This is a genomic window from Vibrio sp. 10N.239.312.D08, assembly GCF_041466145.1.
Taxonomy (GTDB): Bacteria; Pseudomonadota; Gammaproteobacteria; order Enterobacterales; family Vibrionaceae; genus Vibrio; species Vibrio crassostreae_C.
The window spans coordinates 1-57,671 of the sequence record NZ_JBFSSD010000034.1; the positions used below are offsets into that span (position 1 = coordinate 1).

General features: G+C 46.2%; 57 protein-coding genes (1 of these 57 running past the window's edge). 33 read left to right on the forward strand and 24 right to left on the reverse strand.

Annotated features, from left to right (window positions below; genetic code table 11):
* Positions 1 to 203: 203 nt before the first annotated feature.
* From gyrB to dnaA, 4 genes are all read right to left on the reverse strand, one after another.
* Entirely contained in the window at positions 204 to 2,621 is a 2,418-nt protein-coding gene (gyrB, locus tag AB6D58_RS16935) for a DNA topoisomerase (ATP-hydrolyzing) subunit B (RefSeq protein WP_017058811.1), read from the reverse strand.
* Between the two features lie 17 nt (positions 2,622 to 2,638).
* Positions 2,639 to 3,718 carry a DNA replication/repair protein RecF gene (recF, locus tag AB6D58_RS16940; protein ID WP_017058810.1) on the reverse strand — a complete coding sequence of 360 codons (1,080 nt, stop codon included), beginning with the start codon at positions 3,716 to 3,718 and terminating at the stop codon, positions 2,639 to 2,641.
* 53 nt (positions 3,719 to 3,771) lie between these two features.
* A complete protein-coding gene (gene dnaN, locus AB6D58_RS16945) occupies positions 3,772 to 4,872 on the reverse strand; it encodes a DNA polymerase III subunit beta (RefSeq protein ID WP_017058809.1) in 1,101 nt (366 codons plus the stop codon).
* Positions 4,873 to 4,953: 81 nt separating this feature from the next.
* Positions 4,954 to 6,375 carry a chromosomal replication initiator protein DnaA gene (gene dnaA, locus AB6D58_RS16950; RefSeq protein ID WP_017058808.1) on the reverse strand — a complete coding sequence of 474 codons (1,422 nt, stop codon included), beginning with the start codon at positions 6,373 to 6,375 and terminating at the stop codon, positions 4,954 to 4,956.
* 311 nt (positions 6,376 to 6,686) lie between these two features.
* Here dnaA and AB6D58_RS16955 point away from each other — a divergent pair, with 311 nt between their 5' ends.
* The 23 genes from AB6D58_RS16955 to glmU all read left to right on the forward strand — a co-directional run bounded on the left by AB6D58_RS16955 (position 6,687) and on the right by glmU (position 26,897).
* Positions 6,687 to 7,436, forward strand: a complete 750-nt coding sequence (locus tag AB6D58_RS16955) for an amino acid ABC transporter substrate-binding protein (RefSeq protein WP_009848135.1) — start codon at positions 6,687 to 6,689, stop codon at positions 7,434 to 7,436.
* A 135-nt stretch (positions 7,437 to 7,571) separates the two neighbouring features.
* A complete protein-coding gene (locus AB6D58_RS16960) occupies positions 7,572 to 8,243 on the forward strand; it encodes an amino acid ABC transporter permease (protein ID WP_009848134.1) in 672 nt (223 codons plus the stop codon).
* Positions 8,240 to 8,977, forward strand: a complete 738-nt coding sequence (locus AB6D58_RS16965; protein ID WP_017058807.1) for an amino acid ABC transporter ATP-binding protein — start codon at positions 8,240 to 8,242, stop codon at positions 8,975 to 8,977. The genes AB6D58_RS16960 and AB6D58_RS16965 overlap by 4 nt, the downstream gene beginning before the upstream one ends.
* Positions 8,978 to 9,183: 206 nt before the next feature.
* Entirely contained in the window at positions 9,184 to 9,318 is a 135-nt protein-coding gene (rpmH, locus tag AB6D58_RS16970) for a 50S ribosomal protein L34 (protein WP_004735800.1), read from the forward strand.
* Positions 9,319 to 9,363: 45 nt separating this feature from the next.
* Positions 9,364 to 9,687 carry a ribonuclease P protein component gene (gene rnpA, locus AB6D58_RS16975; RefSeq protein WP_017055478.1) on the forward strand — a complete coding sequence of 108 codons (324 nt, stop codon included), beginning with the start codon at positions 9,364 to 9,366 and terminating at the stop codon, positions 9,685 to 9,687.
* Entirely contained in the window at positions 9,654 to 9,911 is a 258-nt protein-coding gene (gene yidD / locus AB6D58_RS16980; protein ID WP_004735802.1) for a membrane protein insertion efficiency factor YidD, read from the forward strand. Before rnpA ends, yidD begins: the two co-directional genes overlap by 34 nt.
* A 2-nt stretch (positions 9,912 to 9,913) precedes the next feature.
* Positions 9,914 to 11,536 carry a membrane protein insertase YidC gene (gene yidC / locus AB6D58_RS16985; RefSeq protein ID WP_017058806.1) on the forward strand — a complete coding sequence of 541 codons (1,623 nt, stop codon included), beginning with the start codon at positions 9,914 to 9,916 and terminating at the stop codon, positions 11,534 to 11,536.
* A 130-nt stretch (positions 11,537 to 11,666) separates the two neighbouring features.
* Positions 11,667 to 13,028, forward strand: coding sequence for a tRNA uridine-5-carboxymethylaminomethyl(34) synthesis GTPase MnmE (gene mnmE, locus AB6D58_RS16990; protein ID WP_029235098.1), 1,362 nt, complete (start codon positions 11,667 to 11,669; stop codon positions 13,026 to 13,028).
* Between the two features lie 50 nt (positions 13,029 to 13,078).
* The gene (gene mioC, locus AB6D58_RS16995) at positions 13,079 to 13,513 is read left to right on the forward strand and encodes an FMN-binding protein MioC (protein ID WP_017058804.1); all 435 of its coding nucleotides are present in this window, start codon (positions 13,079 to 13,081) and stop codon (positions 13,511 to 13,513) included.
* A 480-nt stretch (positions 13,514 to 13,993) separates the two neighbouring features.
* Positions 13,994 to 15,889, forward strand: coding sequence for a tRNA uridine-5-carboxymethylaminomethyl(34) synthesis enzyme MnmG (mnmG, locus tag AB6D58_RS17000; RefSeq protein WP_017058802.1), 1,896 nt, complete (start codon positions 13,994 to 13,996; stop codon positions 15,887 to 15,889).
* Positions 15,889 to 16,521 carry a 16S rRNA (guanine(527)-N(7))-methyltransferase RsmG gene (gene rsmG, locus AB6D58_RS17005; protein ID WP_017058801.1) on the forward strand — a complete coding sequence of 211 codons (633 nt, stop codon included), beginning with the start codon at positions 15,889 to 15,891 and terminating at the stop codon, positions 16,519 to 16,521. The genes mnmG and rsmG overlap by 1 nt, the downstream gene beginning before the upstream one ends.
* Before the next feature lie 14 nt (positions 16,522 to 16,535).
* A complete protein-coding gene (locus tag AB6D58_RS17010; RefSeq protein WP_372157851.1) occupies positions 16,536 to 17,309 on the forward strand; it encodes a ParA family protein in 774 nt (257 codons plus the stop codon).
* A 23-nt stretch (positions 17,310 to 17,332) separates the two neighbouring features.
* Positions 17,333 to 18,214, forward strand: coding sequence for a ParB/RepB/Spo0J family partition protein (locus AB6D58_RS17015; RefSeq protein WP_017058799.1), 882 nt, complete (start codon positions 17,333 to 17,335; stop codon positions 18,212 to 18,214).
* Positions 18,215 to 18,406: 192 nt separating this feature from the next.
* On the forward strand, positions 18,407 to 18,796 hold the full coding sequence (locus tag AB6D58_RS17020; protein ID WP_017058798.1) for a F0F1 ATP synthase subunit I: 390 nt from the start codon (positions 18,407 to 18,409) through the stop codon (positions 18,794 to 18,796).
* Between the two features lie 8 nt (positions 18,797 to 18,804).
* Entirely contained in the window at positions 18,805 to 19,602 is a 798-nt protein-coding gene (gene atpB / locus AB6D58_RS17025; RefSeq protein WP_017058797.1) for a F0F1 ATP synthase subunit A, read from the forward strand.
* A gap of 48 nt (positions 19,603 to 19,650) precedes the next feature.
* The gene (atpE, locus tag AB6D58_RS17030; RefSeq protein ID WP_004411110.1) at positions 19,651 to 19,908 is read left to right on the forward strand and encodes a F0F1 ATP synthase subunit C; all 258 of its coding nucleotides are present in this window, start codon (positions 19,651 to 19,653) and stop codon (positions 19,906 to 19,908) included.
* 59 nt (positions 19,909 to 19,967) lie between these two features.
* On the forward strand, positions 19,968 to 20,438 hold the full coding sequence (gene atpF / locus AB6D58_RS17035) for a F0F1 ATP synthase subunit B (RefSeq protein WP_032545592.1): 471 nt from the start codon (positions 19,968 to 19,970) through the stop codon (positions 20,436 to 20,438).
* 15 nt (positions 20,439 to 20,453) lie between these two features.
* Positions 20,454 to 20,987, forward strand: coding sequence for a F0F1 ATP synthase subunit delta (gene atpH, locus AB6D58_RS17040; RefSeq protein ID WP_017058795.1), 534 nt, complete (start codon positions 20,454 to 20,456; stop codon positions 20,985 to 20,987).
* A 13-nt stretch (positions 20,988 to 21,000) separates the two neighbouring features.
* On the forward strand, positions 21,001 to 22,542 hold the full coding sequence (atpA, locus tag AB6D58_RS17045) for a F0F1 ATP synthase subunit alpha (RefSeq protein WP_008221384.1): 1,542 nt from the start codon (positions 21,001 to 21,003) through the stop codon (positions 22,540 to 22,542).
* A gap of 48 nt (positions 22,543 to 22,590) precedes the next feature.
* Positions 22,591 to 23,457 carry a F0F1 ATP synthase subunit gamma gene (gene atpG, locus AB6D58_RS17050; protein WP_008221382.1) on the forward strand — a complete coding sequence of 289 codons (867 nt, stop codon included), beginning with the start codon at positions 22,591 to 22,593 and terminating at the stop codon, positions 23,455 to 23,457.
* Positions 23,458 to 23,508: 51 nt separating this feature from the next.
* Complete coding sequence (atpD, locus tag AB6D58_RS17055; RefSeq protein ID WP_008221380.1) at positions 23,509 to 24,912, forward strand: F0F1 ATP synthase subunit beta; 1,404 nt, start codon at positions 23,509 to 23,511, stop codon at positions 24,910 to 24,912.
* 18 nt (positions 24,913 to 24,930) lie between these two features.
* Positions 24,931 to 25,353: a F0F1 ATP synthase subunit epsilon gene (locus AB6D58_RS17060; RefSeq protein WP_017069564.1), complete on the forward strand. Its 423-nt coding sequence runs from the start codon at positions 24,931 to 24,933 to the stop codon at positions 25,351 to 25,353.
* A 182-nt stretch (positions 25,354 to 25,535) separates the two neighbouring features.
* Positions 25,536 to 26,897, forward strand: coding sequence for a bifunctional UDP-N-acetylglucosamine diphosphorylase/glucosamine-1-phosphate N-acetyltransferase GlmU (gene glmU, locus AB6D58_RS17065; RefSeq protein ID WP_372157855.1), 1,362 nt, complete (start codon positions 25,536 to 25,538; stop codon positions 26,895 to 26,897).
* Positions 26,898 to 27,021: 124 nt separating this feature from the next.
* Here glmU and punC read toward each other — a convergent pair whose 3' ends face one another.
* Entirely contained in the window at positions 27,022 to 28,233 is a 1,212-nt protein-coding gene (gene punC, locus AB6D58_RS17070; RefSeq protein WP_017063021.1) for a purine nucleoside transporter PunC, read from the reverse strand.
* Between the two features lie 163 nt (positions 28,234 to 28,396).
* Here punC and punR point away from each other — a divergent pair, with 163 nt between their 5' ends.
* Entirely contained in the window at positions 28,397 to 29,311 is a 915-nt protein-coding gene (gene punR, locus AB6D58_RS17075) for a DNA-binding transcriptional activator PunR (RefSeq protein ID WP_136974240.1), read from the forward strand.
* Between the two features lie 97 nt (positions 29,312 to 29,408).
* On the opposite strand, the gene ilvA is transcribed toward punR, so the two are convergent.
* From ilvA to ilvG, 5 genes are read right to left on the reverse strand one after another with little or no spacing between them, the layout of a single operon-like run.
* Entirely contained in the window at positions 29,409 to 30,953 is a 1,545-nt protein-coding gene (gene ilvA, locus AB6D58_RS17080) for a threonine ammonia-lyase, biosynthetic (protein ID WP_372157857.1), read from the reverse strand.
* Positions 30,954 to 30,956: 3 nt separating this feature from the next.
* Positions 30,957 to 32,798, reverse strand: coding sequence for a dihydroxy-acid dehydratase (gene ilvD / locus AB6D58_RS17085; RefSeq protein ID WP_372157860.1), 1,842 nt, complete (start codon positions 32,796 to 32,798; stop codon positions 30,957 to 30,959).
* Between the two features lie 33 nt (positions 32,799 to 32,831).
* Positions 32,832 to 33,800, reverse strand: a complete 969-nt coding sequence (locus AB6D58_RS17090; protein ID WP_372157863.1) for a branched-chain amino acid transaminase — start codon at positions 33,798 to 33,800, stop codon at positions 32,832 to 32,834.
* Positions 33,801 to 33,812: 12 nt separating this feature from the next.
* A complete protein-coding gene (gene ilvM / locus AB6D58_RS17095; protein WP_017055442.1) occupies positions 33,813 to 34,097 on the reverse strand; it encodes an acetolactate synthase 2 small subunit in 285 nt (94 codons plus the stop codon).
* Between the two features lies 1 nt (position 34,098).
* Positions 34,099 to 35,745, reverse strand: a complete 1,647-nt coding sequence (ilvG, locus tag AB6D58_RS17100) for an acetolactate synthase 2 catalytic subunit (protein ID WP_102321080.1) — start codon at positions 35,743 to 35,745, stop codon at positions 34,099 to 34,101.
* Between the two features lie 472 nt (positions 35,746 to 36,217).
* Here ilvG and AB6D58_RS17105 point away from each other — a divergent pair, with 472 nt between their 5' ends.
* Complete coding sequence (locus tag AB6D58_RS17105) at positions 36,218 to 37,741, forward strand: YifB family Mg chelatase-like AAA ATPase (protein ID WP_017058783.1); 1,524 nt, start codon at positions 36,218 to 36,220, stop codon at positions 37,739 to 37,741.
* Positions 37,742 to 37,803: 62 nt separating this feature from the next.
* Here AB6D58_RS17105 and AB6D58_RS17110 read toward each other — a convergent pair whose 3' ends face one another.
* From AB6D58_RS17110 to AB6D58_RS17135, 6 genes are all read right to left on the reverse strand, one after another.
* Positions 37,804 to 38,760, reverse strand: a complete 957-nt coding sequence (locus AB6D58_RS17110) for a DUF2860 domain-containing protein (RefSeq protein WP_065584153.1) — start codon at positions 38,758 to 38,760, stop codon at positions 37,804 to 37,806.
* Positions 38,761 to 38,900: 140 nt separating this feature from the next.
* Positions 38,901 to 39,500 (reverse strand): thiol:disulfide interchange protein DsbA/DsbL, encoded by a 600-nt coding sequence (locus AB6D58_RS17115; RefSeq protein WP_017063015.1) that lies wholly within the window; start codon positions 39,498 to 39,500, stop codon positions 38,901 to 38,903.
* 55 nt (positions 39,501 to 39,555) lie between these two features.
* A complete protein-coding gene (locus AB6D58_RS17120; protein ID WP_017058781.1) occupies positions 39,556 to 40,542 on the reverse strand; it encodes a serine/threonine protein kinase in 987 nt (328 codons plus the stop codon).
* Positions 40,543 to 40,615: 73 nt separating this feature from the next.
* Positions 40,616 to 42,034 (reverse strand): cytochrome c oxidase accessory protein CcoG, encoded by a 1,419-nt coding sequence (ccoG, locus tag AB6D58_RS17125; RefSeq protein ID WP_017063014.1) that lies wholly within the window; start codon positions 42,032 to 42,034, stop codon positions 40,616 to 40,618.
* A gap of 326 nt (positions 42,035 to 42,360) precedes the next feature.
* Positions 42,361 to 42,624 carry a YihD family protein gene (locus AB6D58_RS17130; protein ID WP_009848104.1) on the reverse strand — a complete coding sequence of 88 codons (264 nt, stop codon included), beginning with the start codon at positions 42,622 to 42,624 and terminating at the stop codon, positions 42,361 to 42,363.
* A 131-nt stretch (positions 42,625 to 42,755) separates the two neighbouring features.
* Positions 42,756 to 42,923 (reverse strand): hypothetical protein, encoded by a 168-nt coding sequence (locus AB6D58_RS17135; protein ID WP_004739323.1) that lies wholly within the window; start codon positions 42,921 to 42,923, stop codon positions 42,756 to 42,758.
* A gap of 283 nt (positions 42,924 to 43,206) precedes the next feature.
* Between AB6D58_RS17135 and AB6D58_RS17140 the strand changes: the two genes are divergently transcribed.
* Both AB6D58_RS17140 and AB6D58_RS17145 read left to right on the forward strand, forming a co-directional pair.
* Entirely contained in the window at positions 43,207 to 43,998 is a 792-nt protein-coding gene (locus tag AB6D58_RS17140; RefSeq protein ID WP_017058778.1) for a sporulation protein, read from the forward strand.
* Between the two features lie 156 nt (positions 43,999 to 44,154).
* Positions 44,155 to 44,808 carry a hemolysin III family protein gene (locus tag AB6D58_RS17145; protein ID WP_017063010.1) on the forward strand — a complete coding sequence of 218 codons (654 nt, stop codon included), beginning with the start codon at positions 44,155 to 44,157 and terminating at the stop codon, positions 44,806 to 44,808.
* Here the strand turns inward: AB6D58_RS17145 and AB6D58_RS17150 are convergent.
* The 6 genes from AB6D58_RS17150 to def form a co-directional block, all read right to left on the reverse strand.
* Positions 44,805 to 45,380: a DUF3157 family protein gene (locus tag AB6D58_RS17150; protein WP_017065828.1), complete on the reverse strand. Its 576-nt coding sequence runs from the start codon at positions 45,378 to 45,380 to the stop codon at positions 44,805 to 44,807. The two genes, AB6D58_RS17145 and AB6D58_RS17150, sit on opposite strands and share 4 nt — an antisense overlap.
* Before the next feature lie 26 nt (positions 45,381 to 45,406).
* Complete coding sequence (locus AB6D58_RS17155; protein ID WP_372130348.1) at positions 45,407 to 46,852, reverse strand: TrkH family potassium uptake protein; 1,446 nt, start codon at positions 46,850 to 46,852, stop codon at positions 45,407 to 45,409.
* A 96-nt stretch (positions 46,853 to 46,948) separates the two neighbouring features.
* A complete protein-coding gene (trkA, locus tag AB6D58_RS17160; protein WP_004735766.1) occupies positions 46,949 to 48,325 on the reverse strand; it encodes a Trk system potassium transporter TrkA in 1,377 nt (458 codons plus the stop codon).
* 109 nt (positions 48,326 to 48,434) lie between these two features.
* Positions 48,435 to 49,715: a 16S rRNA (cytosine(967)-C(5))-methyltransferase RsmB gene (rsmB, locus tag AB6D58_RS17165; RefSeq protein ID WP_017058774.1), complete on the reverse strand. Its 1,281-nt coding sequence runs from the start codon at positions 49,713 to 49,715 to the stop codon at positions 48,435 to 48,437.
* Between the two features lie 92 nt (positions 49,716 to 49,807).
* A complete protein-coding gene (fmt, locus tag AB6D58_RS17170) occupies positions 49,808 to 50,755 on the reverse strand; it encodes a methionyl-tRNA formyltransferase (RefSeq protein ID WP_372149408.1) in 948 nt (315 codons plus the stop codon).
* 37 nt (positions 50,756 to 50,792) lie between these two features.
* A complete protein-coding gene (gene def, locus AB6D58_RS17175; protein WP_017058772.1) occupies positions 50,793 to 51,305 on the reverse strand; it encodes a peptide deformylase in 513 nt (170 codons plus the stop codon).
* A 140-nt stretch (positions 51,306 to 51,445) separates the two neighbouring features.
* On the opposite strand from def, the gene AB6D58_RS17180 reads away from it, so the two are divergent.
* From AB6D58_RS17180 to AB6D58_RS17195, 4 genes are read left to right on the forward strand one after another with little or no spacing between them, the layout of a single operon-like run.
* Positions 51,446 to 52,537, forward strand: coding sequence for a LysM peptidoglycan-binding domain-containing protein (locus AB6D58_RS17180; protein ID WP_372157866.1), 1,092 nt, complete (start codon positions 51,446 to 51,448; stop codon positions 52,535 to 52,537).
* On the forward strand, positions 52,534 to 53,646 hold the full coding sequence (gene dprA / locus AB6D58_RS17185) for a DNA-processing protein DprA (protein WP_017071760.1): 1,113 nt from the start codon (positions 52,534 to 52,536) through the stop codon (positions 53,644 to 53,646). Before AB6D58_RS17180 ends, dprA begins: the two co-directional genes overlap by 4 nt.
* Positions 53,647 to 53,649: 3 nt before the next feature.
* Positions 53,650 to 54,126: a DUF494 family protein gene (locus AB6D58_RS17190; RefSeq protein WP_372149407.1), complete on the forward strand. Its 477-nt coding sequence runs from the start codon at positions 53,650 to 53,652 to the stop codon at positions 54,124 to 54,126.
* Between the two features lie 12 nt (positions 54,127 to 54,138).
* On the forward strand, positions 54,139 to 54,708 hold the full coding sequence (locus AB6D58_RS17195) for a type I DNA topoisomerase (RefSeq protein WP_017063003.1): 570 nt from the start codon (positions 54,139 to 54,141) through the stop codon (positions 54,706 to 54,708).
* A gap of 88 nt (positions 54,709 to 54,796) precedes the next feature.
* On the opposite strand, the gene AB6D58_RS17200 is transcribed toward AB6D58_RS17195, so the two are convergent.
* Positions 54,797 to 55,927, reverse strand: coding sequence for a 5-(carboxyamino)imidazole ribonucleotide synthase (locus tag AB6D58_RS17200; RefSeq protein WP_102321074.1), 1,131 nt, complete (start codon positions 55,925 to 55,927; stop codon positions 54,797 to 54,799).
* 5 nt (positions 55,928 to 55,932) lie between these two features.
* Positions 55,933 to 56,418, reverse strand: coding sequence for a 5-(carboxyamino)imidazole ribonucleotide mutase (gene purE / locus AB6D58_RS17205; protein ID WP_004735777.1), 486 nt, complete (start codon positions 56,416 to 56,418; stop codon positions 55,933 to 55,935).
* 195 nt (positions 56,419 to 56,613) lie between these two features.
* On the opposite strand from purE, the gene AB6D58_RS17210 reads away from it, so the two are divergent.
* Positions 56,614 to 57,171 carry an L-threonylcarbamoyladenylate synthase gene (locus AB6D58_RS17210; RefSeq protein WP_065584144.1) on the forward strand — a complete coding sequence of 186 codons (558 nt, stop codon included), beginning with the start codon at positions 56,614 to 56,616 and terminating at the stop codon, positions 57,169 to 57,171.
* Between the two features lie 19 nt (positions 57,172 to 57,190).
* Positions 57,191 to 57,671: the 5' portion of an oxygen-dependent coproporphyrinogen oxidase gene (hemF, locus tag AB6D58_RS17215; protein ID WP_065584143.1), read on the forward strand. 437 nt of this gene lie beyond the right edge of the window; the window shows 481 of its 918 coding nt (coding positions 1-481); its start codon is at positions 57,191 to 57,193; its stop codon lies off the right edge, out of view.

Genomic DNA, 57,671 nt, shown 5'->3' on the forward strand with positions numbered 1-57,671 from the left:
GTAGAGGACTTTCACCTCCTAGATCAACGCCATGCTCGGCGCACCATAAAAAAGCACCATCCAAAGGATAGTGCTTTAAAATGATTTTAGTTTTTTGAGACGAAGCTATTTGGCTTTAGTTCAAGGAAGGGGCGCGGAGCATACGAATGTATGTGAGCACCTCTGACACAGAAATTAAGCCAAAGAGCGAAGTATCAAAGAGACTAAACGTCTAGGTTTGCTACTTTCAGTGCATTCTCTTCGATGAAGTTACGACGAGGTTCAACTTGGTCACCCATTAGCGTCGTAAACAACAAATCAGCACCAACAGCGTCTTCAATTGTTACTTGCATCATACGGCGAGTTTCAGGATCCATCGTGGTTTCCCAAAGTTGATCAGGGTTCATCTCACCTAGACCTTTGTATCGCTGTAGGCTTAGACCACGACGAGACTCTTTCACTAACCAGTTCAGAGCATCAACGAAGCTAGAAACTTCTTGAGTACGCTCACCACGCTTAATGTAAGCGCCTTCTTCAATCAAGCCATCAAGAGCTTCAGAAAGATCCGCTAGCTTACCAAACTCTTTAGAGTTAATAAGATCGATGCTTAGTAGGTGTTCATGAGTCACACCATGAGTACGAACCACAATCTTAGGAACGCTTAAGCCTAGCTCTTCGTGTTTTTCAACTTCAAGGCTGTATTGGCTTGCACCTACTTCTTTCGCGTTTAGCTGTTCAACAAGCTGCTTACCCCAAGCTTCAACTGCCGCGTCATCATGACACTGCTCGGCCGTTAGACGAGGAACGTAAATCAGTTCGTGAACCAATGCGCGTGGGTAACGGCGGCTCATACGATCAACAAGCTTGATGCCTGCATTGTATTGCTGAACAAGCTTCTCTAAACCTTCACCTGCAAATGCTGGCGCTTCAGGGTTTACGTGCAGTTCTGCGTTGTCTAAAGCCAAAGATACTTGATACTGGTTCATCGCATCTTCATCTTTAATGTACTGCTCTTGCTTACCTTTCTTCACTTTGTAAAGTGGCGGTTGAGCAATGTAGATGTAGCCACGTTCAATCAGCTCTGGCATTTGACGGTAGAAGAACGTCAGTAGCAGGGTACGGATGTGAGAACCATCGACATCGGCATCGGTCATGATGATGATGTTGTGGTAACGCAGTTTATCTGGGTTGTATTCGTCACGACCAATACCACAACCAAGAGCGGTGATTAGCGTTGCTACTTCTTGAGAAGACAGCATTTTATCGAAACGTGCTTTCTCTACGTTAAGGATTTTACCTTTCAGCGGTAGGATTGCTTGGTTCTTACGGTTACGCCCCTGCTTAGCTGAACCGCCAGCAGAGTCTCCTTCCACAATATATAGTTCAGACAGTGCAGGATCTTTTTCCTGACAGTCAGCAAGCTTACCAGGAAGACCCGCTAAATCTAATGCGCCTTTACGACGAGTCATTTCACGAGCTTTACGCGCTGCATCACGAGCACGTGCTGCATCAATAATTTTAGAACAAACTGTTTTCGCTTCACCTGGGTTCTCAATAAGGAACTCAGACAACTTCTCACCCATTGTAGATTCAACGGCAGACTTCACTTCTGAAGAAACCAGCTTATCTTTAGTTTGGCTTGAGAACTTAGGATCAGGCACTTTAACAGAAACAATCGCCGTCAGACCTTCACGAGCATCATCACCAGAGGTCGCAGTCTTCGCTTTCTTAGAGAAGCCTTCCTTGTCCATGAAGCTGTTCAGAGTACGCGTTAGCGCCGCACGGAAACCTGCTAAGTGAGCACCACCATCGCGTTGAGGGATGTTGTTGGTGAAACAGTAGATGTTTTCTTGGTAGCCGTCATTCCACTGCATCGCAACTTCAACGGTAATACCGTCTTCGCGCTCAGAGTTAAAGTGGAAGATTTTTTGGATGATTGGCGTTTTGTTAGTATTAAGGTGTTCAACAAACGCTTGGATACCGCCTTCGTATTCGAAGTGATCCATTTTGTCTTCTTCGCGCTCGTCAATTAGCTTAATTGATACACCTGAGTTCAAGAATGATAGCTCACGTAGACGCTTAGCTAAAATGTCGTAATGGAACTCGATGTTAGTGAAGGTTTCTTCACTCGGCCAGAAACGAATCTCTGTACCTGTTTTATCCGTGTCACCGATAACCGCTAGTGGCGCTTGAGGCTCACCGTGGCTGTAGGTTTGAGTGTGGATTTTGCCACCGCGGTGGATAGTAAGAGTAACTTGCTTAGAAAGTGCGTTAACTACTGAAACACCAACACCGTGCAGACCACCAGATACCTTGTACGAGTTATCATCGAACTTACCACCAGCGTGAAGAACCGTCATGATTACTTCGGCTGCAGATACGTTTTCTTCTGGGTGCAATTCTGTTGGAATACCACGGCCGTCATCGCTCACAGACACAGAACTATCTTCATGGATAGTTACAATGATGTCATTACAGTGACCAGCTAGCGCTTCATCAATAGAGTTATCTACCACCTCAAAAACCATGTGGTGCAGACCGGTACCATCATCCGTGTCGCCAATGTACATTCCAGGACGCTTACGTACCGCATCCAGACCCTTCAGTACTTTAATACTCGATGAATCGTAATTATCTGACATAGTTACTCTCTGACTAATTATCCTTGCTCTATTTTGCCATGTTCCACATGAAACATCCTGCTATTTTCGTCATGCATATCTGCAATCTGATCAGCGGTAATAGAGCTTACAAAAACTTGAGCCTGGGTCGCCTTTAAACACTCAGCAAGACGTGCTCGGCGTTGGCTATCTAATTCGGAAGCGAAGTCATCTATCAAATAGATGCACTGCTTACCTGTCATTTGAGTGAGGTGTTGCCCTTGTGCTACTCGTAGCGCGCACACCATCAACTTCAATTGACCTCGTGACAAGACATCTTCCACTGGAGTGCCGTTCACTTTTATCTTCAGATCCGCTTTGTTTGGCCCACTAAAGGTGTAACCAAGCTGCTGATCCCTTTCAAAATTCTTTTCTAATATATCGGCGTACGGGGTGTCTTTGTCCCAGCCACGATAGTAGTTAATCTTTATCTCAAACTCAGGAAGGAAGGTCGCACAGATTTCTTCGGCGACTTCTTTGAGCTGATCAACGTAGGTGGCACGCCACTGACTGATGCTTTCTGCTAAACGGGCCAATTCTTGGTCCCAATAGCTCAGCTCTCGATAGTGCGTTGCCGTTTTCAATAAGGCGTTTCGCTGCTTATTGAGGCGCTTTACCCTGCCCCACGCATCATAAAAGCCCGACTCACTGTGGAAGACTCCCCAATCAATGAATGCTCGGCGATGCTTAGGTCCATCGGTTAGTAAATCAAACCCTTCAGGGTGAATCAACTGCAAAGGTAAGACTTGAGCTAACTGAGCCAACTTTTGCCCAGTTTGACCGCTTATTTTAACCTCTGTCGTGCCATCGCGCTGCTTATTAATGCCAATTGGCAGCTCAAATTGATCCGAGGTCATAAAACGGCCATGTACAAACAGCTCACTACACTCGTTTTGTATGATACGACCGGTAAGTGAACTCTTGAATGAGCGACCATGTCCGAGCAGATACACCGCTTCAAGGACACTGGTTTTGCCGCTTCCGTTAGCCCCTATAAGAAAGTTAAAGCCTGATGACGGTTGAATGTCACAGGCTTCAATATTTCTAAACTGCTTAACGATTAAGCGCGATAAAGGCATAACGTCTTCATATTAATCTTCAATCACGACTCGGTAGGTCAACATAGGGCTGCTTATAAGCGAATTGGCATAACAACGTACATCGCGCTGTCATCTTGTGCGTTCTCGATAAGAGCACTCGCATTGGCGTCTGACATTGAGATGCGAACCTGTTCACAACGCAGTGTGTTCAGAACATCCAATACGTAGCTTACGTTGAAGCCAATCTCTAGCGCGTCACCGTCGAAGTTAACATCGAGTACTTCTTCTGCTTCTTCTTGCTCTGGGTTGTTCGCGGTAATGCGCATCTCGCTATCCGCAAGGTTAACGCGAACACCACGGAATTTTTCATTCGATAGAATCGCAGCACGAGAAAATGCTGAACGTAATTCATCACAGCCAGCTTCAAGTGTCTTGGTGGTATTTTGCGGCATTACGCGGCGATAATCAGGGAAACGACCATCAACCAGCTTAGAAGTGAAGACATAGTTGTTCACTTCAGCTCGCACGTTAGAGTTACCAATTTGCAGTGTTACTGGCTGTTCAGGTGCATCCAATAGCTTCACTAACTCTTGAACACCTTTACGAGGAACAATGATCTGCTTCTGAGCAAAATCCGCACCCAGTTGTGCTTGAGATACTGCCATACGGTGACCATCGGTCGCTACGCTGCGCAGGATAGAGCCTTCAATCTCAAACAACATACCGTTGAGGTAGTAACGAACATCTTGGTTCGCCATTGAGAATTGTGTTTTCTCGATAAGACCGCGAAGTTCAGCTTGTGTCACTGACACTTCAACTTCACTGCTCCAGTCTTCAATATTTGGAAAATCTGCCGCAGGTAATGTTGCTAAAGAGAAGCGGCTACGACCAGAGCGAACCTGAATACGGTCACCATCCAATACCACCGTGATCACTGAGTTATCTGGCAATCCACGGCAGATATCTAGGAATTTACGTGAAGGTACGGTAATGCTACCCGCTTCGAAATCACCTTCAAGCGTTACACGGCTGATCAGTTCAACTTCTAGATCCGTCGCTGTCATCGACAACACGTTATCTTCTACTTTAATCAGTAGGTTTCCTAGAATTGGAAGCGTTGGCCTGCCACCGAGTGCGCCAGATACTTGTTGTAATGGCTTAATCAGGTGACTACGTTCAATGGTAAATTTCATATCTTGCTCTTACGGTCTAAATGGCACTGCGTAATAGTACGTGGCCAAGATTCTGCTTATTAAGGTTAAGAATACTGTGTATTAAGAAGAAAGGGTACGAATCAAGTTCGAATAATCTTCTTTAATGTCGTGGCTCTCTTCACGCAGCTGAGCAATCTTACGACAAGCATGCAGTACCGTCGTGTGGTCACGACCACCGAATGCATCGCCAATCTCAGGCAAGCTGTGGTTTGTTAGCTCTTTCGCCAGTGCCATCGCCAATTGACGTGGACGAGCAACAGAACGAGAACGACGCTTAGACAATAGATCAGCGACTTTGATTTTGTAGTACTCGGCTACTGTCTTTTGAATGTTATCAATAGTGACCAGTTTTTCTTGCAGTGCAAGTAGGTCACGCAGTGCTTCACGCACGAAGTCGATCGTGATCGGGCGGCCAGTGAAGTTTGCATTCGCAATAACACGGTTCAATGCGCCTTCCAGTTCACGAACGTTAGAGCGTAGACGCTTGGCAATAAAGAACGCCACTTCATCCGCAAGGTGAATTTGGTGGTCTTCGGCTTTCTTCATCAAGATCGCAACACGTGTCTCAAGCTCTGGTGGCTCAATCGCTACCGTCAAACCCCAGCCGAAACGAGATTTAAGACGATCTTCTACCCCGTTGATCTCTTTTGGATAACGGTCAGACGTTAGGATGATCTGTTGATTGCCTTCAAGCAGCGCGTTAAAGGTATGGAAGAACTCTTCTTGAGAACGCTCTTTATTAGCAAAGAATTGGATGTCATCGATAAGCAATGCATCAACACTACGGTAGTAGCGCTTAAATTCTTCGATCGCGTTGTTTTGCAGAGCCTTTACCATATCCTGAACAAAACGCTCTGAGTGCATGTAAACCACTTTCGCATTCGGCTTATTATCAACAATGGCGTTACCCACCGCATGCAACAAGTGCGTTTTACCTAAACCAGTGCCGCCGTATAGGAACAACGGGTTGTAGGCTGTACCTGGGTTATCAGAAACCTGACGTGCCGCAGCCAAACCGAGTTGGTTCGACTTACCTTCAACAAAGTTATTGAACTTATGTTTTGGGTTCACGTTTGAGCGGTGATTCAAGTCAACCGCGACAGGCTCTTCATCACGCCAGATATTATGGACAGGTTTGCGAGCTTGTAATTGCGCAGGTGCTGATGACTCAGCGGCCACATCAGCTGCAGTGCGAGTCTGAGTTGGTGTCGGTGTCGCAGGCTTTGGTGCAATCACACGCTTGCTTCCCACTTCAAAATGAAGATGTGGGATATCGTTACCGCAATATTCTTGCAGCAGACGGTTAATGCTATTTAGATACTTATCACGAACCCAATCGAGTACGAAACGGTTCGGTGCAAATAGAGTTAGAGTATTGTCATTGAGTTCCGCTTGTAACGGACGAACCCACATACTGAATTCTGTAGCTGGTAACTCTTCTTGAAGCTGTTGCAAACACTGCAACCAAAGCGAAGATGACACGGTGCCCTCACTCTATTTAAAGTAATATGAAATGACCGCTAATTTTACCTGTTGATAAGTCAGATCACCAGCAATTGATCACAGATCCAGTGAATAAGATCCAAGTTATTCACAATAAATTTGTAATTTATCGGTGGATCCACACATCTTGCCCCTAATTTACTCACACAATGATCCACTTATGCCCGGATCCTTGCTAGTTATCCCCAAATCGGGAATTCAATCTGGTTATGGTTAATAACATCTGGTTATTTATTCTAGTGAGCATTTTCCCAGTAACATCCAAACCCATAAATATAAGGAGTTACCAAATGAATAACTGGATTAAGGCTGCAATTGCGGCTATCGCACTCTCTGCTGCTACTGTTCAAGCTGCGACTGAAGTTAAAGTCGGCATGTCTGGTCGCTATTTCCCGTTTACGTTCGTTAAACAAGACCAGCTACAGGGTTTTGAAGTGGATTTATGGGATGAGATCGGTAAGCGTAACGATTACAAGGTTGAATACGTAACGGCAAACTTCTCTGGTCTGTTTGGTCTTCTTGAAACGGGTCGCATCGATACCATTTCAAACCAAATTACAATGACGGATGCACGTAAAGCGAAATACCTATTCGCAGACCCATACGTAGTAGACGGCGCACAAATTACCGTTCGTAAAGGTAATGACAGCATTAAAGGCATCGAAGACCTTGATGGCAAGACGGTTGCGGTAAACCTAGGCTCAAACTTTGAACAACTGCTTCGCAGCTACGACAAAGATGGCAAGATCAATGTAAAAACCTACGATACAGGTATTGAACATGACGTGGCACTGGGTCGTGCCGATGCATTCGTAATGGATCGCCTATCAGCACTAGAGCTTATCAAGAAGACTGGTCTACCATTACAACTAGCAGGTCAGCCATTCGAAACAATTGAAAACGCTTGGCCTTTCGTCGACAACGATAACGGCAAAAAACTGCAAGCAGAAGTAAATGAAGCATTAGCAGCAATGCGCGCAGATGGTACGCTAGAAAGTATCTCTCAGAAATGGTTTGGTGCGGACATTACTCAGAAGTAATTACTCACTTTCTCCATTCAAGGCCCACTGCTTTATACAGCGGTGGGCTTTTTGCTTTTGTGCACTGATTAAAAAACCTGATACAACAGTACTTACATATAGAACAACACTGCCAATAAAAATACGAGATAGATTATGGGATTTGACTTTAATTACATGCTAGAGCTGTTGCCAATACTACTGAAGTATTTAGGCACCACGATGGAGATGGCGACCTGGGGCTTGTTCTTTGCTCTGATCCTGTCTCTGATACTGGCGAATATTCGTGTATTCAAAATCCCAGTGCTCGACCAACTGAGCCAGCTGTACATTAGCTTCTTCCGAGGCACACCACTGTTGGTGCAGCTGTTCCTCCTTTATTACGGCTTACCACAAGTCTTCCCGTGGATGGTTGGGTTGGATGCCTTCAGCGCCGCTGTGATTGGCTTAACCCTGCACTTTGCCGCGTATATGGCAGAAAGTATTCGTGCCGCGATTATCGGTATTGATCGCAGCCAGATGGAAGCCAGCCTTTCGGTCGGTATGACAACCAGCCAAGCGATGCGCCGAGTGATCTTACCGCAAGCAACTCGCGTGGCACTGCCGTCGTTGATGAACTACTTCATCGATATGATCAAGTCGACTTCACTTGCCTTCACCCTAGGTGTCGCCGAAATCATGGCTAAAGCTCAGATGGAGGCTTCTTCAAGTTTCCGCTTCTTCGAGGCTTTCTTAGCAGTCGCACTGATTTACTGGGGCGTGGTGGTTATCCTCACTCGTATTCAAATTTGGGCCGAAGTGAAACTGAATAAGGCGTATGTACGATGATCAAATTACAAAATATCCACAAGCAGTTTGGTGACACCGAAGTTTTGAAAGGGATCGACCTAGAAATCAAACAAGGTGAGATAATTGTCATCATAGGTTCAAGTGGTACGGGTAAATCTACCCTACTGCGTTGTGTGAATTTTCTAGAGCAAGCCGATCAAGGCACGATTTCGATTGATGATATCAAGGTTGATACTCAGAAACACACTAAGGCAGAGGTGCTTGCACTGCGTCGTAAGACCGGTTTTGTGTTCCAAAACTATGCACTGTTCGCTCACCAAACCGCGAGACAGAATATTGCTGAAGGTTTAATTACCGTTCGTGGTTGGAAAAAACAGCAAGCCCATGAAAAAGCACAACAAATACTTGATGATATTGGCTTAGGTGACAAAGGTGATAGCTACCCAGCCGCGCTCTCTGGTGGCCAGCAACAACGGGTGGGTATTGGCCGTGCAATGGCACTACAACCCGAGCTTTTACTGTTTGATGAGCCGACTTCAGCGCTCGATCCTGAGTGGGTTGGCGAAGTGCTTAACCTAATGAAAAAACTGGCAAATCAGCATCAAACCATGCTGGTGGTTACCCATGAAATGCAGTTCGCGAGAGAGGTCGCAGACCGAGTGATCTTCATGGCTGACGGTCATATTATCGAGCAGGGATCTCCACAGGATATTTTTGGTAATCCACAGGATCCTAAATTAAAAAAATTCTTAAATAAGGTTGGGATCGACTAAGGATCCTTGTGATTTTAGTTATTCTACGTATAATCCCCCGACCGGAATTTTAGTTAACCCAATCATTGACACTTTTTGTGACAGTGATTACAATTCCGCCTCTTTGTTGAGAGGCGTCGGTTTTCCTTTCTTATATAAAGAAGAGAAAAAATGCCCACGCCGGGTTTAACAAAAACCTAAAACTACTGATCAGTAAGGTAATTACAATGAAACGCACTTTTCAACCTACAGTTCTAAAGCGTAAGCGTACTCACGGTTTCCGTGCTCGCATGGCTACTAAGAACGGTCGCGCAACAATCAATGCACGTCGTGCAAAAGGCCGTAAGCGTCTTTCTAAGTAATCTTTGATTATTTTGAATAAGCTAGCCTTCGGTCGGGAGTTACGCTTGTTAACTCCCGAACATTATCAAAATGTCTTCAAGCAAGCTCATCGAGCTGGCTCCCCTCATTTCACCATCATTGCCCGAAATAACTCTCTTTCAAATCCTCGTCTTGGATTAGCCGTTCCGAAAAAGCAGATTAAAACCGCCGTGGGTCGTAACCGATTCAAGCGTCTTACTCGTGAAAGCTTTCGTAACACTCAACACAAACTTCCTAACAAAGATTTTGTTGTAATCGCTAAGAAGAGCGCGCAAGATTTAAGCAATGAAGAAATGTTCAAGCTACTCGACAAATTATGGCTTCGCCTGTCTCGCCCTTCGCGTGGATAGCGCTAATACCCATCTATTTTTATAGATGGTTTATTAGTCCACTCATCGGCCCACGCTGCCGATTTACTCCAACCTGCTCTTTATATGCGATAGAAGCGTTGAAAGCTCACGGTTTTGTAAAAGGGTGTTGGTTATCAGGCAAACGTCTATTAAAATGCCATCCTTTGAACGAAGGGGGCTTTGACCCCGTTCCACCAGTCCAAAAACAAGACAGAGATAAATAACGATGGATTCTCAACGTAATATCCTGTTAATCGCATTGGCTTTGGTTTCTTTCCTACTGTTCCAACAATGGAACGTAGCTCAGAATCCAGCACCACAAGCGGTTGAGCAGGCACAATCTGGCAGCACCCTACCAGCGCCATCTTATGCAGATGATCTAGACCCGGCTCCTGGTCAAGTTGCTTCTTCTGCTAAAACTATCACAGTAACAACTGATGTACTGACTCTGTCAATTGATACGGTTGGTGGTGATGTCGTTAAAGCAAACCTAAACGATTACTCTGCTGAGTTCGATTCTGAAGATACGTTTGTTCTTCTTAAAAACGAACCAGGTCACCAATTTATCGCACAAAGCGGTCTAGTGGGTCCTCAAGGTATCGATTTAAGCAGCACAAACCGCCCAAGCTACACAGTTTCAGCAGACAGCTTCACGCTTGCTGATGGTCAGGATGAACTACGCATCCCGATGACTTACCAAGCGAACGGCCTTGATTACACGAAAACATTCATCCTTAAGCGTGGCAGCTACGCAATGGATGTTGAATACGATGTAGTCAACAACTCTGGTAACAACGCGACATTCGGCATGTACGCTCACCTGCGTCAGAACGTAATGGATGACGGCGGTAGCCTAACAATGCCAACTTACCGTGGTGGTGCTTACTCTACGGAAGATACGCGTTACAAAAAATACAGCTTCGACGACATGCAAGATCGCAACCTGTCTCTTAACCTAGCAAACGGTCAAGGTTGGGCAGCGATGATTCAGCACTACTTTGCAAGTGCATGGATCCCACGCGACGAAGCAGGCAGCAACCTTTACACTCGTGTAATTGGTAACCTTGGCGACATCGGTGTTCGCATGCCGAACAAAACCATCGCTACTGGCGACGAAGCAAACTTCAAAGCAACGCTTTGGGTTGGTCCTAAACTTCAAGACCAAATGGCTGCTGTTGCACCTAACCTAGACCTAGTAGTTGACTACGGTTGGTTATGGTTCATTGCTAAACCACTTCATACTCTGCTTTCGTTCATTCAAGGCATCGTTGTGAACTGGGGTCTGGCAATCATCTGTCTAACTTTCATCGTTCGTGGTGCTATGTACCCACTAACGAAAGCTCAGTACACGTCTATGGCGAAAATGCGTATGCTTCAGCCTAAGCTGACTGCAATGCGTGAGCGTATCGGCGACGACCGTCAACGCATGAGCCAAGAAATGATGGAGCTTTACAAGAAAGAGAAAGTAAACCCACTAGGTGGCTGTTTACCTATCCTTCTGCAAATGCCTATCTTCATTTCGCTATACTGGGCACTAATGGAGTCTGTTGAACTGCGTCACTCACCGTTCTTCGGTTGGATTACTGACCTTTCAGCACAAGACCCATACTACATCTTGCCACTTCTGATGGGTGCTTCAATGTTCCTAATCCAGAAGATGAGCCCGACAACTGTAACGGATCCAATGCAGCAGAAGATCATGACCTTTATGCCGGTTATGTTCACATTCTTCTTCCTGTTCTTCCCTTCAGGTCTGGTTCTATACTGGCTAGTATCGAACATCGTAACTCTGATTCAGCAAACGCTTATCTACCGCGCGCTGGAAAAGAAAGGCTTACATTCTAAGTAAGTTCGATAATAGAAAGAGACAAAGAAAGGCGACCAAAAGGTCGCCTTTTTGTTTTTAGCTGATTACAATTCAGCTAATTGATTAATCGTGAGCGCCCCTTTTTGGCTTTCACATGCTAGCAGGCACAACTATGACTACAGATACGATTGTTGCTCAAGCGACTGCACCCGGCCGTGGCGGCGTCGGTATTATTCGCGTTTCAGGCCCACAAGCAGCCCAAGTTGCGCTTGAAGTTACCGGCAAAGTACTGAAACCACGTTACGCTGAGTACACCCCTTTTAAATCTCACGATGGTTTAGAGCTAGACCAAGGCATCGCGCTTTACTTTCCTAACCCGCACTCGTTTACCGGTGAAGACGTATTAGAGCTGCAAGGCCACGGTGGCCCTGTGGTAATGGATATGCTCATCAAGCGCATCCTCGCGATTCCAGGGCTACGCGCAGCACGCCCTGGTGAGTTCTCGGAGCGTGCCTTCTTGAACGACAAGATGGATTTAACCCAAGCAGAAGCGATTGCTGACCTCATTGATGCCAGTTCAGAAGAAGCGGCGAAATCAGCTCTGCAATCGTTGCAAGGTGAGTTCTCGAAACGCATTAATACGCTGGTGGACTCTCTGATTCACTTACGCATCTATGTTGAAGCCGCTATCGACTTCCCAGAAGAAGAGATTGATTTCCTTGCTGACGGTAAAGTAAGTGCTGACTTACAAGCTATCATCGACAACCTCGAAGCGGTTCGCCAAGAAGCCAATCAAGGTGCCATCATGCGTGAAGGTATGAAGGTGGTGATTGCAGGTCGTCCTAATGCCGGTAAGTCGAGCTTACTGAATGCATTATCGGGTAAAGACTCCGCGATTGTGACTGATATTGCAGGTACAACCCGTGATGTACTTCGTGAACATATCCATATTGATGGTATGCCACTGCACATTATTGATACCGCAGGCCTGCGTGAAGCCTCGGATGAAGTCGAAAAAATCGGTATTGAACGCGCTTGGGAAGAAATTGCTCAAGCCGATCGCGTTTTATTTATGGTCGATGGCACCACTACCGATGCAACCGACCCGAAAGATATCTGGCCAGATTTCGTTGATCGTCTGCCGAATAACATCGGAATGACCGTGATTCGTAACAAAGCCGATCAAACCGGTGAAGATCTCGGGATTTGCCATGTTAATGATCCAACTCTGATTCGACTATCAGCAAAGACGGGACAAGGCGTTGATGCACTACGTAATCACTTAAAAGATTGCATGGGCTTTGCTGGTGGCAATGAAGGTGGCTTCATGGCACGTCGTCGCCACTTAGATGCCCTAGAACGCGCATCTGAGCATCTAGATATTGGCCAGCAACAGCTCGAAGGCTATATGGCAGGGGAAATCTTGGCAGAAGAACTGCGTATAACGCAGCAACACCTTAACGAGATTACTGGTGAATTCAGTTCCGATGACCTACTCGGCCGTATCTTCACCTCTTTCTGTATTGGTAAATAACCTTTAAAGGCCGGCTCATGCTGGCCTTTTTCTTTAGTAAGGACAGCTTAATGATCCACATTATTACAGGCAGCACCTTAGGTGGTGCAGAGTACGTTGGCGATCACCTTAATGATCTTCTTGAAGAGCAAGGCCACGAGATCACCCTTCATAATCAGCCTGAATTCGATGATATTCCCCAACAAGGCTTTTGGTTGCTGGTGACTTCAACTCATGGTGCGGGTGAATTTCCAGATAATATTAAGCCGTTTATCGACGCATTGACCCAGCAATCTCCAGATTTAAGCCCGGTTCGCTTTGCTGTCGTGGCGCTTGGTGATTCGAGTTACGATACCTTCTGTTTGGCGGGAAAATCAGTCCACAGCCAGATGAAAGAGCTCGGTGCTCAGCCTATTTCTGACTGTTTTACCATCGATGTATTGGAAACTCCGGTACCAGAAGACGCAGCAGAAGCTTGGTTCAACGATCATAGCGACCAGTTTTAACCTCTCTCCTCTCTCAAAAAGCGGCTTATGCCGCTTTTTTGTCTCTGAACATCGTGATTGTGAATAACTTTTTTCAAAAACATCGAAAATTAGCGATCTATTTTCAATTTCTGCTGTGGATAAGATCATACATATACGGTGATTAACCTATAGTTATCCAAATAACAAGTTTTAGGCTAATTTCCTCCTGTGAATAAGTAGCCATTTTGATCCCAGCTAATCCTCATCCTGATCAAAGTTAGATCACATCATTTGATCCAAAAAAGATCCATGATCTCGTTGATCATTTCCGACTTATCCACAGACACCCTCGATCCTAATAATAGATCTAATAAAAGATCTCCTTAAAGATCTTATCTATATTAATTAAAAACAGCTTTTTCGAAAAATCCCAAAAACGTTTTCTCAGGCTATGAAAACAGGTAGAATATCGCTCCTTTTTATCAATCTAGAAAACGTTTGAATACCTGAGGTCGGTTCATGCTTTATCACGAAAAATTTGACGTCATCGTTGTTGGTGGTGGCCATGCAGGAACGGAAGCCGCACTCGCATCTGCACGTACTGGTCAAAGTACGTTATTACTTACTCATAATATCGATACACTAGGACAAATGTCTTGTAACCCAGCCATTGGCGGGATCGGTAAGGGCCACTTGGTAAAAGAGGTCGATGCAATGGGTGGATTAATGGCGCAAGCTATTGATCATGCAGGTATTCAGTTCAGAACATTGAACGCATCAAAAGGCCCTGCGGTTCGTGCTACTCGTGCACAAGCTGACCGCGCACTGTACAAAGCCTTTGTTCGTAACGTTCTTGAAAACACGCCAAACCTGACTTTGTTCCAACAGTCGGTTGATGACTTGATCGTTGAACAGGATCAAGTGGTAGGTGTGGTAACGCAGATGGGCCTTAAGTTCCGCGCAAGCGCTGTGGTTCTGACTGTGGGCACATTCCTAGGCGGCAAGATCCATATTGGTATGGAAAGTTCTTCAGGTGGCCGTGCTGGTGATCCACCATCGATCGCACTGGCTGACCGTCTTCGTGATCTTCCATTCCGAGTTGATCGCCTGAAAACAGGTACTCCTCCTCGTATCGATGCGCGTAGCGTTGATTTTTCTGAGCTTGAGGTGCAGCACGGTGATAACCCGACGCCTGTTTTCTCGTTCATGGGCAGCCGAGCTCAACAACCTCGTCAAATTCCATGTTACATCACGCATACCAATGAAAATACGCATGACGTAATTCGTGCCAACCTTGATCGCAGCCCTATGTACGCGGGTGTGATTGAAGGCATTGGCCCTCGTTACTGCCCTTCGATTGAAGACAAAGTAATGCGTTTTGCTGACAAGAATAGTCACCAAATTTTTATTGAGCCAGAAGGTCTAACGACTCACGAGCTATACCCGAATGGTATCTCTACCAGTCTGCCGTTTGATGTACAGGTTCAAATTGTTCGTTCGATGAAGGGCTTTGAAAATGCTCATATCGTTCGCCCTGGCTATGCGATTGAGTACGATTTCTTTGATCCTCGCGACCTTAAGCTGACTTACGAAACTAAGTTTATCAAAGGTCTATTCTTTGCGGGTCAAATCAACGGTACCACTGGCTATGAAGAAGCGGCTGCACAAGGCTTGATGGCCGGTCTGAATGCAAGTTTGTTTACTCAAGGCAAAGAAGGCTGGAGTCCACGTCGTGACCAAGCTTACATGGGCGTGCTTATCGACGACCTATCTACCATGGGTACCAAAGAACCTTACCGCATGTTTACGTCTCGCGCGGAATACCGTCTGCTGCTTCGTGAAGACAACGCCGATATCCGCTTGACTGAAAAGTCGCGTGAACTTGGCCTTGTTGATGACGCTCGTTGGGCTCGTTTCAACGAGAAGATGGAAAACATGGAGAAGGAGCGTCAACGTCTGAAAGAGACTTGGATTAATCCAAAATCTGAAGATATTGATCAACTGAACCAAATTCTGAAAACACCAATGTCTCGTGAAGCGAGCGGTGAAGATCTTCTTCGTCGCCCTGAAATGACTTATTCACAGTTAACCGCATTGGATCGTTTTGGTCCTGCACTGGAAGATCAACAAGCGTCTGAGCAAGTTGAGATCCAAGTGAAGTACGATGGTTACATTCAGCGTCAACAAGACGAAATTGAAAAATCACTGCGTCATGAAAACACCAAACTGCCTGCTGATATCGATTACAGCAAGGTAAAAGGACTTTCTAACGAAGTGGTTCTTAAACTAACGACAGCTAAGCCTGACTCAATTGGTATTGCTTCGCGAATTTCAGGTATCACACCTGCAGCAATCTCAATTCTGTTGGTTTACTTGAAAAAACACGGCCTGTTGAAAAAAGGTGAGGAAGCATAATGAGCGCATTACGCGAAAAACTGGATCACCTTATTGGCCAGACTGAACTTGAAGTATCTGAAAAGCAACGTGGCCAGTTGGTTGGCTACGTTGAGTTACTGAACAAGTGGAACAAAGCTTATAACCTAACATCAGTTCGTGACCCACAAGAAATGATGGTGAAACATATCTTAGATAGCATCATTGTTAGCACTCACTTACAAGGTAAGCGCTTTATCGATGTGGGTACGGGACCTGGTCTTCCTGGGATTCCGCTCTCAATCATGAATCCAGACTGCGAGTTTTACTTGCTAGACAGCCTAGGTAAGCGTATTCGTTTTATCAAACAGGTGATTCATGAGCTGGGTATCGACAACGTGGTACCGGTTCAAAGTCGCGTTGAAGAATTTCAACCAGAAGAAAAGTTTGATGCAGTGCTCAGTCGTGCATTTGCGTCAATGACAGACATGGTAGAGTGGTGTCACCATTTACCTAAAGAGCAATCCGGTGTATTTTTGGCTCTTAAGGGACAACATCCTAGAGACGAAATCGACCTGTTACCTGAATGGTGTTCAGTGACAGACATTAAAGCTTTGCAAGTGCCAGAGCTTGATGGAGAGCGTCATCTAGTTACTTTATCGCGTCAGGGATAATCAGCGAGGCCATAGTGGGTAGAATCGTAGCAATTGCCAACCAGAAGGGTGGCGTAGGAAAAACAACAACTTGCATTAATTTAGCAGCATCAATGGCGGCAACAAAACGCAAGATATTGGTTGTTGACCTCGATCCTCAAGGTAATGCCACTATGGCGAGCGGTGTCGATAAGTATCAAGTTGAAGCAACTGCTTACGATTTGCTGGTTGAAGACACCCCATTTGATGAGGTAGTTTGCCGAAGTGCATCTGGCAATTATGACCTCATCGCCGCAAACGGTGATGTGACTGCGGCAGAAATCAAGTTAATGGAAGTATTTGCTCGTGAAGTTCGTTTAAAAAACGCACTCGAATCCATTCGCGACAACTATGATTTCATCTTTATTGATTGCCCCCCTTCATTGAACCTTCTTACAATCAACGCGATGGCTGCGGCCGATTCCGTATTGGTTCCTATGCAATGTGAATATTTTGCTTTGGAAGGTTTGACTGCGTTGATGGATACCATCAGTAAGCTCGCTGCGGTAGTAAACGAGAATCTGAAGATCGAAGGTCTTCTTCGTACAATGTATGATCCTCGTAACCGCTTATCGAATGAAGTCTCTGATCAACTCAAAAAACACTTCGGTAGCAAAGTTTACCGAACTGTGATCCCTAGAAATGTGCGTCTGGCAGAAGCCCCGAGTCACGGCAAGCCAGCAATGTACTACGACAAATATTCCGCAGGAGCTAAGGCTTACCTTGCTCTTGCTGGCGAAATGTTGCGTCGTGAAGAAGTCCCAGTATAGGTCCAACCAAAGGAATTCGCTCAATGTCTAAGCGTGGTTTAGGAAAAGGGCTAGATGCATTGCTTGCAACTAGCTCATTGGCTCGTGAAAAACAGCAAGTTGCTTCTCATAGTCAGGCGTTGTCGGCTGATGGTGAGCTTATTGAACTGGCTGTTGGTTGCTTGAAGCCTGGTGTATATCAACCGCGTAAGGATATTGCGCCTGAAGCGCTAGAAGAGCTGGCAGCATCAATTCAATCTCAAGGCATTATCCAACCGATCGTAGTTCGCCCATTGGCGCACGACCAGTTCGAGATTATTGCTGGTGAACGTCGTTGGAGAGCGGCTCGTCAAGCTGGCCTTAAACAAGTGCCATGTTTGGTCAAGAGAGTCGAAGACAAAGCCGCTATCGCGATGGCGTTGATTGAGAATATTCAGCGTGAAGATCTGAATGTTATCGAAGAAGCACAAGCGCTAGAGCGACTACAGAACGAATTTGAGCTGACACACCAACAAGTCGCTGATGTAATCGGTAAATCGAGAGCTACGGTGAGTAACTTATTACGTCTAAATCAGCTCGAAAATGAAGTAAAAGGTTTAGTTTCCAATAAACAACTGGAAATGGGGCATGCTCGAGCACTGCTTGCGCTTGAAGGTGATACCCAGGTTGAAGCAGCAAACACTGCGGCAACCAAAAAAATGACCGTGCGTCAAACTGAGCAACTTGTCAAAAAGTGCTTAAAACCAGACGTTGAAGGTGAATCGAAGCCTGAAGACACAGAAGCTATCGAACTTTCACGAAGACTCACGGAAAAATTGCAAGCAAACGTTTCAGTTACTCGTTCTGTTAGCGGTAAGTCAAAAGTGACAATTACTCTTGATGAGCCTCACAAATTAGAGCAACTTATTGCTAAACTAGAGTACTAAATGAGATAATTGATTTAGGTCAATTATGTAATAAACAAGTAATTTCGTACAAAAGTTGTAGGTTTGTATGCAAAAATGTAAATGATTGCTGCATTGTTATTGCAATCAATTTGGCTGAACGTATAATTTTCGCCAATTTCTCAGCACGCTTTTAAGCGAGTAGTAAAGAAGGCTTAAAAGAGGAACGAATACATGGTAGCGGCGTTAGCAAGACCAGGACGAGTGCTTGCAAAGCAAATGTTATTGATCGAGCTTAGCGCGGTTATATTAGTGGCGATAGGGTTAGGTTTAGCTGTTAATCCTGATTGGGGTTTTGCTGCATTAATCGGTGGCGGTATTTTTGTCATCGCAAATGCAGTTTTTTGTGTGTGTGCTTTCCTATTTAGTGGAGCTCGCGCAACTAAGTTAGTTGCGGCGTCGTTCTATGCAGGCGAAGCGCTAAAAATCCTTATCACAGTTCTACTATTCTCTATTGTCTACATGTATATGCAGGTGGAATTAGTTCCCCTCAAACTGACCTATTTACTGGTTCTAGGTATTAATATCTTTGCGCCAGTGCTTTTCATTAACAATAAAAAATAGGATGAGTTATGGCTGCGCCAACAGCATCCGGATACATTGAGCACCACTTACAAAACCTTTCTTTAGCTAAGTTTGGTCTTGTAGAGGAGACAAGTTTCTGGAACGTACATATAGACAGTCTGTTTTTTTCGGTGTTGACAGGGATGTTATTCCTTTGGGTTTTTCGCTCAGTCGCTAAGAAAGCAACAGTAGGTGTACCTGGTAAGCTTCAGTGTTTTGTTGAAATGGTAGTTGAATTCGTTGATGGCAACGTTAAAGACACTTTCCATGGCCGCAACCCTCTGATTGCTCCATTAGCACTGACTATATTCTGCTGGATTATTTTAATGAACTTGATGGACTTAGTGCCTATCGATTTCTTACCATATCCTGCGGAGCATTGGCTAGGTATCCCTTATTTGAAAGTGGTTCCTTCAGCTGATGTTAATATAACCATGTCAATGGCCTTAGGTGTTTTTGCTCTGATGATCTACTACAGCATCAAAGTAAAAGGCTTAGGTGGATTCGCCAAAGAACTTGCTTTACATCCATTTAATCACCCAATCATGATCCCGTTTAACCTACTGATTGAAGTGGTATCGCTACTCGCGAAGCCTCTATCACTTGGTATGCGTCTATTCGGTAACATGTTCGCAGGTGAGGTTGTATTCATTCTTTGTGCGGCAATGCTACCGTGGTATTTACAATGGGTAGGCTCTCTACCTTGGGCTATCTTCCATATCTTGGTTATTTTGATTCAAGCATTTGTTTTCATGATGTTAACAATTGTTTATTTATCAATGGCCCATGAAGATGGCGATCACTAAAAATTTTTAAGTTTTATTCTAACTATTAATGTTAATCGGAGAACGTAAATGGAAACTGTACTAAGTTTTTCAGCAATCGCTGTTGCTATTATTGTTGGTCTTTGTGCCGTAGGTACTGCAATTGGTTTTGCTATTCTTGGTGGTAAATTCCTAGAAGGCGCTGCGCGTCAACCTGAAATGGCTCCAATGCTACAAGTTAAGATGTTCATCATCGCTGGTCTACTGGATGCTGTTCCAATGATCGGTATCGTAATCGCACTACTATTCACGTTTGCTAACCCATTTGTTGGTCAACTAGCAGGCTAATTAACTGTTAATTAGTTAATTAAATTTTTGTAGTTGATTCTTAACGAGGGGTAGCTGTTGTGAATATGAACGCAACTCTGTTAGGTCAAGCAATTGCTTTTTCTATGTTTGTTTGGTTCTGCATGAAATATGTATGGCCACCAATCATGCAAGCAATTGAAGAGCGTCAGAAAAAAATTGCTGACGGTCTAGTAGCCGCTGAACGCGCTGCTAAAAACTTGGATCTAGCACAAGCCAACGCTTCTGACCAATTGAAAGAAGCGAAGCGCACCGCAACTGAGGTTATTGAACAGGCAAATAAACGCAAGGCTCAAATTATTGATGAAGCTCGCGAAGAGGCTCAGGCAGAACGCCAGAAAATCTTAGCGCAAGCGGAAGCCGAAATTGAAGCTGAGCGCACACGTGCCCGTGATGACCTGCGCAAACAAGTCGCAACTCTGGCAATTGCTGGTGCTGAGAAAATCCTTGAGCGTACAATCGATAAAGATGTACACGATGATCTTCTTAACAACATTACTGCAAAACTTTAAAGCAAGGGGCTGTATATGTCTGATTTGACTACAATCGCACGCCCCTATGCTAAAGCAGCGTTTGACTTTGCGGTAGAGAAAGGTGAGCTAGACCAATGGGGTCAGATGCTTACTTTTGCTGCCGAAGTGGCACAAAATGATGATGTTCACAATTTCTTAAGCAGCTCTCAAACTGCTGAAAAATTAGCTGAAGTATTCATTGTAATTTGTGGCGAACAATTTGATGAATTCGGCCAGAACTTGATAAAAGTAATGGCAGAGAATGGCCGCTTAATGGCTTTTCCTGATGTTTGCAAAGAGTTCTTATTGCTCAAACAAGAGCACGAGAAAGAGATCGACGTTGAAGTCACTTCAGCGGTTGAACTTTCTAAAGAACAACGCGCAGAGATCAGCAGCAAATTGGAACAGCGCTTAGCGCGCAAAGTTCAGCTGAATTGCAGTATAGATGAGACTCTACTTAGTGGAGTTATTATTCGAGCCGGAGACCTAGTCATCGATAACTCAGCGCGCAGTCGTTTAGACCGCCTGAGCGATGCATTGCAGTCTTAATGGGGATTGGAGCATGCAACTTAATTCCACTGAAATTAGCGATCTAATTAAACAACGTATTGAATCTTTCGACGTTGTTAGTGAAGCTCGCAATGAAGGTACTATCGTTTCGGTAAGCGATGGCATCCTTAGCATTCACGGCCTAGCGGACGTGATGCAAGGTGAAATGATTGAACTACCGGGTGGCCGTTACGCGCTAGCACTTAACTTGAACCGTGATTCGGTTGGTGCTGTTGTAATGGGCCCATATGCTGACCTACAGGAAGGCATGAAAGTTACAGGTACGGGCCGCATTCTTGAAGTGCCAGTAGGTCCAGAACTACTTGGTCGTGTTGTAAACACACTAGGTGAGCCAATTGATGGCAAAGGTCCTATCGAAGCGAAACTGACTTCGCCTGTAGAAGTAATTGCACCAGGTGTAATCGACCGTAAATCGGTAGATCAACCTGTACAAACTGGTTACAAGTCTGTTGACTCAATGATCCCAATCGGTCGTGGTCAACGTGAACTAGTAATCGGTGACCGTCAAACTGGTAAAACAGCGATGGCGATCGATGCGATTATTAACCAAAAAGATTCAGGTATTTTCTCTATCTACGTAGCAATCGGTCAGAAAGCATCGACTATCGCTAACGTAGTTCGCAAACTAGAAGAGCACGGCGCGCTAGCTAACACTATCGTTGTTGTTGCATCAGCTTCTGAATCTGCAGCGCTACAATACCTAGCGCCATACGCAGGTTGTGCGATGGGTGAATACTTCCGTGATCGCGGTGAAGATGCACTGATTGTTTATGATGATCTATCTAAGCAAGCAGTAGCTTACCGTCAGATCTCGCTACTACTTAAGCGTCCACCAGGTCGTGAAGCGTTCCCAGGTGATGTTTTCTACCTTCACTCTCGTCTACTAGAGCGTGCTGCTCGTGTAAGCGAACACTACGTAGAAACATTCACTAACGGTGAAGTGAAAGGCAAGACTGGTTCTTTAACTGCTCTTCCTATCATCGAAACGCAAGCTGGTGACGTATCTGCATTCGTACCGACGAACGTAATCTCGATTACCGATGGTCAGATCTTCCTACAAACTGAGCTATTCAACGCGGGCGTACGTCCAGCTGTTGACCCAGGTATCTCAGTATCTCGTGTAGGTGGTTCAGCGCAGACTAAAATCATCAAGAAGCTATCTGGCGGTATCCGTACAGCTCTAGCACAGTACCGTGAACTTGCGGCATTCGCACAGTTCTCGTCTGACCTTGATGAAGCGACTAAGAAGCAGCTAGACCATGGTCAAAAAGTTACAGAGCTAATGAAGCAGAAGCAATACGCTCCTATGTCTGTATTTGACCAAGCACTTGTAATCTTCGCTGCAGAGCGTGGTTACCTTCAAGACGTAGAGCTTGCTAAGCTTCTAGACTTTGAAGCTGCTTTACTATCGTTTGCTCGCGGTCAATATGGCGATCTAGCTACACAGATCGACACAACGGGTGCTTACAACAATGATATCGAAGCTGAGCTGAAGAAGCTTGTTGACGATTTCAAAGCAACCCAGACCTGGTAATTGGTGGGTGGCCTTCGGGTCACCTCATACCATTAACGGAGAGTAACGATGGCCGGCGCAAAAGAGATACGTAATAAAATCGGTAGTGTTAAAAGCACACAGAAGATTACGAAAGCAATGGAAATGGTAGCAGCTTCAAAAATGCGTCGTTCTCAAGACGCAATGGAAGCTACTCGTCCATATGCAGAAACAATGCGTAAAGTGATCGGTCATTTGGCTAACGGTAGCCTTGAGTATAAGCATCCTTATCTTGAGGAACGTGAAGCCAAACGTGTTGGTTACATCATCGTTTCTACAGACCGTGGTCTTTGTGGTGGTTTGAACATTAACTTGTTCAAGAAAGCCATGAACGACATGAAAGATTGGTCTGAGAAAGGTGCTGACGTTGAACTGGCAATTATCGGTTCAAAAGCAACAGCATTTTTCAACAACAGCGGCGCGAAAGTAGCAGCTCAAGTTTCTGGCCTAGGCGATAGCCCTAGCCTTGAAGACTTAATCGGCTCTGTAAGCGTAATGCTAAAGAAATATGATGAAGGTGAATTGGATCGCCTGTTCGTAGTGTTCAACAAGTTTGAGAACACTATGGTACAAGAACCAACGATCGATCAATTACTTCCTTTGCCTAAATCAGATAGCGAAGATATGCAGCGCGATCATGCTTGGGACTACATTTATGAGCCTGAGCCAAAACCACTACTAGATGCACTATTGGTTCGTTACGTCGAATCTCAAGTGTACCAAGGTGTGGTAGAGAACCTTGCTTGTGAGCAAGCGGCTCGAATGATTGCAATGAAAGCTGCAACCGACAACGCTAGCGACCTAATCGATGATTTAGAGCTTGTGTACAACAAGGCGCGTCAAGCGGCTATTACACAAGAACTTTCTGAGATCGTTTCAGGCGCAGCAGCGGTTTAATCGCTTATTCGTTTTAAGCTTAGGTAAAACTAAATAGTTAGAGGATTAACGATGGCTACAGGTAAGATCGTACAGATCATCGGTGCGGTAGTCGACGTAGAGTTCCCACAGGGCGAAGTACCTCGTGTATACGATGCTCTGAATGTTAATGAAGTGAAAGAGCGTCTAGTTCTTGAAGTTCAGCAACAACTTGGCGGTGGCGTAGTTCGCGCAATCGTAATGGGTAGCTCTGATGGTTTACGTCGTGGTTTGACAGTTGAAAATACTGGCGCTCCAATCTCAGTACCAGTAGGTACTAAGACCTTAGGTCGTATCATGAACGTTCTAGGTGACGCGATTGATGAGTGTGGTGAAATCGGTGCAGAAGAGCACTACGCAATTCACCGTGAAGCTCCAAGCTACGAAGAACAGTCTAACGAGACAGCTCTTCTAGAGACGGGTGTTAAGGTAATCGACTTGGTTTGTCCATTCGCTAAGGGTGGTAAAATCGGTCTATTCGGTGGTGCAGGTGTAGGTAAGACCGTTAACATGATGGAACTTATCAACAACATCGCACTTCAACACTCTGGCCTATCTGTATTTGCAGGTGTAGGTGAGCGTACTCGTGAAGGTAACGATTTCTACTTTGAAATGCAGGAAGCAGGCGTTGTAAACGTTGAAAACCCTGAAGAATCTAAAGTAGCGATGGTTTACGGTCAGATGAACGAGCCACCAGGTAACCGTCTACGTGTTGCACTGACTGGTCTAACAATGGCTGAGCGTTTCCGTGACGAAGGTCGTGACGTTCTACTATTCGTAGATAACATCTACCGTTACACGCTTGCAGGTACTGAGGTATCAGCACTTTTAGGCCGTATGCCTTCTGCGGTAGGTTACCAACCTACTCTTGCAGAAGAAATGGGTGTTCTACAAGAGCGTATCACGTCAACTAAGCAAGGTTCTATCACGTCTGTACAGGCGGTATACGTACCTGCGGATGACTTGACTGACCCGTCTCCAGCAACAACGTTCGCGCACTTGGATGCAACGGTTGTACTTAACCGTAACATCGCAGCTATGGGTCTATACCCAGCGATCGACCCGCTAGATTCTACATCTCGCCAACTGGATCCATTGGTAGTTGGACAAGAGCACTACGACATCGCTCGTGGCGTTCAGTCTACACTTCAGCGCTATAAAGAGCTGAAAGATATCATTGCTATCCTAGGTATGGACGAGCTATCTGAAGAAGATAAGCAAGTAGTATCTCGTGCTCGTAAGATTGAGAAGTTCCTTACTCAGCCTTACCACGTAGCGGAAGTATTTACTGGTGACCCAGGTGTTTACGTACCTCTAAAAGAGACTCTACGTGGCTTCCAAGGTCTACTATCTGGTGAATACGATGACATTCCAGAGCAAGCGTTCATGTACTGCGGTACTATCGACGAAGCTATTGAGAATGCTAAGAAGCTATAAGGCTAACTAGGAGGCGATATGGCAGCAATAACCTTTCACCTAGACGTAGTAAGTGCAGAGAAAAAGCTTTTCTCTGGTCTTGTTGAGACGTTTCAGGTGACCGGTAGTGAGGGTGAACTTGGTATTTTCCATGGTCACTGTCCACTGCTGACCGCTATAAAGCCTGGCATGGTGCGTATTGTTAAGCAGCACGGCCACGAAGAAATCATTTATGTTTCTGGTGGTATGGTAGAAGTTCAGCCTGGTACAGCAACTGTACTGGCTGATACAGCTATCCGTGGTGAAGAGCTAGACGCAGCAAAGGCGGAAGAAGCTAAGCGCAAGGCTGTGGAGAATATCCAAAATCAGCATGGCGACATAGACTTCGCACAAGCGGCCGGTGAACTGGCTAAAGCCATTGCTCAGTTACGAGTTATCGAACTGACAAAACAGCGTCGTTAATCTTTTTAAGATTACAGACTCTGAGATAAAGGCGACCTAAGGGTCGCCTTTTTGCATTTTTAGATTCTCAAAAATGCTTCTTTTACGTATCACTACTGGTTGAATGGTTATTGCGATTTAATTTTTTGCCCAAAAACGGTTACAATATCGGCTTAATAAAAATAACGTTGGATAGGTTTACAATGAAGTTTAGCGCGGTAATTCTCGCGGCGGGCAAAGGCACTCGCATGTATTCAAACACACCAAAGGTTCTGCACACACTTGCGGGTAAGCCAATGGTGAAGCATGTTATCGATACATGTAATGGTCTAGGCGCTCAAAACATCAACCTGGTTTACGGCCACGGTGGTGATCAGATGAAGGCTACCTTAGCTGAAGAATCTGTAAACTGGGCACTGCAAGCTGAACAGCTCGGCACAGGTCACGCTGTGGATCAAGCATCTGCACATTTCGCTGATGATGAAAAAGTATTGGTGCTCTACGGTGATGTTCCACTAATCTCACCTGAAACCATTGAAAACCTATTAGACGCTCAACCAAACGGTGGCATCGCGCTACTTACTGTCGTGTTAGACAACCCGATGGGCTACGGACGTATTATTCGTCGTAATGGCCCTGTTGTGGCTATCGTTGAACAGAAAGATGCAACGGATGAGCAGAAGCTTATCAAAGAGATCAATACCGGCGTTATGGTGGCGACTGGTGGCGATCTGAAGCGCTGGTTGTCAGGTCTAAGCAACGACAACGCACAGGGTGAATATTACCTGACTGACGTTATCGCTGCGGCTCACGACGAAGGTCGTGCAGTTGAAGCGGTACACCCAGTAAGCCCAATTGAAGTGGAAGGCGTTAACGATCGTTCGCAACTGGCTCGCCTAGAGCGCGCTTACCAAGCTACGCAAGCCGATAAGCTATTGAAGCAAGGCGTGATGCTACGCGACCCTAGCCGCTTTGATCTACGCGGTGATCTGCAGTGCGGTATGGATGTCGAGATCGATACTAACGTTATCATTGAAGGCAGTGTCAGCATTGGTGATAATGTGGTTATTGGTACGGGATGTGTACTGAAAGACTGTGAGATTGACGACAACACCATCGTTCGTCCATACAGCGTTATTGAAGGGGCAACGGTGGGGGAAGACTGTACCGTTGGTCCATTCACTCGCCTACGTCCGGGTGCCGATATGCGTAATAACTCGCACGTCGGTAACTTTGTTGAAGTGAAGAACACTCGCCTTGGCGAAGGCTCTAAAGCCAACCACCTGACTTATCTTGGGGATGCTGAAATTGGTCAGCGCGTAAACGTGGGTGCGGGTGCAATTACTTGTAACTACGATGGGGCGAATAAGTTTAAGACCATTATTGGTGATGACGTGTTTGTTGGTTCAGATAGTCAATTAATAGCGCCTGTTACGATTGGTAATGGTGCGACGGTTGGTGCTGGCTCTACAGTGACGCGTGATGTGTTGGAAAATGAGCTGGTTATCAGCCGAGCTAAAGAACGTAAGATTGCTGACTGGCAGCGTCCGACTAAGAAAAAGTAGTCTCTTAACAAATAAGATGATTTAAATGAAAGTCAGTAGTACCGCTACTGGCTTTTTTTTATTTATCTAGATATAAAAAAAGAGCGAGTAATCTCGCTCTTTTTTGTTTTCGTTAATCCAGAAATTAGTCTTGTTTCTCGTCAGCGACCACTCGAGAGTTGTCTGGTGTCGCGAAGTGTTCAGAAAGCTCTTTGTTCGAAACAATATAACCAACCCACAATGCACCCAAACAGATCACAACTGCAATACCCGTCGCGCTTAGTGCTTGGCTCGCCATTGCTGCGACCAATGCACTTGATAGGCCACTGATACTGATTTGCAGGCTGTTTTGTAGGCCAGCAGCTGTTGCTGGGCTTTGTTTAGCGCTTGATAGGGCACGGTTTACTACGATTGGGTAAAGAGCACCGTTTGCGACAGCAATCAAACAGAAAGGTGCTAGTAGAGGCCAGATTGACGTCAGTTCCCACTGTGATGCGATAAAGATAAGCATCGCCGCTACACTGAACAAACCGATAAGGTTTCTTAGTACAACGCCATCGCCATATTTCTTCACTGCTTGCTTACCGAAGTAACCACCCGCCATGAACGCGATTGTTTGTGGGATAAAGCTCAAACCGATGTCTTTTGCTTCATAACCTAGTTGAGCCATGATCTCTGGCATACCCGTTAGGTAAGCGAAGAACGCTGCAGATGCTGAAGCAAACATTAAGACATTACCCATGTAAGGCTTTGATTTAAGCAACATCTTGATGTCTGTCTTAATCGATGTCTGTTTTACTTCAGGCGCTTCTTTTGGTTGAGCCATTGTTGTCGCCACTAGCAGTGCACCCATCAAGGTTAATGTGATGAAGATGCTGTGCCAGCCAAAGCTATCCGCCAGTAACACACCTAGCTGAGGTGCTAATGCAGGAGATAGCGCAACCAAAGGCATGATGGTTGCAAAAATTTGTTGGCTACTGCTTTGTGAGTAACGCTTGATAACCATTGCTTGCCAGATTACCGCAGGAGCACATACGCCGATCGCTTGAATGAAGCGCAGTGTCAGTAGATGCCATACCTCGGTGCTGAATGCTAAGCCGAATGAAGCTGCAGTAAAGATAACAAGACCAACCGCCAGCGTATTACGGTGACCATACTTGTCACTCGCCAGACCCCAAAGAAGCTGACCCATTGCCATACCGCCAAGGAATACCGTTAAAGACAGGGCAATCTGCTCTGGGCCGGTTGCGAAATCAACTTCCATTGCCTTAAATGCAGGAAGGTACATATCGGTCGCAATAAAGCCAAGCATTGAAAGAACTGCAAGGTAGACCAATTGAAATTTAGAAATATTCATAAGATGCCATTAAGCTAAAGGTAATGATGTTTTTATCATCAAAAAAATTGTTTGATATACAGAAGTGAAAGCCCCTGTTTATTTATGCTGACATTCTATTTTTCAGACCTGATAAAATAAAACGCTAAAATATGTGGTTATCAATCAAAAAATTTGAAGGCTTATGTTCTCTAAATCCTCTTTAGAAATGCTCGATACGGTAGCGCGCTTGGGCAGTTTTACCGCGGCGGCTGAGCAGTTGCACAAAGTGCCCTCGGCGATCAGTTATGGTGTCAGACAGGTCGAACAAGAACTGGATGTGCTGCTTTTCAGGCGTTTACCGAGAAAGGTTGAGCTCACTCCGGCAGGTGAACTGTTCATTGAAGAGGCGCGTGCACTACTGAGGCAAATGGAAGAGGTCAGTGCCCAGACTCGTCGAGCAGCTCGAGGTTGGAAGAAAACCTTGCGTCTGACGCTCGATAATGTGGTGAAGCTCGACAAGATGAAGCCGATGATTGAAGAGTTCTATCAAACCTTTGAGTTTGCCGAACTTCAGATCAACATGGAGGTATTCAACGGCTCATGGGAAGCGATTGCACAGGGCAGGGCGGATATCGTGATTGGCGCCACCTCAGCTGTGCCAGTTGGTGGCGATTTTGAAGTCAAAGACATGGGGCAATTAGATTGGGCATTTGTAATGTCGCCAAGTCACCCGTGTGTGCGCGAACAGAACCTCAATGAAGAGTTCGTGAGCCAATATCCAGCCATCTGCTTGGATGATACCTCCAGTGTGCTCCCTAAGCGACACACAGGCCACTACTCAAGTCAAAGACGCCTGTTGTTACCCAATTGGTATAGCGCAATTGAATGCCTTAAAAATGGAGTAGGGGTGGGTTATATGCCGAGGCACATTGCCGCGCCAATTATCGAACAAGGCTTGCTGGTGGAAAAAATACTGCCTGAACCGAGTCCGCAGAGTCATTGTTGTTTGGTGTGGCGAAAAGACGATAACCATAAGTTGATCGAGTGGATGGTGAAATACCTAGGATCGAGTGAACAACTTCACCAAGATTGGTTGGATCATCGCAAGGCGGTCTAATGATCTTAGCGAGAAGATCCTTTTCAAGTTTGAGTTGAATCAGCACCAATAAAAAGAGCGAGTAAATACTCGCTCTTTTTGATTCGGTCGTTAACTCTTATGACAAGAAGAACTTGTAGGAAGGGTTATCGGTTTCATCTTTACACTGATAGCCAAGCTCTCGTAGATGTGTTGAGAACTGAGCTAAATCATCATCATCCAGTTCGAATCCACACAATACACGGCCGTAATCAGCGCCGTGGTTACGGTAGTTGAACAGGCTGATATTCCAATGGGTACCTAAGGTATCAAGGAACTTAATCAATGCTCCTGGGTATTCAGGAAACTCGAAGCTGTATAGGCGCTCTTTCAATGGTTTTGATGGTTTGCCACCAATCATGTAACGAATGTGCAGTTTTGCCATCTCATCATCAGAGAGATCGACAACCGGGTAGCCGCCCTCACGTAAGTCATTGATGATGTGTTCGAGTTCTTCTTGACCACCTTGTAGGCGTACACCAACGAAGATATTCGCTAGGCTTTCGTCGTTGTGGCGGTAGTTAAACTCAGTTACCGCTCGACCACCAATAATATTACAGAACTCTAGGAATGCTCCTTGTCGCTCTGGAATCGTAACCGCAAGTAGACCTTCTCGCTTTTCACCCAGCTCACAACGTTCAGACACATAGCGCAGACCATGGAAGTTGGTATTAGCACCAGAAAGTACAGTTGCCAGTTGTTTGCCTTGCAGTTGGTTCTGCTCTACAAACTTCTTTAAACCAGCCAGAGCAAGCGCACCAGAAGGCTCGGCAATCGCACGAGTGTCTTCAAAGATGTCTTTGACCGCAGAGCAGATCTCATCGCTAGACACGGCAATGTGACCATCGATGTACTGCTGACACAGACGGAATGTCTCTTCACCAATGCGCTTAACCGCAACGCCATCAGCAAACATACTCACTTGATCAAGAACCACTGGCTCACCAGCATCCAGTGCTGCTTTCAAACAAGATGAGTCTTCTGGTTCAACCGCGATAACCTTGATTTCTGGCATCAGCTGCTTTACTAACACAGCAACACCAGCAGCTAAGCCACCGCCACCGACAGGCACAAAGATGTAATCCATGTGACCATTTTGCTGCAGCATCTCCATACCCATGGTGCCTTGACCAGCGATCACCAACGGGTGATCGAATGGAGGAACAAAGGTATAGCCGTGTTCAGCTGAAAGACGTTCAGCCTCTGCTTTAGCTTCATCAAAGTTGCTGCCGTGCAGAACCACGTTACCGCCAAAGCCACGTACCGCATCAACCTTGATGTCTGGTGTGGTTTTCGGCATCACAATCGTGGTTTGAATACCAAGCTTAGAACCGGACAGCGCCATACCTTGAGCATGGTTACCTGCCGATGCTGCAATTACACCTGCGGCTTTCTGTTGCTCTGAAAGGCTTGATACCATGTTATAGGCACCACGTAGCTTGAACGAGTGAACCGGCTGACGGTCTTCACGCTTTAGCTGAACCTGATTACCAATACGAGCACTTAAGCGAGGCATCTCTTGCAGAGGTGTCACGATTGCCGCTTCGTAAACTGGCGCTCTCAGGATCTGACGCAGGTAATCTGCGCCAGTTTGTTTTACGGGACTGACCGTGTCATCACTCATAGACTAGTCCTCTAGCTTAGACTTATCACGCACGGCGCCTTTGTCGGCACTGGTTGCCATGCTTGCGTAAGCTTTCAGTGCGAATGAAACTTCACGCTGACGGTTTTCTGGTTTCCAGCCTAGTGCGTCTTGCTTAACACGACGCGCTTCTAGCTCGGCTTCAGGCACATCAAGTGTGATTGAACGGCTAGGGATGTCGATAGTGATGATATCGCCAGTGTTTACTAGACCAATCACACCGCCACTTGCTGCTTCTGGAGAAGCGTGACCGATAGACAGACCCGATGTACCGCCAGAGAAACGTCCATCTGTTAATAGAGCACAAGACTTGCCTAGACCCATAGATTTTAGGTAAGTGGTTGGGTAAAGCATTTCTTGCATGCCCGGACCACCTTTAGGACCTTCGTAACGAATAACAACCACTTCGCCCGCTTTCACTTTGCCACCTAAGATGCCATCAACAGCACTATCTTGGCTTTCAAATACGATAGCAGGACCTTGGAATTTCAGGTTTTCTTCATCAACGCCTGCTGTCTTAACGATACAGCCATCAACCGCGATGTTGCCCGAAAGAACCGCCAGGCCGCCTTCTTGGCTGAATGCGTTCTCTTTAGTACGGATACAACCTTCTTTACGGTCGTCATCAAGACGATCCCAACGGCAATCTTGTGAAAATGCTTTGGTAGTACGAATGCCTGCAGGGCCAGCACGGAAGAACTTAAGCACTGCTTCGTCTTCTGTCTGCATGATGTCGTATTGAGCTAGCTGCTCTTGCATGCTTAGGCCAAGTACAGTGCGAGTTTGATTGTTCAGTAGGCCTGCGCGGTCTAGTTCACCTAGGATTGCCATAACACCACCAGCGCGGTGAACGTCTTCCATGTGGTATTTAGGTGTTGAAGGCGCAACCTTACATAGGTGTGGAACGCGGCGAGACATCTCGTCGATATCACCCATATCAAAGTCGACTTCACCTTCTTGAGCTGCTGCCAATAGGTGAAGAACGGTGTTACTCGAGCCACCCATTGCGATATCTAGAGCCATTGCATTTTCAAAGGCTGCGCGGTTCGCGATGTTACGAGGCAGTGCTGATGCGTCATCTTGCTCGTAGTAACGCTTAGTCAGGTCAACGATACGCTTACCAGCATTGATGAATAGCTCTTCACGGTCAGCGTGCGTTGCTAGCATAGAACCGTTACCAGGCTGAGATAGGCCTAGCGCTTCAGTTAGACAGTTCATTGAGTTAGCCGTGAACATACCTGAACAAGAACCACATGTCGGACACGCAGAACGTTCTACTTGCTCACTTTGCTCATCAGAAATCGTTGGATCGGCACCTTGAATCATTGCATCAACAAGGTCTAACTTGATGATTTGATCGGAAAGCTTGGTTTTACCTGCTTCCATTGGGCCGCCTGATACAAAGATCACTGGGATGTTTAGGCGCATAGCAGCCATCATCATTCCCGGAGTGATTTTGTCACAGTTAGAGATACACACCATCGCATCTGCACAGTGCGCATTCACCATGTACTCTACTGAGTCTGCGATAAGCTCACGTGATGGCAGTGAGTACAGCATGCCGCCGTGACCCATTGCGATACCATCATCAACCGCGATGGTGTTGAATTCTTTAGCGATACCGCCCGCTTTCTCGATTTCACCCGCAACCAGTTGACCCATATCTTTAAGGTGAACGTGGCCTGGTACAAATTGAGTGAAAGAGTTTACAACCGCGATGATTGGCTTACCGAAGTCATCATCTTTAACACCAGTTGCACGCCATAAAGCGCGCGCACCAGCCATGTTGCGTCCGTGGGTAGTCGTTGCTGAACGATAGATTGGCATTGCTTAAATCCTTATAAAATATTTGGCTGTTGCTTACTTAGTTGTTTGCGTTTGGTTTTCTGAAGTTTGGTCTGCTGGGTAAACGTAGTCTAACCAGCCCCACTTATCTTCAGTGGTTCCATTGAATAGACCAAAGTAAGCCGCTTGAACTTTTTCAGTGATAGGACCGCGTTTGCCTTCACCTACTGTAATTTTGTCTACGCTACGAACCGGAACGATTTCCGCCGCTGTGCCTGTCATGAATACTTCATCAGCAAGGTATAGCGCTTCACGAGCAATGTTCTCTTCACGGATCTCATAACCCATGTCTTTTGCTAGTGTCATGATCGAATCACGCGTGATACCCGGCAGAATCGCACTGGTCGCTGGTGGTGTGGATAGCACGCCGTTACGTACCACAAAGATGTTCTCACCAGCCCCTTCAGAAAGGTAACCATCAACACTCAGTGCGATGCCTTCATCGTAACCATGACGGCGAGCTTCGCCACCAACTAATAGTGAAGATAGGTAGTTACCACCGGCTTTTGCTGCGGTTGGGATCGTGTTTGGAGCGGCACGGTTCCAGCTAGAAATCATTGCATCAACGCCGTTTTCTAGTGCTTCTTCGCCTAGGTAAGCCCCCCAAGGGAAAGCAGCGATGATCAGTTCCATCTCAGTATTTTCTGGCGGGCAGACACCCAAACCAACGTTACCTACGAAACCTAGAGGGCGGATGTACGCTGACTCTAGCTTATTTTGGCGTAGCGTTTCGCGAGTCGCTTCCATAATTTCTTCCTCAGTGTAAGGAATAGGGAAGCGATAGATTTTTGCTGAGCCTTTTAGGCGCTTAGCATGTTCAGGGTGACGGAAGATAACCGGCCCTTTTGGTGTGTTGTAACAACGAACACCTTCAAACACAGAAGTACCGTAGTGCATTGCGTGAGTCAGGACGTGAACGTTCGCCTCTGCCCAAGGAACCATCTCACCGTTAAACCAAATATAGTCTGCCGTTTTAGCTGTCATGTTTGTGGTTCCTTATGCGTTTATCTTTTGTTGTAAGTTGTTGTTTGGCAATTCATTACGACTGATAGAGATAACGTCAACGGTACGCACATCCCACAGCTTTTCGATTTGATTGACTAAGAAAGAGATCGGACGGTCACTGTCTACAATGATCTCAACACTCGCCACTTTGCTTTCGTGGTTTTGAGTGCCCGCTACTTGCTTAACAATAAAGCCACGGTGGCGGATAACACGAAGAACACGCTCTAGTAGTACAGGCTTATCATCGGCTTTGATGTCTAATAGGTATCTTTTCATGTTATGTGTTCTCCAACATCTCACTGTTTGAAGCACCTGGCGGTACTAGTGGCCATACGTTTTCTTCTTCATCGATAAGAACATGAAGTAGGTAAGCGGTTTTGCTCTCTAGCATCTCTTTTAGTGCTGGCTCTACTTCTTCTTTACGCGTGATGGTTTTGCCCGGGATATCGAACGCTTTCGCGAGCATCACGAAATCAGGGTTGTCATCTAAGATAGTTTCACTGTGGCGGCCATCAAAGAACAGCGATTGCCATTGGCGAACCATACCCAAACGAGAGTTATTAAGCAGTACCATCTTCACTGGGATCTGACGACGCTTCAATGTGCCAAGCTCTTGAATGTTCATCATGAACGAGCCGTCACCAGAGATTAGAATAGATTGGTCATCAGGACGCCCAACCGAAGCACCCATTGCAGCTGGCAAGCCAAAGCCCATGGTGCCTAAACCGGCAGAGGTAATGAAGTTCTGTGGATCGCGAGGCTGAATGTGCTGAGCTGCCCACATTTGGTGTTGGCCCACATCAGTCGATACGATAGAGCTTGCTGGCATCATGTCTGACAGTTGCTTCAACAGCAGTGGAGCAAAAATCAGATCACCAGGGTGGTCGTAACGCCATTTGAATGAGCTACGAAGACCTTCAGAGTGATGAACCCAAGAGGAGATGTCTTGGCTTAGCTCTAGTTGAGGCATGATCTTGTTGATGTCACCGCGAATTGGCGCATTGGCAAGACGCAGTTTGCTGAACTCAGCGGCATCGATATCGATATGGATAACCTTAGCATGCGGCGCAAAGGTATCGAGTTTGCCAGTTACTCGGTCATCAAAACGAGCACCGACAACAATCAACAGGTCACTCTCTTGAACCACAAGGTTAGCGGCTTTAGTGCCGTGCATACCCAGCATGCCAAGGTAGTGTGGGTCGTCACGTTCGATAGTGCCCAAGCCTTTCAGTGTGCTTACTGCTGGCATTGGGTTTAGGCGTAAAAACTCACGAACCGCATCGGTTGCTTTAGCAAGTTGAACACCACCACCTACGTATAAAACAGGACGGGTCGCTTGAGACAAAAAGTACTGTGCCTGTTCAATGGCATCAGTTGTCGCAACAGGAATTGCGGGTGGAGTAAATTCAGGAAGAGCGTTAACAGGTGCTTCTGCTAGTTGAACGTCTTTAGCGATATCGACGATAACCGGGCCAGGGCGGCCAGACTTTGCTACCACAAACGCTTCAGCGAGGGTTGGAGCTAGCTCTTCAATATCAGTTACTAGGTAGCTGTGTTTAGTACATGACAGAGACATACCAATCACATCCATTTCTTGGAATGCATCGGTACCAATGTGGGAACTTGCAACCTGACCTGTGATAGCAACCAATGGGATTGAATCCATAAAGGCATCAGCAAGGCCAGTGACTAGGTTGGTTGCACCTGGTCCCGAGGTTGCCATACAAACAGCGACATCTTGTGTTGCTCTAGCCATGCCGATCGCGGCCATAGCGGCGCCTTGCTCATGGCGACATAGGATATGTTCAACCCCGCCGTCATAGAGTGCATCGTAGATTGGCATGATGGCACCACCGGGGTAACCAAATACGGTCTCAATTCCTTGTTGCTTGAGTGCGGATACGACTAGTTCTGCGCCTTTCATCGGAATTCTCCCGTATTACCTTTATTTTGGTAACTGTTTCCTTTGTCTCTGCACATCTTGTGCTCCCATTCTTCCTGTAAATCGGCAAAGCCGAAAATGCTCAAAAATATAAAAATCGAATGTTTAAATTAGAAAAAACCCCCGGACTTGTCAGTGCGGGGGTTTTTTCTAATTCGTGGTTACTTTCTTCCCACTCGCCCCCGCGCAGTCTTAATAATGACTACGATAATCAGGTTAATCAGTGCGTAAATGCGAGCGTTAAAAATCATAATATTCGAGTTTTCTCGTTTATTGTCTTCAGTAAATGTCTACATCTCTAGTGTTATCACACAAATCTGCCGCATGACAAGGGAAATGTCATTCTTTTTTCACATTAAAATACCATTCCACCAAGCTATATAACAACCTTATCGCTTTGGTGAGCAACGAATATCCAGAGCGAATACTTTTAAATCAAAGACAAAGGAAAGTTATGGGACTCGCGATAATTCATAGCCGAGCTAGTGTGGGTGTAGAGGCGCCAGAAGTGACCGTTGAGGTGCATATAAGCAACGGAATGCCTGGTTTCACGCTGGTGGGTCTACCTGAAACAACGGTCAAGGAATCTAAAGACCGAGTGAGAAGCGCGATCATCAATTCTCGCTTTGAGTTTCCATCGAAAAGAATCACGGTCAATCTCGCCCCAGCCGATTTGCCCAAAGAAGGTGGCCGTTTTGACCTGCCCATCGCGCTTGGGATTTTGGTGGCGTCAGATCAGCTTCCGACATCAAAAATAGCTCAACATGAATTTATCGGTGAGTTGGCATTGTCAGGAGAACTTCGCTCGGTAAAGGGCGTTTTACCTGCGACGTTAGCCGCCGACAGTGTAGAGCGATGCTTAGTTGTCCCACATCATAACGGTGATCAGGCTGCGCTGGTGGGCAAGGGAGCGCATAAATCTGCACAAACCTTGTTGGAGGTTTGTGCTGACATGTGTGGACAGGCTCAGCTTGGGCTATATAGAACGGAACATCATCAGGCTGATGTTTCAGTGCTTCGCGACCTACAAGATATTATCGGCCAACAACAAGGAAAGCGAGCTCTAGAGATAGCCGCTGCTGGGAATCATAACTTATTGTTTCTTGGCCCACCCGGAACCGGAAAAACTATGCTCGCTTCTCGACTGCGTGACCTATTACCTGAAATGAGTGATGACGAAGCGATGGAAACCGCGTCGGTGGCCTCGTTAACGCAACAAGAAATCAATCAATACAACTGGAAGCAACGACCTTTTCGCTCTCCTCACCATTCCAGTTCAATGGCGGCATTAGTGGGTGGTGGTTCGGTGCCTCGCCCCGGAGAGATCTCTTTAGCGCATAACGGCTTATTGTTCTTAGATGAGATGCCGGAGTTTGAGCGCAAGGTGCTTGATTCATTACGAGAGCCACTAGAGTCGGGCGAGATCATTATCTCCCGTGCTGCGGGCAAGACTCGTTTTCCTGCGCGTTTTCAATTGGTCGGTGCACTTAACCCAAGTCCAACGGGTTATTACGAAGGTAACCAGGCGCGCGCCAACCCACAGATCATCCTGCGTTACCTCAATCGCTTATCTGGGCCCTTGCTGGATAGGTTCGATATGTCATTGGAGATACCTCTGTTGCCAAAAGGAATGTTGGCCGAAGGCGGTGATCGCGGTGAAACCACTCAAGTAGTTAAGCAAAGGGTTAGGCAGGCGCGAGAGTTAATGCTATCTCGCAACCATAAATCGAATGCACTGTTAGGTAGCCGAGAAATTGAGAAGTATTGCCCACTGCGACGCGAAGATGCAGAGTTTCTTGAGACAGCACTACATCGCTTGGGTTTATCGATTCGTGCTTATCATCGAATTATTAAGGTGGCACGAACCATTGCCGACCTTGACGGTAACGAGCAGATCGAAAAGAAACATCTATCAGAAGCGCTAGGCTATCGCGCGATGGATCGCTTGCTGAAACAACTCACAGCTCAAGCTGTCTAGCAAGCAGAAAAAGCCTGCTTAGATGCAGGCTTTCGTTGGATTGCAGTTCATACTCGCTAAGGTTAGAACTTGTAGTTCAAGCCAACTGAAACTATATATTGAGACTCGTCGTAGAAGGTAATGTTCGAGTCGCTGGTGCCGTAGCCTGCCAGTGAAATAAACGACCAGTTTTCCCAATCCATGAATTGATCATACTCATAGGCGGCGAATAGGTTGATATTGTCGTCGCTGCGTTTCTTGTCGTAGATCGGGTTGCTCGCATCGTAAGAGCGTTGGCTGTAACCCGCTGTTAGTGCGTACTGGTGACGCCCCATGCCACCAAACAAGCTTACCTCACCACCGAATTGGTCGTAAGATTCAGCTTTACCATCAGCATCACGTGTTTGATAGATGACGGATGGAATAAGCATCATGGTACGACTAAGTGGCAGGCGATATTGACCTTTCAAGTAGAGAGTATTGGCATCTCGTTTGAGCTCTTGATCTTGAATATCATCCTTGTCGACATCTTTGGTCGCATAGGCCATGTCTAGCGAGAAAGCTGAGCCCGCAATGTTGCTTAGCTTCAAACGAAACGCATTGCCAGTTTCATCGGTCTTGGTGCGAGCTGATGTGGTGTTGTATGGATCAGCCCAAGTTTCACCAGACATAATGGTTGGCAGCAGTGAAGCGTCGATCACCATGCCTGACTCAAGTTGGTATTTGTAACCGACTTCGAGAACTACAGTACCTGTTGCTACATCATCTCGCGCGGTACCTGTGTATACCTGATGGTTTAGCTTTTCACCAAAGGTATAAGCAACACTACCTAAAGGAGCAACCAGAAAAGAGCTTTCCGAAGAAGCCTTCTGATCTGTGGATGAAAGATTGCTATCAGCATCGGTATTAAAGTTCGAGGTGGAAGAGGTAACCCCGGTATTGAGAGAGATTTCACCACTGAAACCTTGTTGGTCTGCAAGCTTGGCAAAAGCGGGAGAAGCCGCAACGCTCAATGCCAAGAGAGTTATTTTTATTTTCATTCAAGGGCTCCTTGCCCACCGGTTCTTAGGACGGGTTATTGATAGCAGTAAAGCTTTAAACTTCCAGGTTAATTATTTATCAATAATGATTTTTGAACTAGCAAAAAAAAAGGAAGCCGAAGCTTCCTTTCATCAATGGCTTACTTCTTTAATAAGAAGTTCACGAGCTCGAAGTACTCATCAAGAGAGTTGATACCTTGAGCTTCTACTAGGTAGCGGTTGTTAACCACAACAGCGGGTACACCTGAAAGGCCGCTGTCTTTGAATGCTTTGTCGAAGCGACGAACCATAGAATCTACAGCAAAGCCGTTATACGCAGCATCGAATTTCTTCGCATCAACGCCTTCGTCTAGGAAGATTTGACGCAGTTCTTCTTCATCACGTGGTGGCTTGTTCATTGTGTGGATGCGGTTAAACATCACTGGCACCATTTTATCTTCAACTTTCAGTGCAATCATTGTCGCGTAAGCTTTGCTCATTGGCAGACCCATGTTGCCACCCATGAATGAAACATGGTTCTTCTGTAGCTTAGCGTCTTTAGGTAGCTGTTGTTTTAGCTGCTGGATGATTGGCTCAAAGCTATTACAGTGTGGGCAGTAAAAAGAGAAGAACTCTGTCACCATTGGTTTTTTTGATGCTTCTAGGTCGAGAACTTTGTAGTGTTCACCTTCGTTAAATTTCGCAGCGTGAGCGGTAAGGCTCAACATGATCAATGAGAAAAATGCGAATAGCTTTTTCATTTATCCAATCTCCATTATGTTTGAATTTTTATCTAGTTGTATGTTGCGATTGCTGTTACCACTGAGGCATTAACGAAAGTGGTGGCTCTTGCAGGGTAGCAATTTGCTCTTTACAAGCAAGTACTTGTTGCTCCCAATATTTCGGATCATTAAACCACGGGAAGGCCAGAGGAAACGCAGGATCGTGCCATCGTTTCGCCAACCATGCCATGTAATGCACCATACGTAGACCGCGTAGTGGTTCGATTAGTTTCAGTTGTGCGGTATTAAAATCGCAAAACTCTTGGTAACTCTCTAGCAAAATATCCAGTTGCATCAGCTTATCTTGGCGCTCGCCATTGAGCAGCATCCACAGATCTTGTATCGCAGGGCCGTTACGTGCGTCATCAAGATCGACGAACATTGGCCCATCGCGCCACAAAATATTGCCAGGGTGGCAGTCACCGTGCAGGCGGATATTCTCAATGTTGCTCGGCCACTGGCTCTCTAGCTCTTTGATCAGAAGGTCAACGTCATTGAAGAAGGCATTTTCTAGGTGCGTCGGGATAAACTGAGAGTTCTCTAGAATCTTACGTGGCTGATAAAGGTATTCATCTAAGCTGATGGTCGGGCGATGCTGGAATGTTCTTCCCGCGCTGGCTTTATGAATACGACCAAGAAAGCGTCCTACGCCTTCCAATTGATCTAGATTGTCAACTTCATACTGTCTGCCGCCAACACTTTCAAATAGTGCAAATAGGTAGCCTTGGTATTCATGTAAGGTTGCACCGTTGATTCGCATTGGAGGCGCAACCGGCATCTCTTGTTCGATAAGCTCGAGTGCGAAGTCATGCTCTTCTTGGATCTGTGCCTTGTTCCAGCGTTGTGGACGGTAAAACTTAACGACGTAGCGCTTACGGTCTTCATCGGTGAACTGATAGACACGGTTTTCGTAACTGTTGAGAGCGAGAAGCCCGGATTCAGCGCGAACTCCGATGCTCTCCAGTGCGTACCACATGAAGTCAGGAGTCAGGTTATCAAAGTTAAAGGCTTGCATCGTCATAGAATAAAAAAGGCTCATTACTGAGCCTTTTTCCATTTATTGGGTTGTTATACCAAGCACTACGGTGCGGGTATCAGAGCTTCTTGATAAAGCGGCTTTCGACTTCCATCGTAAACTCTTCATTATCCGAGAGTATAAACTGAATTGTCGAAACTGGTGAGCTCAGTTTTTCTGGGTCGGCGCCCAAACTGATAGGTAGGTTCAAAACCTCGCCTGGATCGACAGTAATCGTCTGTTTACCATACCAGATAGAATCGGGCAGTCCGCTAACATCGAGTTTGTACTCTTGCTCTTGTTGAGTCTTGTTGATCACTTTCAAGGTGTAGGTGTTTTCAACCAACCCTTGGTTATTGACTCTAAACAGTTGGTTTCGGTCACGCAGAACACTTAGGCCGGCAGGATCAACGCTCGCGATTTGGGCGAAGAACAAGCCCAGCATCACGATCAAGATAGCGCCATAGCCCAACAGCTTGGGACGCATTACCTTGGTCGAGTGACCTTCAAGTCTGTGCTCGGTGGTGTAATTGATCAGGCCTTTCTCATAGCCCATACGCTCCATCGTGTTGTCACAGGCATCAATACACGCGCCGCAGTTAATACACTCGTATTGCAGGCCGTCACGGATATCGATACCCGTAGGGCACACTTGTACACACAGATTACAGTCAATACAGTCGCCTAGACTAAGCTCTTTTGGATCGGCTTTACGAGAGCGAGGGCCACGGCTTTCACCACGTTCTGTGTTGTAACCAACGATGAAGGTGTCTTTATCGAACATTGCCGACTGGAAACGCGCGTAAGGACACATGTGCAGACAAACAATTGAACGCATCCAACCCGCATTGGCATAAGTACATCCAGCAAAGAACAGTACCCAAAACACCGGCCAGAAAGACGAGTTAAAGGTAAAGAAGCCAACCACTAACTCTTTGATTGGGATGAAGTAACCAACAAAGGTTAAGCCCGTCGCAATGGCAATCGCCCACCACGCAATGTGTTTGAGGGTTTTTCTGAGGATTAAATTGCTCGTCAGTTTGCCCGAGTCTTGTTTTCTTCGCTTATTGGCAGCGCCTTCTAGCTTCTCTTCGAACCAGATATACATGAAGGTCCAGACGGTTTGTGGGCATAAATAGCCACACCAGACACGGCCTAAGAAGGTGGTTATGAAAAACAGGCCAAACGCGGCAATCATAAATAGGATCGCGAGTAGGGTCAGATCTTGCGGGTATAAGGTGGTGCCAAAGAAGTTGAACTGTTGGCTGCCGATATCGAGCAAGATCGCTTGACGTTCACCAAAGGGAATCCATGGGATAAGCGCAAAAAGTAAAAGTAAGAACCAACCGCCATAGCGACGCAGTTGTTGGAATTTACCTTTGCTTTCTCGAACATAGATTCGGTTACTTGGGTTAAATCGATCTCCATTACCTTTATGTGTTTTCGGGTTAAAGGTTTTAGGAGTCACATCTTTGATATCGATTTTATCCTGACTCATGGACTATCCTTTTTGTGGCTTGTTTGCCCGGTTAAGTCGGGCATGACGACATTACTTGAAAGTATGGTTTAGAGAACCTGTTGAAATTGAGCTTGGTGCATTTGTTGTTATCGCACTCACTCTTATTATTTTAGAAGATTCTTATGGATGGCGATTATAGCGACAATCTTGTTCTCATTTCTTTAACGCTATCAACCTTTAACAACAAAAGTCATAACAGTTGTGACGAAAAAATAGCGAACAGAAACAAAAAAGCGACCTGGTGGTCGCTTTTTAAAATTGAGTGTTTTATCTATACGGCAATTGAGCTCTAAACTAACGGGCGACTAAAGAAGGCCACGTGCTTTTAGAATTGCGGTTTTGAAATCATCTTCTTGGTCTTTTTTCAGGCCCGGGATCATCTCATCTTTTTCGCTGTTGCGCATTTTTAGGTGATAGATAAGAACATCGTCAGTCAGTTCTTCAAGCTTGCCTTGGTAGCCCGCTTCTTTTGATAGCTTAATGATGAACTCTAATAGGTTAAGCTCTTGATCTTTCTGCCACTCAGGCTCCATCAGTTCAAGCAGTTCTTCAATGCGGTGACACTTCATACTTTATTTCTCCACAAATTTTATAATGATTTGTGGCTAAGGTATCAAATCGGGTAGGGAATACCAATGTGTAAACACATTTCAAGATGGGAGCGGGCAAGAAAAAAGCGCAGTAAAAACTGCGCTTTTTGTTAAGCGGCTTTAATCACTTTCGTTGTAGTCGGTGCTAATAAAGCAGTCTTCTCAACTAGAGTCATTGTAGGAGCCAATTTCTTAGCCGTTGGAGCAGCAACAAAGCCACTACGACGACGCATCGCACTACGGTTGGTGTGCGAGAACCTGACAGCTGTTGGGCGCATTAATTTACCTAACGGTCAGGCATATCCATTGCCAATCTAATGGCCTGATTTACCATGAGCTCCACCTCAATTGCTTGAAGCGTCACTCGTCTGGCTTTCGCCAATCCGAAGAATAAATCAGGATAATGATATGCATGCATATCAAGGCTTAGATTATCACTATCTAAGTTATCGATCGACGCCTGAGTGATAAATAGACGATATTAGAGCTAAAATAGTGTGAGCAGTATATTTGAGTTTGAACCTCTTTCAGGCTTAAGATGATGCTTTAAAGGAGGTGCATATGTCGTTCTTAAAGAAAACGTTAGCAAGTTTTGGAATTGGATCTGCCAAGGTGGATTCTGTATTGCAACAGGAAGTGCTTTATCCAGGCAAGAAGGCGAGCATTATTGTGCATGTCTATGGTGGCGCTCAGCCACAAGAGATCGACAATATCGATCTCAACTTGTGCTGTCGTTACGTCAAAGAAATTACTATGAATTCGCAAAGGCAAGAGGGCGGTCAAACACGTCGAATGCACCAGACATACTCGTTGGCCAAATGGAGCCTGCCGTATGCCTTTGTTATTCAGCCGGGTGAAACCCGTGATTTTGAATGTGAGTTTGATGTCCCGCTGAACACACCTGTCACGATTGGTGATTCAAAGGTGTGGCTAGAAACCGGGCTCGATATTGCGATGGCGATTGATCCATCGGATAAGGATATTTTAACGGTTCGCCCAGATGCACTTCTTGATGGTATTTTTAATGAACTAGAAGCTCAAGGTTTACGCATTCGCCAAGTTGAGTGCGAAGCAGTAGAGGGCTTTGAACTGCCATTTGTTCAAGAGTTTGAGTTTGTCCCTACCACTGGTCCATATCATGGCCGCTGGCGTGAACTGGAAGTGGTTGCTCATCGTGATGAAACCGAGCTTAAGTTGTGGTTTGAGATAGACCGTAATCGCGATGGTGCAAAAGGCATGTTGGCGAGCTTGTTAGGCATTGGCCAACTGCAGCGTCAATTGAGTGTGCCATTGGATACGTCACCACAAGATGCGGGCAAGATGGTACTTGAGTATCTAGACAACGCATCTTAGTTAGCTCTTTGGTTCTGTAGCTTTAGAGACCTTAGCTTCATCACACCGTTTAGGCGTTATTAATGTCATAAAAGATGTCATAAAAATTTAAGCTTACACGTGTAAGCTTAATGTGCAATACTAGGCAAATCGAACATTTACTCTAGTAGGATAATCATGTCTGCATCATCGGCGAGCGAATACAGTGACATCGAAGAACGCGCCAATGCGATAACCCATGGCTTGGGTGTTGTGCTTGGCGTGGTTGGTTTAATCCTGCTGCTGATTCGTGCGTTTGACCATCAAGCCGACATACTGACTATTGCGAGTATGGCGGTATATGGCAGCAGTATTATCCTACTCTTTCTCGCTTCCACGCTTTATCACTCGATCACCACAGAAAAGACCAAGCGATTACTGAAAACTCTCGATCACTGTGCGATCTACTTATTGATCGCTGGCAGTTACACGCCATTTTTATTGGTGAGTTTAAGAACACCATTGGCGATGGGTTTGATGGCAGTGATTTGGGGTATCGCGCTAGTCGGAATCATTATGAAGATTGCCTTCGTCTACCGATTTAAGCGTTTGTCATTGGTGACTTACTTGGCGATGGGTTGGTTATCGCTGATTGTGGTTTATCAACTGGCGATGAATATCGAGATGGGTGGTTTGGTGCTACTAGCACTCGGTGGCGTGATTTACTCGTTGGGTGTGATTTTCTATGTGGCAAAACGCATCCCTTACAATCATGCCATCTGGCATTTGTTTGTGTTGGCGGGCTGCGCTTGCCATTTCTTCGCTATTTATTTGTACGTGACTCCGGTTTAGCGAGCCAGTACCTCAGTAATCTCAGCTTTAATCTGATATTCAGGGTGTTGTTCTAGGTCGAGCTTGATGAGCTTGCCTTCTTCACCCGTCTTTGGTCGTAGGTATGTGTCGGCCATTCGTTTGATTGATTTCCACACAGCAACTTCTTCTTCTGCCAACAACTCACCTTCTGCAGTAAATACGCTGATGTTAAGTGATACCAAAATGACCGCTTGAGTGCCTTGGTTAGTGATGGCTGTCGGAATGATAAGCTCACCATCTTCATAGCGACTTGCACCCAGTACAACATCCACTCCTGACTGAGACAGCTGTAAGCTTGGCTTTTTACTATTAACCACAATCGTAGTGCCACGCGTGTTCGTTGCGACAGGTACGGCTACGACAGGCACTGCAGTCTCTGATGTTGTCGTTGCTGCTTCCGTTTGCTTTGGTGCCACGTATTGCCAAGTAAAATCATCTTTGAGTAACACTTGCTTGCCATCAGGCAAGGTGACCATTTGATCAGCAAAGGCAGAACTTACGAATACTGAGTTTGCGAGCAATGCGCTAGCGAGAAGTACGTATGATTTCATCTGTGTTTCCTTGATTTTGTGCTTGGTTAACGTCGCCAAAAGGCTGGGAAAAATAGAACAATGAGCGTCAATATCTCGAGTCGCCCCATCAGCATTCCTAAGCTTAGCAACCATTTAGCGGCGTCGGGCAGTGGAGCAAAGTTCCCGGTTGGACCGATAACGCTGCCCATACCAGGACCAACGTTGGCAACGGCTGTGATAGCGCCAGATATACTGGTCACGGGATCAAGCCCCATCGCGCTCAAGCCACCTGCAATTAAGATAATCGTAATAAAGAACATCAAACCAAATGCGACTAGTGAACGCACAATATCGTCATTCACCGGTCGCTGATTGTAGCGTTGAACAAACACGCCCGACGGGTGAATCAGTTTCATCATCTGCTTATGAAGCATGGTCATCGCGATCTGGAAGCGGAAGATCTTGATACCACCAGAGGTTGAACCTGAGCACGCGCCCGCCATCATTAAAAAGGCAAACAGCGTGGTAGGCAAAGCGCCCCACGCGGTGAAATCTTCTAAGCCAAAACCGGTTGTGGTTACGACTGACACAATGTTAAACATCGAAACACGCATCGCATCCAATACCGTGTAGCCATCTCTGACCACCAGCCATGTGGATATCACAGCACTGGTGACTAAGAATAGGTAAGCGAAGCCTCTCACTTGGGCATCTTTGTAGAGGATAGAGAGCTTTCTACCGCGCAGCGCACTGACAAAGAGTAAAAACGGCAAGCCACCTAAGAACATGAATACAGTACCCACCCAGTGAGCGCTGTTCGAGAAGTGGTTCATAGAACCGTCTGAGGTTGAGTAACCGCCTGTAGATAGCGTGGTGAATGAGTGGTTGATGGCATCAAACACACTCATGCCCGCAAATAGGTAGCTCACCAAGCATAGGCCTGTTAATACCAAATAGACCGCCACGATGTTCTTGGCGACGGTTTTTGCTCTCGGGCTGCTTTTATCTGACCAATCGGAAGACTCAGTTTGGAACAAGCGCATACCACCGACGTTAAGCATTGGTAGAACCGCTACTGCCATTACGATGAACCCAACACCACCAAGCCACTGCAATATAGATCGCCATAATAGAATGCTTGGTGACATGCTGTCTAAGCCGCTTAATACGGTTGATCCTGTCGTGGTGATACCCGACATGGTTTCAAAATAGGCATCAGTGAAGCTGATGTGGTTGATGAAGACAAAGGGTAGTGCAGCGAAGGCGCTGGCAATAGTCCAGACCAGAGAGGTGATCAGGAACATGTCCCGCACCCCTAATCGAAACTTAGCGGAGCGGCCTAAGCTTAAGCAGATGAATGCCACAATGTGCGTGATCACTACCGATTGACCAAACTCGAGGAAGCCACCGGTGCCAGTAAAAAAGGCAACCAATGTAGGGATGTACATGAAAAGGGCGAGTTTTGATAACACTAACCCTATCACTAATAATATCGGACGAAAGTTGACCATAGCTTAATAGACCATAGCTTAAATAGATTACAGCTTTGTGCCGGAGCGTCGTTCTCACAAAAAGAAAGTTGCGAGAAGAAGCTTACGAGAACAAGGCTATAAGAAGAATGGGCTCGGTTGGAATAGAGACTCAACATCAGGTACGTATTTCTTGTCCACTAGGAACATCACAACGTGGTCATCTTGTTCAATTACGGTTCTATCGTGCGCAATAAGAACCTCTTCTCCGCGAACAATTGCACCAATAGTGGTGCCCGGTGGTAGCTTGATGTCGCCAATCGCTCGGCCAACCACTTTCGATGTGGTTTCGTCACCGTGAGCAATGGCTTCGATCGCCTCTGCAGCGCCGCGACGTAGAGAGGATACGTTAACAATATCAGCACGACGAACGTGAGTAAGCAGCGCAGAAATGGTCGCTTGCTGTGGAGAGATAGCAATATCAATCACGCCACCCTGAACAAGGTCTACGTAAGCACCACGCTGAATCAGTACCATTACCTTCTTGGCACCCATTCGCTTCGCCAGCATTGCTGACATGATGTTGGTTTCATCTTCATTGGTTAGGGCAATGAACACGTCCACCTGATCGATGTTCTCTTCGGTTAGCAGTTCTTGGTCGGCGGCATCACCACAGAATACGATGGTGTTTTCTAATTCTTCAGATAGCTTCTCAGCACGAGTGTAACTACGTTCGATAAGCTTGATGCTGTAGCTCTGCTCAAGGCGTTTCGCCAAGCTTGCACCAATGTTACCACCTCCGACAATCATGATGCGGCGGTATGGCTTCTCTAGGCGTTGCAGTTCACTCATTACTGAGCGGATATGGTTACTCGCGGCCACGAAGAAAACCTCATCGTCTGCTTCAATGATGGTAGTGCCTTGCGGGCGAATAGGGCGGCCTTGACGGAAAATAGCAGCAACACGAGTATCGATGTGCGGCATGTGCTCACGCAAAGCAGATAGGGCGTTACCGACCAGTGGACCACCGTAGTAGGCTTTTACTGCGACGAGGCTAACTTTCTGTTCAGCAAAGCTCACAACCTGCAATGCGCCTGGGTATTGAATCAGGCGCTCGATATAGCTGGTCACTAGCTCTTCGGGTGCGATCAGGTGATCGACTGGGATGGCACCTGATTTGAATAACGCTTCTTTCTCTTCTAGGTATTGAGGAGAGCGAATACGAGCAATTCGGTTTGGCGTATTGAAAAGAGAGAAAGCAACCTGACACGCAGCCATGTTGGTTTCATCCATGTTGGTTACGGCAACCAACATGTCGGCATCTTGCGCACCCGCTTCACGTAGTGTGTTTGGGTGGCTGGCATAACCGTTTACAACCCTAAGGTCGTACTTATCCTGAAGTTCACGAAGTCGGTCAGCATTACGGTCGACAATGGTGATGTCGTTGTTTTCACCAACCAGGTTTTCAGCAAGGGTACCGCCAACTTGTCCAGCACCTAGGATAATGATCTTCATAGCCTTTCTCTTTTCTTTACCGTGGTAATTCTAGTTATCTAACTTTATTTTGATAATGCACTAGAAAGAAACAGCGGCTAAGAAATAAATTCTTAGCCGCTGTTAGTTGTTATGCCTGTTTTACTAGAACTGCGTAGTAGAAGCCATCCATATCTTCTTCTCCAGGTAGTATTTGACGACCCGGATTTTCGATATCAGACCCAACCAACGTAGCGTTCTCAGTGCGTGCTAGGAATGCTTTCACTTGCAGCACGTTTTCTTGCGGCGTGATAGAACAAGTCGCATAAACCATGGTGCCGCCTTCTTTCAGCTGACGCCACATTGCATCCATAATCTCGCTTTGCAGTTCAGCCAGCGCATCAATGTCAGACGCACGACGTAGCCACTTGATGTCAGGGTGACGGCGAATGACGCCAGTCGCTGAACAAGGTGCATCAAGTAGGATACGGTCGAACTTATCACCCATCCACCACTCTTCTGGGTAGCGAGCATCACCACAAATTACGTCGGCACGCAGTTGTAGACGCTCAAGGTTATCGTAAACGCGGTCTAGACGTTTAATGTCGCAGTCAATCGCAACCACTTCAGTGTCTTGAGTGTGCTCAAGAATGTGTGCCGTTTTACCACCTGGCGCAGCACAACAATCTAAGATCAGCTCACCATCTTTTGGTGTTAGGTAGTCAACCGAAAGCTGAGCGGCAGCGTCTTGCACTGATACCCAACCTCTGTCGAAGCCAGGAAGCAAAGTAACATCACAAGGTGCAGCTAATTTTATGGCATCGGCTGCTTCTGGGTGCAATGTGTATTCAATGTTTTCGTTTTTAAGTAGTTCAACATACTCGTCACGAGTGTGGTGTTGGCGGTTAACGCGCAGCCACATTGGTGCCTTACTGTTGTTTGCTTCAACCAGTTGCTCCCATTGATCTGGGTAGCTCTCTTGAAGCATTTTTAGAATCCAGCTTGGGTGGCCGTATTTGCCTGCATTGTGACTAACGGCTTTCTCGTCCAGTTCTTCTTGGTCACGTAGGTAGCTACGTAGCACAGCGTTGATCAAACCACTCAGGCTTGGACCACGCAGTGTTTTAGTGCCCTCAACCGTTTCAGCAACCGCGGCATGCGAAGGGATACGCATGAAGCTTAGTTGGTAAATGCCCACCAAGATTAGGTGGTGGAATACACGCTTTTTACCTTTAAGCGGGTTTTCCATCAGTTCGTTAGCGATTGACTCTAAACGAGGCAGGTAACGAAGTGCGCCGTAGCAAATCTCTTGCAGTAGAGCATGGTCTCGTGGACGGATCGTTTTTTGAGCCGCAGGGAGAGCGTGTGACAGAGAGTGGCCTTTATCGACAACTTGGAATAGGACATTTGCAGCAGCAGCGCGAACATTCATGAGGGGTACCGAATATTTATTTGAATACATGAGGGCATCTCTGCCCTCGTAAAGGTTTTCTAAGCTGCGTAATTAGCAGCTTTAAAAGCGGATTAAGAAAGTTGTGTACCAACTTCAAACCAGCTTGCACGTGAGTTCAAGATATCCTGAACTGACATGGCTTTTTTACCTGGAACTTGCAGTTGTTCAAGAACAAGTACGCCTTGCCCTGTCGCAACATAGATACCAGTTTTATCCGCTTGCAGAATGGTACCTGCAGGCTTATCAGAAGTTTGCTCTGCCACACGGCTTTGCCATACTTTAATGCTGTTCTCAGCAGCTTCAAAGTGACTCATTGGCCATGGGTTGAAGGCACGAACGCAGCGCTCAATATGCGCAGCTTCATCACTCCAGTTGATACGCGCTTCTTCTTTGCTTAGCTTCTTCGCGTAGTTCGCAAGCTCATCGTCTTGCTTTTCTGCAACTGCTTTGCCAGAAGCGATGTCCGCTAGACATTCAACAAGCGCATCAGGGCCAAGGCCCGCTAATTTCTCGTACATAGATGCGCTAGTATCTGTCGCTTCGATAGGCAGCGTCGCGATACTTAGCATGTCGCCAGTATCTAGGCCGATATCCATCTGCATGATCGTCACGCCTGTCTCTTTATCACCTGCCCAAATAGAGCGTTGAATCGGAGCAGCACCACGCCAGCGCGGTAGGATAGAGCCATGTACGTTGATACAACCTAAGCGAGGTGTATCTAATACAACTTGCGGAAGCAATAAGCCGTAAGCGACAACAACCATGATGTCAGCGTTCAATTCAGCTAGCTCTTGCTTAGCCTCACCTGACTTGAAGTTTTCTGGTTGGTAAACCGGAATATTGTTTTCAAGTGCGATGTTTTTTACTGGGCTCGCAGTGAGTTTTTTACCGCGGCCTGCTGGGCGATCTGGCTGTGTGTAAACAGCAACAACTTCATGCTCCGAAGACAACAACGCCGCCAAGTGACGGGCGGCGAAATCCGGAGTACCTGCAAAGACAATTCTTAAAGACTGACTCAAGGTAGGCTTCCTTCTAATTTAGTAATAGCAGCGGTTATTAACCTTGTTTCTCGTTGAAACGTTTAATCTTCGCTAGCTTATCTTGGATACGTTTACGCTTTAGTGGCGATAGGTAATCAACAAACAACTTGCCTTCTAGGTGGTCAAGTTCGTGCTGAACACAGATAGCCAGAAGGTCGTCAGCGTCGAATGTGAATTCGTTGCCGTCACGGTCTAGTGCTTTAACCGTTACTTCTGCAGCGCGAGGTACTAGAGCTCGAGCGCCTGGTACAGATAGGCAGCCTTCTTCGATTCCATCTTCGCCGCGCTTCTCAGTAATTTCAGGGTTGATAAGCACCATTGGCTCATCACGTGTTTCTGAAATATCGATAACAACGATGCGTTGATGGAAATCTACTTGCGTTGCCGCAAGGCCGATACCTTCTTCGTCGTACATGGTTTCAATCATGTCATCAACGAACTTTTGAATCTCTGGGGTAACTTCTTTTACCGGTTTCGCCACGGTACGTAGACGATCATCTGGTAATGTTAATACTTGTAATACAGACATATACACTCGAAATATTGAACTGTGCCGAAACAGCTTAAACCTTGTTGGCTCAATTCTAGACATTTTAGAGGTCAAATGACAGCATCCTGAAGGTAATTCTCAAATCAGATGTCATATATTCAGACCAAGGAACCTAGGTCATGCGTCATTTTTCTCCCATTTTTTCTCTTGTTTGTGCCTCGCTTTCGTTCGCCGCTACGGCTGAAAATAGCGCTCAACCTTTAACCATTAAGCAGGGCGCACCTGAGGCGTATGTGGTGGTAAAGGGCGATACCTTATGGGATATATCTGCGATGTATCTTGATAGCCCGTGGTTGTGGCCAAGGTTATGGCAGGGAAACCCTGAGATAGAAAATCCTCACCTTATTTATCCCGGAGACAAACTGTCGTTGGTTTGGATTAATGGTGAACCTGTCTTGAGCCTCAAGCCTGTTATCAAACTCAGCCCTAAGATTCGTGTTTCTGAGAAGAAAGCAGTACCTACCGTCAACGAGGGACTGGTTCTACCTTATTTACAGTCTGATCGCTTGGTAGAGCAGCAAGATATCGAATCGGCACAACGAGTATTAGGAACCAGTGATGGTAAACGTTTCTTATCGGGTGCAGACCGGTTGTTTATCTCAGGTAACCAACAACATCAAAAGTGGGGTATCTACCGCGCAGTTGAAACCTACCAACGGCAGCAACCCCAAGCGAGTATTACCTCTTTGCGACTGGTCGCCACTGCGCGCTTAAAAGAGGTGGATGCTGAGTTCAGCAGCTTGCAGATAGACACTCAGCTGCAAGAGGTATTGCTGAACGACCTTGTGCTACCAGAACTTGGTGTTGATCAGGTGAAGCTCTCTACCACGTTTTATCCTGCACCTAGTGCGGCGGGTCAATTTGCTAATATCTTGGGCTCATTAGATGGCAGCCAATACAGCGCGAAGAATCAGGTGGTAGTGATCAACAAAGGTTCACAGGATAACCTTCGCCAAGGTTCTATGTTTACCCTCAGCGAAAGCGGTGCGGTGGTGTTTGGTAAGCAAGGTGAATACAGTTATAAAGAGTCTGCGGCGAGCGATAAGGTGCAATTGCCAAGTACCTCGCTGGGTAGCTTGATGGTCATTCGTCCTTATGAGTATTTTAGCCTCGCGTTGATCACTCAGAGCTCTAAGCCTGTTAGCAAGGGCATTCTGGCAGTATCGCCTTTGGATCTTGCTTTGACAGAAGAGGTTAAGGGCACCGAGTGAATGAGCAACAACTGAGTGCTTGGCTAACTCTAAGTTTTGTTCCTCAATTGGGTGGCAAACGCCTTTCTCGCCTGCTGAGTATCGATTCCCCTTCGAACATTGTTGGCTACTCAAGCCAGCAGCTGCAAGTGATGGGTTTATCAGGCAAACAAATTTCTTATCTAAGAGAGCAAGCCCCAAGAGAAGTGGAGGCTTGCTTATCATGGCAAGCAAAACAGCCTAACCATCACATCATTACCCCTAATTGCCCCCATTATCCCAAACTGCTTAATGAGATTGCCTCTGCGCCCAGTGTTCTTTTCGTTAAAGGTCACGTTGAAAAACTGATCGAGCCTCAAATCGCGATGGTCGGCAGCCGCAATGCCAGTATTGAAGGACTGCAGACCGCCAAGTCCTTCGCCAAAGAGTTTGTCCAAAACGGTTTAATTGTCACCAGTGGCTTAGCTTTAGGTATCGATGGCTATGCTCATGATGGTGCTCTAGATAAAAGAGGGGAAACTTTTGCAGTGTTGGGGTCTGGCTTGGACTCCATTTATCCTGCCCGCCACCGAAATCTAGCTGAGAGGATCTGTGAGAACGGAGCGCTGATTTCAGAGTTTCGACCGAGTGCTAAACCGAGACCTGAACATTTCCCCCGTCGTAACCGTATTATAAGTGGCTTGTCGTTAGGAACCTTGGTGGTGGAAGCGGCTGAGAAGAGTGGCTCTTTAATTACCGCTCGCTATGCCATGGAGCAAGGTCGAGAAGTGTTTGCGCTGCCCGGTTCTATTCATAGCCCAACCAGTCGCGGAGGTAACAGTCTCATCAAAGCTGGAGCATGTTTAGTGCAAAATGCTCAAGATGTTCTGATTGAAATAAAGAGTCTGTTAAACTGGTCTATAGATCAGCAGCCGAGCTTATTCGAACCTACGCCGAATGAGGGTGAAAATGAACAATTGCCATTTCCACAGCTGTTAGCTAACGTAGGATTAGAGGCGACACCCGTTGATATTTTGGCACAGAGAACCCATATACCTGTGCATGAAGTCATGATGCAGCTTTTAGAGCTTGAGCTCTCAGGGCATGTTGTTGCAGTTTCCGGTGGCTATATTCGAAAGGGGAGAGGCTAAGCTATGATGATGGACATACTGATGTACTTGTTTGAAACCTACATCCATAGCGATTCTGAATTGCAGGTGGATCAAGACGAACTTGAAGATGAACTTCTTCGAGCGGGGTTTCACCAAGATGATATTTATAAGGCTCTCCATTGGTTAGAAGACCTTGCTGCACTGCAAGATACTGAGAATCAAGCGGCGATTACTATGTGCTCTAATACCTCGATGCGTGTTTACACAAGTAAAGAGATATCACGTATTAATATGGAGTGTCGTGGTTTCTTGTTGTTCCTTGAGCAGATCAACGTCCTCACGACAGAGATTCGTGAAATGGTGATTGATCGTGTCATGGGGTTAGAGACCAATGAATTTGAGTTGGATGATCTGAAGTGGATTATCTTAATGGTACTGTTCAATGTACCGGGTAATGAAAGTGCTTACACGCAAATGGAAGAGCTGTTGTACACCAAAGAGCAAGGTATCTTGCATTAATACAGGCTTATCATGAGTAGTAAGATTGATAATCAGCTTTTTTCAGCACATGAACATGCGTTAGAGCATGAACCATGTCCACAGTGTGGTGGGGAGCTTCAGCTTCGCCATGGTAAGCACGGCCCATTTTTAGGCTGTAAGCAGTATCCGAGCTGTGATTACATCAAGCCTCTTCATCAAAATGATGGTCATGTGGTGAAAGAGCTGGGCGTTCCGTGTCCTAAATGCCAAAACGAATTGGTATTAAGGCAAGGTCGCTTTGGGATGTTCATTGGCTGTAGCAGTTATCCAGAGTGTAATCACATCGAATCTTTGGACCAACCGAAAGAACAACCTGAAGAGCAGCCACTTGTTGCCTGCCCTGAGTGTGGTCGAGGCCACTTGGTTGAGCGTAAATCTCGCTATGGCAAAACCTTCTATGCGTGTGATAACTACCCTAAGTGTAAGTTCGCCGTTAATCAGCCACCTGTTATAGGTCGTTGTGAACAGTGCCAGTTCCCGTTGTTACTTGAGAAGAAAACAGCCAGTGGTACCAAGAAGCAATGCGCTGATCGCAAGTGTCACCACATTCAATCTCAATAACTCGATATTATAGACACAAAAAAACGGCGCTCACTGAGCGCCGTTTTTGTATCCAATAAACTTTTTATATCAATAAGCCAATGTAGGCTTACTTCATCTGCTCAGCAAACTCATGCACAGCAGGGTAGGCTTGCTTATCAAGAATCTCAGCCAATGAGCACAAAGCTCTTTGTAATTCTGCGTTGTAGTCAGCGCTCACGTTAATGTGACCCATCTTGCGACCTGCACGCTTTTCTTTGCCATACCAATGAACATGACAACCACCTTGAGCAAGAATAGCCTCAGGAAGAGTATCTTCGCCAAGAATGTTGATCATTGCGGTTGGACGAATCAGTTTAGTGCTACCTAGTGGCATGCCACACACTGCACGTAGGTGGTTTTCAAACTGACAAGTCTCTGCGCCTTGTTGCGTCCAGTGGCCCGAGTTATGAACACGTGGTGCAATCTCATTAACAAGCAGTGAACCTTGAACATCAAAGAACTCAAGTGCTAGCACGCCAACGTAATCTAAACGCTCAGCAATGGCAGTGAACATGGCTTTAGCTTGCTCTTGCAGTTCAATGTCATCAATCGCTGTCGATAAGCTCAACACGCCGTCGGTGTGAACATTCTCAGCCAGTGGATACACTTGAACCTCGCCATTGGTATCACGAGCACCAACCAGTGATACTTCGCGGTCAAACGGAACAAACTCTTCAGCCACAATCGCTTGGTTGTCGGTCGCGGTAATGCACTCAGCCATTTCTGCCCAAGTCGCGTCAACATTGTCTAATGTCTTTAAGCGCCATTGGCCCTTGCCGTCGTAGCCGCCAAGTGTGCTCTTCAACACCATTGGTAAGCCAACGTGAGCAATTGCAGCGTCAAAGTCTTCGCGAGAGTTAACCACGTAGTACTTAGCATTCTTCACGTTCGCTTCGTCTAACAGGGCTTTTTCAAGACGACGGTCACCGCCAGCTTTGATTGCTTCTGTTGTCGGTAAGAACTTACCGCTGCGCTCACACACCTCAAGTACATCGTGAGGAATATGTTCGAATTCAGCAGTAATGACGTCCGCACGCTCAATCGCATTTTCTAAGCCGTTACCTAGAATCGCTTGCGTTAATGGGTGAACAATATTTTTGCTGCCAACATCAAAAGCAGAAATTTCAATATTCAGCGGTGCCCCAGCTAGGGACATCATGCGAGCAAGTTGGCCCGCGCCTAACACAAGAACATGCATGGAAATTAATCCTCTGCAGGGTTTGGATTAGCCAAAACCGTTTCTGTTTGCTCAGAACGGAATGCTTCTACTTTTGCCATTACTTCTTCATTGTGTGTACCAATGATTTGAGCGGCTAGGATACCGGCATTGGCAGCGCCAGCTTCACCGATAGCCAAAGTACCTACCGCGATACCTTTTGGCATCTGCACGATAGAAAGCAGAGAGTCCATGCCTTTCAGTGCTTTAGACTGAACTGGAACACCCAGAACTGGTACGCTTGTGAAAGCAGCAGCCATGCCCGGAAGGTGCGCTGCACCGCCAGCACCAGCAATAATTACTTTAATACCGCGCTCTTTCGCACTGGTTGCGTAGTCTGCAAGCAACTGAGGTGTGCGGTGAGCAGAAACCACTTTTGTTTCGTACGCCACGCCAAACTGATCCAACATTTCTGCAGCTAGCTTCATTGTTGGCCAATCAGATTTAGAACCCATGATAATACCGACAGTCATCTCAAACTCCTTCAGGTACGATTTAATTAGTGATTAGATATTTTGCGCGCATTATACGGGTAAAATTGCCTAAGGAAAACGTTTGCGTCAGTCTAGGTTGTTAATTGATACATTTTATAAACAAATAGCTTTAGTCACAGTGAATGATAATTTGTACACTTAGTGAGTTAGATAACTGAATTAATGAGGCAACCCGTGGATAACTTTCAACATACTTTGCAGGCATTACAACAAGGTGAAGTCATTGCTTACCCGACTGAAGGCGTTTTTGGGGTCGGTTGTGATCCCGATAATCCACAAGCCATCAAGAAATTACTCGACTTAAAACAACGACCGATCGAGAAAGGGTTGATCTTAATTGCTGCAAGTTACGAGCAACTGTTACCTTACATTGATGAAAGCCAGTTGACGGAAGAACAGTTGGTAACAGTGAAAGCGACATGGCCAGGTCCGGTCACTTGGATTATGCCAACCAGCAGCAAAGTTACTGACTGGGTAAGTGGTCAATTTGATTCCATCGCGGTACGAGTGACTGATCACCCTTTGGTTCAAAGAATGTGTAATGAGTTTGGTAAGCCGTTAACCTCTACCAGTGCTAACCTGACCGGCGAGCCGCCTTGTATGACGACTGAAGAAGTTAAGCAGCAACTTGGCCAACATTTGGTGGCTATTTTAGAAGGTCAAACGGGTGGTCGTGAGAAGCCAAGCGAAATTAGAGATGCAAAAACGTCGAAAATATTAAGACAGGGCTAAACCCTGCAAAGGAAGTAAGATGTCAGCAATTGATAAAGAAGCAGTAAAACAGTTTTTACTGAGTCTACAAGATTCGATTTGCCAGCAGCTTGAGCAAGCTGATGGTACTGCACTGTTTGAAGAAGATGCATGGCAGCGTGAGCCTGGCGAGCGCCTTGGTGGCGGTGGTCGAACTCGTGTGATGACCAACGGTGCGGTATTTGAGCAAGGTGGGGTTAACTTCTCTCACGTAGCGGGTAAGGCTATGCCTGCCTCAGCTACAGCTCATCGACCTGAATTAGCCGGACGTAAGTTTGAGGCGATGGGGGTTTCATTAGTTATCCACCCTAAAAACCCATATATCCCAACCTCACACGCGAACGTTCGATTCTTCATTGCGGAAAAAGAAGGGGAAGACCCGATTTGGTGGTTTGGTGGTGGTTTTGACTTAACGCCATTTTATCCTGTCGATGAAGATTGCCAATCTTGGCACCAAACAGCCAAAGATCTTTGTGCGCCAT

Coding starts and splice junctions, on each gene's coding strand:
- atpG (WP_008221382.1), top strand. CDS start 22,591: ATGGCCGGCGCAAAAGAGATACGTAATAAAATCGGTAGTGTTAAAAGC.
- AB6D58_RS17020 (WP_017058798.1), top strand. CDS start 18,407: ATGGTAGCGGCGTTAGCAAGACCAGGACGAGTGCTTGCAAAGCAAATG.
- ccoG (WP_017063014.1), bottom strand. CDS start 42,034: ATGAGTCAGGATAAAATCGATATCAAAGATGTGACTCCTAAAACCTTT.
- AB6D58_RS17110 (WP_065584153.1), bottom strand. CDS start 38,760: ATGAAAATAAAAATAACTCTCTTGGCATTGAGCGTTGCGGCTTCTCCC.
- AB6D58_RS17200 (WP_102321074.1), bottom strand. CDS start 55,927: ATGCATGTTCTTGTGTTAGGCGCGGGCCAACTTGCTCGCATGATGTCC.
- ilvM (WP_017055442.1), bottom strand. CDS start 34,097: ATGAAAAGATACCTATTAGACATCAAAGCCGATGATAAGCCTGTACTA.
- atpH (WP_017058795.1), top strand. CDS start 20,454: ATGTCTGATTTGACTACAATCGCACGCCCCTATGCTAAAGCAGCGTTT.
- AB6D58_RS16960 (WP_009848134.1), top strand. CDS start 7,572: ATGGGATTTGACTTTAATTACATGCTAGAGCTGTTGCCAATACTACTG.
- atpE (WP_004411110.1), top strand. CDS start 19,651: ATGGAAACTGTACTAAGTTTTTCAGCAATCGCTGTTGCTATTATTGTT.
- AB6D58_RS17155 (WP_372130348.1), bottom strand. CDS start 46,852: ATGGTCAACTTTCGTCCGATATTATTAGTGATAGGGTTAGTGTTATCA.
- yidD (WP_004735802.1), top strand. CDS start 9,654: ATGGCTTCGCCTGTCTCGCCCTTCGCGTGGATAGCGCTAATACCCATC.
- AB6D58_RS17130 (WP_009848104.1), bottom strand. CDS start 42,624: ATGAAGTGTCACCGCATTGAAGAACTGCTTGAACTGATGGAGCCTGAG.
- AB6D58_RS17090 (WP_372157863.1), bottom strand. CDS start 33,800: ATGACAGCTAAAACGGCAGACTATATTTGGTTTAACGGTGAGATGGTT.
- AB6D58_RS17195 (WP_017063003.1), top strand. CDS start 54,139: ATGAGTAGTAAGATTGATAATCAGCTTTTTTCAGCACATGAACATGCG.
- rsmG (WP_017058801.1), top strand. CDS start 15,889: ATGAGCGCATTACGCGAAAAACTGGATCACCTTATTGGCCAGACTGAA.
- AB6D58_RS17120 (WP_017058781.1), bottom strand. CDS start 40,542: ATGACGATGCAAGCCTTTAACTTTGATAACCTGACTCCTGACTTCATG.
- gyrB (WP_017058811.1), bottom strand. CDS start 2,621: ATGTCAGATAATTACGATTCATCGAGTATTAAAGTACTGAAGGGTCTG.
- recF (WP_017058810.1), bottom strand. CDS start 3,718: ATGCCTTTATCGCGCTTAATCGTTAAGCAGTTTAGAAATATTGAAGCC.
- AB6D58_RS17180 (WP_372157866.1), top strand. CDS start 51,446: ATGCGTCATTTTTCTCCCATTTTTTCTCTTGTTTGTGCCTCGCTTTCG.
- ilvD (WP_372157860.1), bottom strand. CDS start 32,798: ATGCCAATCTATCGTTCAGCAACGACTACCCACGGACGCAACATGGCT.
- AB6D58_RS17060 (WP_017069564.1), top strand. CDS start 24,931: ATGGCAGCAATAACCTTTCACCTAGACGTAGTAAGTGCAGAGAAAAAG.
- AB6D58_RS17145 (WP_017063010.1), top strand. CDS start 44,155: ATGTCTGCATCATCGGCGAGCGAATACAGTGACATCGAAGAACGCGCC.
- glmU (WP_372157855.1), top strand. CDS start 25,536: ATGAAGTTTAGCGCGGTAATTCTCGCGGCGGGCAAAGGCACTCGCATG.
- atpA (WP_008221384.1), top strand. CDS start 21,001: ATGCAACTTAATTCCACTGAAATTAGCGATCTAATTAAACAACGTATT.
- def (WP_017058772.1), bottom strand. CDS start 51,305: ATGTCTGTATTACAAGTATTAACATTACCAGATGATCGTCTACGTACC.
- rsmB (WP_017058774.1), bottom strand. CDS start 49,715: ATGAATGTTCGCGCTGCTGCTGCAAATGTCCTATTCCAAGTTGTCGAT.
- AB6D58_RS17150 (WP_017065828.1), bottom strand. CDS start 45,380: ATGAAATCATACGTACTTCTCGCTAGCGCATTGCTCGCAAACTCAGTA.
- mnmG (WP_017058802.1), top strand. CDS start 13,994: ATGCTTTATCACGAAAAATTTGACGTCATCGTTGTTGGTGGTGGCCAT.
- AB6D58_RS16955 (WP_009848135.1), top strand. CDS start 6,687: ATGAATAACTGGATTAAGGCTGCAATTGCGGCTATCGCACTCTCTGCT.
- atpB (WP_017058797.1), top strand. CDS start 18,805: ATGGCTGCGCCAACAGCATCCGGATACATTGAGCACCACTTACAAAAC.
- yidC (WP_017058806.1), top strand. CDS start 9,914: ATGGATTCTCAACGTAATATCCTGTTAATCGCATTGGCTTTGGTTTCT.
- AB6D58_RS17105 (WP_017058783.1), top strand. CDS start 36,218: ATGGGACTCGCGATAATTCATAGCCGAGCTAGTGTGGGTGTAGAGGCG.
- AB6D58_RS17115 (WP_017063015.1), bottom strand. CDS start 39,500: ATGAAAAAGCTATTCGCATTTTTCTCATTGATCATGTTGAGCCTTACC.
- atpD (WP_008221380.1), top strand. CDS start 23,509: ATGGCTACAGGTAAGATCGTACAGATCATCGGTGCGGTAGTCGACGTA.
- punC (WP_017063021.1), bottom strand. CDS start 28,233: ATGAATATTTCTAAATTTCAATTGGTCTACCTTGCAGTTCTTTCAATG.
- AB6D58_RS17135 (WP_004739323.1), bottom strand. CDS start 42,923: ATGCGCCCAACAGCTGTCAGGTTCTCGCACACCAACCGTAGTGCGATG.
- ilvG (WP_102321080.1), bottom strand. CDS start 35,745: ATGAAAGGCGCAGAACTAGTCGTATCCGCACTCAAGCAACAAGGAATT.
- mioC (WP_017058804.1), top strand. CDS start 13,079: ATGATCCACATTATTACAGGCAGCACCTTAGGTGGTGCAGAGTACGTT.
- dnaN (WP_017058809.1), bottom strand. CDS start 4,872: ATGAAATTTACCATTGAACGTAGTCACCTGATTAAGCCATTACAACAA.
- punR (WP_136974240.1), top strand. CDS start 28,397: ATGTTCTCTAAATCCTCTTTAGAAATGCTCGATACGGTAGCGCGCTTG.
- trkA (WP_004735766.1), bottom strand. CDS start 48,325: ATGAAGATCATTATCCTAGGTGCTGGACAAGTTGGCGGTACCCTTGCT.
- AB6D58_RS17015 (WP_017058799.1), top strand. CDS start 17,333: ATGTCTAAGCGTGGTTTAGGAAAAGGGCTAGATGCATTGCTTGCAACT.
- rpmH (WP_004735800.1), top strand. CDS start 9,184: ATGAAACGCACTTTTCAACCTACAGTTCTAAAGCGTAAGCGTACTCAC.
- ilvA (WP_372157857.1), bottom strand. CDS start 30,953: ATGAGTGATGACACGGTCAGTCCCGTAAAACAAACTGGCGCAGATTAC.
- AB6D58_RS16965 (WP_017058807.1), top strand. CDS start 8,240: ATGATCAAATTACAAAATATCCACAAGCAGTTTGGTGACACCGAAGTT.
- purE (WP_004735777.1), bottom strand. CDS start 56,418: ATGACTGTCGGTATTATCATGGGTTCTAAATCTGATTGGCCAACAATG.
- AB6D58_RS17190 (WP_372149407.1), top strand. CDS start 53,650: ATGATGATGGACATACTGATGTACTTGTTTGAAACCTACATCCATAGC.
- AB6D58_RS17140 (WP_017058778.1), top strand. CDS start 43,207: ATGTCGTTCTTAAAGAAAACGTTAGCAAGTTTTGGAATTGGATCTGCC.
- mnmE (WP_029235098.1), top strand. CDS start 11,667: ATGACTACAGATACGATTGTTGCTCAAGCGACTGCACCCGGCCGTGGC.